Source organism: Streptomyces scopuliridis (assembly GCF_042790125.1).
Lineage (GTDB): Bacteria > Actinomycetota > Actinomycetes > Streptomycetales > Streptomycetaceae > Streptomyces > Streptomyces scopuliridis_A.
Genome location: NZ_JBHTZS010000004.1, coordinates 324,217 through 379,591, shown reverse-complemented (window position 1 = coordinate 379,591; position 55,375 = coordinate 324,217). Strand labels below are relative to the sequence as shown.

Here is a 55,375-nt window from a genome sequence, read left to right as displayed (position 1 = left end):
CTCGGCGTTCGTGCCGGCCGAGTCGATGTCGCCGGGCCTGCGCTGGTTCGCCGAGTACCAGCCGTTCACGCCGATGACCGAGACACTGCGCGGCCTGCTCTCCGGCTCGGAGATCGGCGGCAACGGCTGGATCTCGCTGGCCTGGTGCGCCGGGATCGCCCTCGTCGGCTACCTCTGGTCGCGGTCGCTCTTCAACAGCGGCACCACGCGCTGAACACCGGAACGCAGAAGGGCGGGGTGCTCACTCTCACCGGAAGGGAGAGAGCGAGCACCCCGCCCGTCGGCCTCAGAGCTTGCCGGTGATGACTCCGCGCCAGGTCCACCCCGCGCCCAGGACGGTGTCCTGCAAGGGGGTCTTCAGGTCGGAGCTGTCGAAGCTGAACGTCTCGGTCGTTCCGGAGCCGTCTTCGCGCCCGCCGAGCGTCCAGCGCTTCGAGACCGTCTGCACCTGGCCACGTTGGGCCTCCGCCGAGACGGCCAGCCTGGGGGTGTCGCCGTTCCACGTGACCTCGTACTGCTGGTCGAGGGAGCGGACTTCGTTCTTCTCCCCGACCAGGCGCATACGGACCTGGAACACCCGGCTCACCTGGGTGCGGACGAAGAAGGTCTGCCAGGCCGGGTCCAGGATGCGCCACTCGGCCACCAGGTCGGCGCCCTCCTCGCGGCCGTCCCGGATGACGTACGGGACGTCAGGGCGGTTGAGGCCGAGCAGAGCCGCGTGGACCTCGGCGGCGGATCGCGGGGCGACACCGTCGGCGGGGCGCTTGGTTCCGGTCAGCTTGTCGAAGAGTCCCATGAGATCAACCTATGAGGAGTCGGTTTGCCGGTGCAAGGTCTGCCGGTGCGGGCCCGCCTGTGCGAGGTCTGCCGCCGCGCGATCCGCCGCTTCCGTCCGACGCGCTATGAGGCCACGCCGGTGTCCGGGCGGACGGTGCGCACGAAGTCCTGGAAGTCTTCCACCACGGAGGGGTGTTGGGACACGGTGGCCGTCAGAACCAGCCGGATCACCGCCCGCTTGTGCGGATCCGTGACGTCCAGCATGGACAGATACACCTGGGACTGGACGAGTTCCTGGGGTACGCCGTTGACGACGGCCGAGACGGCCAGCGTCTGTGTGAACCCGGGCGCGTCCGCGGAGCCGACCTCACGGCTTCCGGCGACCACGACCGACGTGGTGGCCTGCCTCAGACGCTCCACGGACTCGTGGGCGATCTCGGGCAGCGTCGCCGCGTCCGGGCGGTACTCACCGTCGATCGTGATGTTCGCGGTGAATCCGGCATCCGGTCGCGGATGCAGCGCGACGAACGCCGCGCCCGGTGCGCCGACCTTGTCCGGCGGTGCGGCGCGCCAGCCTTCCGGCAGTTCGAACTCGATCGGTACGGGCAGGGTCGTGGGCATCTCTGGCCCTCCTCACTACGGCATGAGTCTGCGGGAAGTGTGCATCAGAACAGGCTGCCGATCGCGTTGCCGAACGCCCCGGCCGCATCGCCCACGGCGCCGGCCGCATCGCCCACGGCGCTGGCCGCGTCGCTCGCCGTGTCGACGATCTTCCCCGGATCGACGGTGACTTCGAAGCCCACCTCGCCGCCGAGCCCGAGGGCGGCGCCCGCCCTCGCGCCGATGTGCCACCTGCCGTCTTCGCCCTTGCCGAAGGTCGCCTCGGCCTCGGCTCCGACGCCGGCCCAGCCCTCGACCGTACCGCCCGCTCCGATGCCGCCGATGTCGGCGCCGCCCCCGGCGCCGGCCTTCGCGCCGGCGAACGCTTCCGCGCCCGCCTGGAACCCTTCCAGGCCGACCCCGGCGTTGACACCGGCCTCGGCGCCCGCTTTGGCCTCCGCCCGACCGTACACCCCGACGGGTCCCGCGTCCGCGGTGCCCTTGGCCGAGGCTTCCGCGCCCGCGAAGGCGCCGGCCTCGCCCCTGATGCCCTCGTTGGTGACGCCGCCGCCCGCGGATGCCTTGGCGCCCACATAGGCCTCGGCCTCCCCGGCGAGCTTCAGCGGCCCGTTGGTGAGCGAGCCCTCCGCGGTCGCGCGGCCGAGGTCGGCATGCGCCTCGGCCTCGGCCAGCTTGCCGGACGAGACGTCGGGCCCGGTGGCCGATGCCCCGGTCTCGGGGCCGGTGGCGTCGGCCTCGCCCTCGGCGACCCACCCGCCGTCCTCCGTCTCGACCTTGGGTTCCGGCTTCCCCGCCTTCGCCAGGTCGCCCTCGGCCTTCGCGTTGAACCCGCCGATCCCGATACCGTCCATCGAAGCGTCGCTCGTCGCGCGGGACAGCGCACGCTTCACGCTCTGGTCGGCGTCGTCGACCGCCTTGACCGCCTTGGCTATGTCATCGGTCCACTGCTGCGCCTTCTCACGGGCGTCGGACAGCAGCCGGGGGTAGTCGGGGTCGTGGTGGAGGGCGTACTTGTCCTGTTCGGAGAGCTTGTCGTACCCGATGTAGGTCGCCTTGCCGGAGCTGTCGACCTTGTAGTCCTTCTTCTCCGCGTCCTCGACCAGGTCCTTGGCGACCTTCTGAAGGCGGGTCAGTTCGGTGTGCGCGTCCGTGAGAAGACTGGCGATGGCCAGCGCCTCCGCTTTGGCCGCCCCGTACTCGAAGGCCGTGGCCGAGGCGTACTGCTGCTGCGCGCTGTAGGCGAGCCCCTGCCAGTTCCCGTTGCCGAGCACGCTCTGCACGTTCGTCTCGTAGTCGGTCTTCAGCTCACCGAAGCGCTCGCCCATCTTCTTCCACGCCTCTGACACGTCCGTGAGCGGGGACAGATCGGCCGTCATCACGTCCTGATAGTTCAGCGTCATGGCCGCTCCCCTCACATACCGTCGAAGCTGCTGGGGAGCCGCACCGCGTCCGCCTGCGCGCCGGTGGCGAGGTCCTGGTTCTGGAAGGTGTTCTTCGCGCCGTTCAGCCCGTTCAACTCCTGCTGCAACCGCGCCATCAGCCGGTTCGCCTGCCCGCTCCAGGCGGTCAGGGCGTCGGAGACACCCTGGTCCAAGGCCCAGACGGAGAGCCCTTTCAGCCCGGTGTCCTGCTTGATCAGGGGACTCGCAGGGGCCGCGGGGGCGAGAAACGGCGGCCGCACCGCCCCGCCGCCCTGCCCCATGCGGGAGGCGGCCTGGGTGTCCGGCAGCATGTCTTCTTCCATGTACTTCGCCGCGCGCTGCTTGTCGCTCGCCGAGCTGGCGAGTGTCTGCTCGCCACCGTTTCCGGTTCCCATGCGCAACCCCCGTTGCCTTCACGCCTCATCCGTTTCACGCCAAAGATGCGCGTCACGGAAGCTCGTCGTGCACCCTACCTGCCGCTCCCGAGCCGAGACGCCCCGCCTGCGGCGAAAATTGGCTCATACACAAATCATGCACAAGTAAGGACGTTTGATGGGGCGACAGGGGGACGGGGAGCAGGCGTCATCCCTGGCACGTATGCTTCCTGCCGCTTCCCGCATGTTCCCGCCACGACCCCAGACCGGAGTCCACCATGACCGCAACGCGGTTGTCCGCAGCAACGTCGATCCTCTCGGCCATAGCCACCAGTGCGCTGCTCGTCGGCTGCTCGGCCTCGGTCGACGTCGGCACGTCCACACCGAAACTCTCCGCGGACAAGCTCGCGACCACAGTCTCCGAAAAGCTCGCCGCCACAACGGGCCAGCCAGAGCCGAAGATCACCTGCCCCGAGGACCTCACCGGCAAGGTCGGCACCACCACCCGGTGCACGCTCACGGCGGACGACGGCAGCACCTTGGGCGTGACGGTCACGGTGTCCTCGGTCAAGGGAGAAGAGATCAACTTCGACATCAAGGCCGACGAAACGGCTTCCCCGGCCTCCAACTGACCGCCGCCCTCGCCCTCGGGCGCTGCTCAGTGTCCTCGGGCGCTGCTCAGTCTCCTCAGGCGCTGCTCAGTGACAGCTTGACCGCGAAGCCCAGGAACAGCGCGCCCGCCGCCGTCGTCATCCCCGCCGACAGGCGCTTGCGGCGGCGGAAGGCGGCGGCGAGGCGGGTGCCGCCGAAGATCAGGGCCGACAGATAGAGGGCGCTGGCCACATTCGCGAGCAGCCCCAGCAGGACGAACGACAGCGCGGGGTGCGCGTAGCCCGGGTCGACGAACTGCACGAAGAAGGAGATGAAGAACAGGATCGCCTTCGGGTTGAACAGGCTGATCACCAACGCCCTGCGGTACGGCCGCTCGACCGGCGCCGGCGCGGGTGACGACGTGGACGCCTCCTCCGCGCGCTCGTGCCGGCTGCGCCACATCGACCAGGCCGCGCGCATCATCCCGATCGCGAGCCAGGTCAGATATCCGGCGCCGGCGAATTTCACGATGCCGAACGCCAGCTCATTGGCCTGGAGCAGCGACGCGACACCGGCGGCCGAGAGCACCATCAGTACGGTGTCGCCGCACCAGACACCGGCCGCCGCGGAATAGCCCGCGCGTATCCCGCGCCGGGCCGCGACCGAGAGCACATAGAGCGAGTTCGGTCCCGGCAGCAGAACGATCAGTACGAGGCCCACCAGATAGGTCGGCATATCAGTCACACCCAGCATGGCCGGAGTGTCGCACATACGAGCCAAGACCCGCATGTGTGTTCAGAAGCAGCGAAATGTCAGCGCGCGTCCGCCGGTACATACGTCCCCCACACCCCCCGCAGCGCGTCGCACACCTCCCCCACCGTCGCCCGCGCCGCCAGCGCCGTCTTCATCGGAGGCAGCACATTCGCCGTTCCCTCCGCCGCCTCCCGCAGTTCCGCCAGCCCGTCCTCCACCGCGGCCCGGTCCCGCTCCGACCGCAGCCGCGCCAGCCGGGCCGCCTGCCGGGCCTCGATCGCCGGGTCGACGCGCAGCGGCTCGTACGGTTCCTCCTCGTCCATGGTGAAGCGGTTGACGCCGACGACGACCCGCTCCCCGCTCTCCGTCTGCTGGGTGACGGCGTACGCGCTGCGCTCGATCTCGCTCTTCTGGAAGCCGCGCTCGATCGCCTCGACCGCGCCGCCCATCTCCTCGACCCGCGTCATCAGCGCGACCGCCGCCTCCTCCACGTCGTCCGTCATGCGCTCGATCGCGTACGAGCCGGCGAAGGGGTCGACGGTGGCGGTGACATCCGTCTCGTACGCCAGCACCTGCTGCGTACGCAGCGCGAGCCGGGCCGATCGGTCCGTCGGCAGGGCGATGGCCTCGTCGAAGGAGTTGGTGTGCAGCGACTGCGTACCGCCGAGCACCGCCGCCAGCCCCTGGACCGTCACCCGTACGAGGTTGACCTCGGGCTGCTGCGCGGTCAGCTGTACGCCGGCGGTCTGCGTGTGGAAGCGCAGCATCAGGGACTTGGGGTCACGGGCGCCGAACTCGTCGCGCATGACACGGGCCCAGATACGGCGCGCGGCACGGAACTTGGCGATCTCTTCGAGCAGCGTCGTACGGGAGACGAAGAAGAAGGAGAGCCGGGGCGCGAAGTCGTCGACGTCCATACCGGCGGCGACCGCCGTCCGTACGTACTCGATCCCGTTGGCCAGCGTGAACGCGATCTCCTGCGCGGGCGTGGCCCCGGCCTCCGCCATGTGGTAGCCGGAGATCGAGATGGTGTTCCACCTGGGCATCCGCGCGCGGCAGTACTGGAAGATGTCCGCCGTCAGCCGCAGCGACGGCTTCGGCGGAAAGATATACGTGCCGCGGGCGATGTACTCCTTGAGCACGTCGTTCTGGACGGTGCCGGTCAGCGCGGCGCCCCGCGCGCCCTGTTCCTCCGCCACCACCTGGTAGAGCAGGAGCAGGAGCGCCGCCGGTGCGTTGATCGTCATCGACGTGGAGACCTGGTCGAGCGGGATCCCGTCGAACAGCACCCGCATGTCGTCGACCGAGTCGATCGCCACCCCGACCTTGCCGACCTCGCCGCTCGCGAGCGGCGCGTCGCTGTCGTACCCCATCTGGGTCGGCAGGTCGAAGGCGACGGACAGGCCCGTCGTGCCGTGGGCGATCAGCTGCCGGTAGCGGGCGTTGGACTCGGCGGCGGTGCCGAAGCCCGCGTACTGGCGCATCGTCCACGGCCTCCCCGTGTACATCGACGGGTAGACCCCGCGGGTGAAGGGGTACGAGCCGGGCTCGCCCAGCTTCTCCGCGGGGTCCCATCCCGCCAGCGCGCCGGGGCCGTAGACCGGTTCGATGGGCAGACCGCTCTCGGTCAGCCGTTCGCGTGCCATCTGCTCTGCTCCCTGCCTCCGCTGACGGACAGTCATGACCGGCGGGTCATGACGGACTGTAGCGGCGGGTGTACGGCGGGAACGGGGCACACGCGGGAGCCCTCCCCGCCGTCCCGTGCGGGTCGGCCCGGCGTCGTGCCGGCCCTCAGCCCTGGAACTGCGCCCTGCGCCGGGCCCGGCTGCGCTGCACCGCGCGGGTGATCACGGGCGGCAGCACATCGATGGCGACGCGCCGCACCTTCGACCGGGTCGACCTGCGCCGGGGCGCGGCGGGCGCGGGCGCCGGTGCGACGGGCGCGGCGGCCGGCGTGGCGGCCGGTGCGGCCGGCTCCTCCGGCTCCGGCTCCTCGTAGTACTTGGAGAAGGGGAAGTCCGGCGCCTTCATGCCGCGCGACCGCAGCCGCACGATCCGGTGTCCCGCCGCCTGCTGGATGCTCAGGTCGCAGTCCTCGCGCTCCTGGGCCATGGCGATCAGTTCGTCCTGGATCGGCTCGGGGTCGTCCCAGGTGGCGTAGAGCTTCTGGGTGCTCAGACAGATCGGGCGCAGACCGCGGTTGAGCACCGCCTCCCAGGAGGCGATGGAGACGCCGGGGGTGTGCTCGGAGCGGAAGTCGTCGAGGACGACGATGCCGCCGGGCAGCAGGATGTCGCGGGCCGCGCCGATGTCCCCGTACACGTGCTCGTAGAGATGCGAGGCGTCGATGTGGACGAACCGGGCCGACTTCGCCTCCACTTCGTCGGCGACCACGGAGCTGGGGGCCTGGAGGACACGGGGCAGCTCGTCGTGGAACGAGAGATAGTTCCGCTCGAACGCCTCCCGGGTCAGGGTCGCGTACGACTTCGCCGTCTCGGCGCCGTTGGCCTGGTCCGGGGCCTCGGACTCGAACAGGTCGCAGACGGTGAACTTCTCGCCGTCCCGGAGATGGTGGCCGAGGAAGATCGCGCTCTTGCCCATGAAGACGCCGAGCTCCAGCAGATCCCCGCGCTCGCCCCGCTCCTCCTGGCGGGTCAGCAGTTTCGCGAAGAGCACCTGGTCAAGCGGGGGAAACCAGCCCCGGACATCATTGAGTTCACGGGGGCGCGGCTTGTCTTCGTATGCGGTCGTCATGAGAGAACCTTCACGAGGAATCGAGAGCGATCACGAGGAATCAAGAAGAATCAGTAACTACCGAAAGCGCACCGGCGCGCTGACGCGCTGCGCATTTCGGCGGACATGGACACCGCCGGGCAGCCATGCGCGGGATCATGTCAGTCCCAACGGGCAGCATGGCCGGAAGTACTTTCACTTCGGGGAATCGCCCACTGGAATTCATCTCCCGGCAAGGGAAGGTGACTCCGGGGCGCGATTTCCCGCCCGCTTGGGCAACCATGCCCGGCGCAGGACTGTCTGAGGGAACACTGAGGAACGCATGCCATGGATCACGGGAGAAACCGGGGGACGCCGAAGATGCTCAGGACATCCGCCCTACGCACAGGGCTCGCCACCGCCGCCGTGCTGGCCGCCGGCGTCGGCTGTACGGTGCAGCCGCTCCCCGGTGGACGGGCGGCCGACGCCAAGCCGGGCACCGCTCCCGTAACGGCGGACGCCACCCCCGTACCCGCGCCGTCACAGCCGCCGACGAAGCCGCCGGCGAAGCCCGCCACCGGCACCACCACGGCCCCCGCGCCCACTCCCACGCCGTCCCGGACCTCTACGCCGCTCCCGGCGCCGACACCGAGCCGGACGGCGTCCCGGCCCACGACGCTGATGGCGAACGGCTCGCAGAGCGACCGGGTACGGGAACTCCAGGCAAGGCTCCAGCAGACCGGCCACTTCGACCTCAACCCCACCGGCTACTACGGCTCCATCACGGTCACCGCCGTCACCTCCTTCCAGGCGGACCGCGGGCTGCCCCCCACCGGCGCGACGGACACCGTCACCTGGCAGCGGCTGGTCGGCATGACCAGGAAGCCGACCAAGGCCGAACTGCGCCCGCCCACCACCCGGCCGGTCGCCAAGCCCGATCCGCGGTGCATGGAGGGGCGGGTGATGTGCATCAGCAAGAGCAGCCGCACCCTCACCTGGATGATCGACGGCAAGGTCACGTCGGCGATGGACGTGCGCTTCGGCTCGCAGTACACCCCGACCCGTGAGGGCACGTTCCTGGTGGGCTGGAAGTCACGGGACCATGTGTCGACGCTGTACGACACCCCGATGCCGTACGCGATGTTCTTCAGCGGCGGCCAAGCGGTCCATTTCTCCGCCGACTTCGCGGCCCGCGGTTACGAGGGCGCCTCGCACGGCTGCGTCAATGTCCGGGACGAGAAGAAGATCGCCTCGCTCTTCGCCCAAGTCCGCACAGGGGACAAGGTCGTCATCTACTGGTAGGGCCTCAGCCGTCAATTGAGCAACCCCTGCGGCGGCCGGCCACATCCGCGAGAGCGGCGCCGGCCTAGGCGCGAAGAGGAGAGAGGGGCGCGGGCGGGACCGGGGGAACGTGTCCCGCCCGCGCCGAGTGCGCTGAGCCGAAGGTACGGGGGGAACCCCGGCTCTATGCGCGGCCGATGACCAGTCGGCTCACTCTGTACTGCGTCGTGGCCCGCGAAAACGTCACACCAGATCTCCCGGAACCGTAAAGCTCCAGTTCAGGAGGGTGTGGGGAGCTATTCAGCAGATCCCGTGTGCGCGCCCGAACGGGTCGCGATCATGGCCGGATCTGGCTGCTGGCCCGACTCCGGGGCCGGCTCCTGGCCCTGCTCCCGCGCCGGGGCGCTCTCGGACGGCGAAGGCGACGGACCGGCGGTCCCGTCAGGCGTACCGCCCGGCGTCCCGCTCGGCGTCGGGACCGGCGACGGGGGCTCGTACGGCGCGGGCGTCCAGTTCGGGGGCGGCGGAGGAGTCTGCGTCGTGGGCACGCCCGGTGATCCCACGAATCCGCCGCCACCCCCTTCCCCGCCGCCGTCCTCGCCTTCGTCGCCGCCGTCCCCGCCCTTGCCTCCGCGGTCGCCCTGCCCGTCCTTGTCGCCCTGGTCACCCTTGCCGCGCGAGCCGCTGTCGAGCAGCCGGTCGCAGAACCGCCTGGCCCCCTCCGGCCCGTCGGTCGCGGACTCCAGGGCTTCCTTGCGCTTCGGGTCGAGCACGCCGTCGCGGTAGGCGCGGCAGGCGTTGAGGGTCTTGCTGAACCACTCACCGGATTTCGCGTTCGAGGTGGGGCCGGGCCAGTGGCCCTTGTCCGTCCCGTTCGCGCCGCCCTCGCCGTCGTCCTCGCCTCGCCCGTCGCCCTGGTGCGTACCGCCGGCCCCGGGCGTGTGCGAGGGCGACGGGGGCGGCGAGGGCTGTCCGGTACCGGTCCCGCTCGGGGTGTTCGAGGGGGCGGACGGGTCCCGGCTCTCTTCGGACGATCCGGAGACGAGCGGCCTCGGAGAGGCCACCGCCGAGACGGAGTTGGCGGGGGCCGGGTTGTGCTCGTCGCCGAAGATCGAGGGCAGTACGCCCGCGCCCGCCGCGACCGCGATGCCGCCGAGCGCGCAGCCGGCCACCGCCGCGACGAGTCCCCTGCGCAGGGGGCGGGCGAACCGCGGCGCGCGTACGGCGCGGGGTGCCAGCGCGATACGTACCGTACCGAGCAGATCCCCGGCGCCCGCGCCCACGGCGCCGCGGTCGCGGACCACCTCGCGCGCGCCACCGCCCTCGGCCACGGCCTTGCGGAAGGCGGCCAAGGCGGCGGCTTCGCCGGGAAGTTCCTCTTCGTTCGCGTATGTTTCGTTCGCGTATGTGATGGCGCTCATGTCCCGCAGGGCCTCGGAGAGCTGTTCCGACCGGACCCGGACGTGCTCGTCCGCCGTCTCGACGGGCTCACCGCGCAGCAATCTCTCCGCCGCGTCCCTGTCGAGCCACGGGTTACGCTCGTCGGCCATCACATGTCCTTCTGCGTCCGCAGGCGCGAATCCGTCACACCCGCGGAAGCCGCGGCTCCGGGCCGCACACTGCGCTGAGGTGGTACGCCGCCGAGTCCGCCATCGCGACCGGGTGCGCCGGGAGACGCGCCGGGGGACGGATCACTGGGGGCTCCTGGGGCTGCTGGGGGGTTCTCGGGGCTGTCGGCGTGCGCGGGGCTGTCGTCGTCGGCGTCGAGCAGTTCGGCGAGACGTTTGAGTCCGCGGTGCGCGGCCGTCCGTACCGCGCCGGGCCGTTTGCCCAGCGTCTTGGCCGCGCTCTTCGCGTCGAGTCCGACCACCACCCGCAGGACGACGGCCTCGGCCTGGTCCTGCGGCAACTGCGCGATCAGCGCCATCGTCCGGCCGGTGGAGAGCGCCTCCATCGCCTCGTCCGCCGTATCGGAATCGGCCGCTTTCCCGGTCAGCTCGGTCTCGTCGGCGCCGATCGAGGGGCGTCTGCCGCGCATCCGTATGTGGTCGAGGGCGCGGTTACGGGCGATACGGGCGGCCCAGCCCCGGAAGCGGTCGGCGTCTCCGGTGAAGCGGTCGAGATCGCGGGCGATCTGCAACCAGGCCTCGGAGGCCACGTCCTCGGCGTCCGGCTCGCCGACGAGGGTCCGTAGATAGCCCAACAGCCGCGGGTGCACGGCGCGGTACACAGTACGGAACGCGTCCTCGTCCCCGTCCTGTGCCGCGAGCACCGCGGCGGTCAGCTCCGCGTCGTCCCCCAGCACTCCCACAACCTGTCCTGAAATCGCGGCTGGTCATTGCCGCGCCGCCCCACGCGACTCTGCACGCTACGGCCTTCCCGGGCCCGCGTCCATGTCTTGTACTACCTGCGACAACAAGCTGACGTTCTGCGGTGTGACAGAAAACGCATCGGTGGCGCTGTTATGAGTACGGGGCCGTAACGCGGCTCCGACGGACGGCGACCGGGGCCTCTCCTGTGGGGGGTGGCGGCCCCGGTCGTCCTCCCCTTGCCGGCTGCGAAATCCACGCGCACGCGGGCGAACAGATCCGGTCACCTCGCCCGTCCGCCCGGCTCCCCGCCCGCCCAGTCCCCGCCCACTCAGCTCTGCGCCCTGCTCAGCTTCCCGCCCGCGCGCGGCGCGAGACCACCGCGCGCAGCACCCGCTGCCCCTCGGTCGACAGGTCCAGGGCCCGGCGCACCCCGGCGGCCCCCGACGTCTCGGCGAGGATCTCCAGGATCGCGATCTGGCGCCGCAGTTCACCGGCGGCCAGCGGGCCGATCCCGTCCGTACTCTCCGTGCCGTCCGCCGCGTCCGTCACCGCGCCGCTGTCCTCGCGGCAGCGCGCGAGCCGTTCCGCCGCGGCGGCGGGTCCGTCCTCGGCCACGGCGTCGAGCTGCTGGTGGATCTCCAGCGCGACGACGGAGCAGGTGTCCGCCCAGGCCCGCAGCGGGCCGGCCGCCCACTCCGAGGGGGCGGCGCCGAGCATGGTCCGTACGAGCGCGGTGGTGACGTCGGGGGCCGGGCCGCCGACGGCGTCCAGGGCGTCCCGGGACGCCGACAGCCGCGCCGGCCAGTCCTCTTCGCCGCCCACGACGCCCGCCCACAGCGGTCGCAGGACCTCGGTCTCCTCGGCGAGCAGCGGCAGGCACCGGTCGAGGCAGGCGAGCCCGCTCGCGGCGAGGCCACGCTCATCCGCTTGTTCGATCAGCTTCACCAGGCTCATTCACGTCTCCCGTCACGGACGCAGTACTGCCCCCTTGCCCCCTACTGCGTCGAACGGCTGAAATACGTCACTCGTAGATCGTCCGGAGCGCGCCCTCGGCTCGCTCAACGGAGCTATATGCCGGGCTTTTCCGCTTCACCCGGGATTCCGAGCCCGTCGAGAAGTCGGAAAAATAACTCCTCGGCGAAAGATTCCGGCCGCCGCAGACGCAGCACTTCGAGGAGCGTCCCGGGCTCCACGGCGGCGCTCACCGCACTGCCCGCCTCGGTGGCCCAGGCGACGGCCCGTCGCGTCGCGTCCTCCGCCGGCAGGAAGAGCTCTTCGAGCACCATGTCGTTCGCGGCGAGATGGCGGGCCATCGGCTCCCGCGCCAGACAGGCGTACCAGGAACCGCTCTCGGGAGCCGCCGCCTCCACCACCACGCACTCGCTGTCCATGACGAAGCCGAAGAGCACCGGCGACCCCATGGCCCTGGCCAGCGTGCCCATGTCACCGATGTCGGGCTCGCTCGGATGCCGCCACACCTGCCAGCCGTCCGAACGTTGCTGATGGAGCGTCAGATCGCGGCGTACGGCCGCCAGCGCCGGCTGTTCCGCGAGCGGACGCTCGCTCCTGCCCACGACGAAATAGCCCCAGAAACCCATAACCCGCTCCCCCCCGTACCCACGCATATATGGGCTACAGCCTCACTCGGCCCGTAACCCCCGGACCTCGGGCGGCACAGATCCACCACAAGGCCGCTCCTTCTTGTCCACAACACGCGACGCGGCAGGCGCCGCACTTCCGCGCCTGCCGCGTCCGGCGCACATCTCCACCGGTCACCCGGCGCTGGTCACCTTCGCGGCCAGCGACTGGAACTCGCTCCAACTCAGGGTCGGTTTGGCCGGGTTCCACACCTTCTGGGACGTCGCCGCCAGCGGCAGCCTGATCCCGTTCGCCACCTGGTCCTGGGTCTGCGCGTTCGGGAAGTCGCCCCAGACCGCGAACAGACCGCCCTGGATCTGCTTCGAGAAGCGGTCGGGCACCGGCGTCGTCCCGCGCAGGACCAGCGGGGTCCACTGCTCGTAGATCCGCTTCCCGGTCGGGTAGATGAAGTTGTTCGGCTGGCCGAGCACGTAGTAGAGGAACTCGTCGTTGAAGTTCACAACCTTGCGCCCCTCGTTCAGATACTCCACCGGAGGCCGGGCCCCGATCTCCCTGCCCGTCCAGTACTGGACCTCCAGGTCCGGATCGGCCTTCACGACACCGCCCCTGAACAGGCCGTCGTTCCAGACCTTGAACTTCTTCTTGTACGGGGCGAGCGCCGCGGCCCGGTCGTTCGTCCAGGCGGTCGTCAGATCCTGGAGCGTGGCGTTCGGTCCGTACTTCTGGACGGCGAGCTTCGCCAGCTTCGGGTACGACGCCTCGGGGTTGGGCACCACCAGCGCCTGGTACTCGTCGGCGCCGAGGTTCCAGTACGGCCCGTGGAACAGCTGGGCGAACTCACGGTCCAGCTCGTCCACGAGCTTCGCCGCCGCGGGCTGCGAGATGTCGATCGCGCCCTTCGTGGCCACCCCGTTCACATTGCGCAGCTGGAGCGAGGGGTGGGCGCGCAGTACCGCTCCCAGGTGTCCCGGGGAGTCGATCTCCGGTACGACGGTGATGTGCAGCTGGTCGCCGAGCTCAAGGATCTTCTTGACGTCGGCCTTGGAGAGATGCTGCGCGGAGACGATCTCCGGGTGGGTGGTGGACTCGATGCGGAAGCCCTGGTCGTCGGAGAAGTGCAGACCCAGCATGTTGAGCTTGAGGTCGGCCATCTCGCGCATCCGGGCCTCGATCCAGCCCGGCGAGTAGTACTTGCGGGCGATGTCGAGGTTCAGCCCGCGCTGCGGACGGTCGGGGCTGTCCTGTACGACGCCCTCCGGCATCACGCCGTCGGCGCGTATGGACTGCTTGAGCGTGCGGGTGCCGTAGAAGACCCCGGCCTCGCCGGGTCCGGTGATCCGCACCCGGCCGTCGCTCGTCGTGAGCGTGTACGACTCGGCGGAGCCGCTGCCGCTCTTCAGCGCCAGCTCGACATCGCCGGGCTTGGGCGCGACCGCGCCCCGGTAGCCGATCTTCAGCTCCTTGGCGATCAGCTTGCCCTCGTCGGCAAGGGCCTCACTGCCCTTGGCTATGACGACCCCGCTGCTCGGGGCGGGTTTCCAGCCGGGACCGCGGGCCGCCTCGTGCTTCCGTACGGAGGGTATGCCGCGCGGCGCGGTCGAGAGCGGATACGACCGTGTGGGTGACGGCGAGGTCGTGGGGCTGGTGGCGGAACGATCCGCCTGGCCGGAGGTGGACGCGCCCTGCGACCGCGCGTCACCCGGTGAACCGGAACCTGTGCCCGTGGAGCCACATGCCGACATCGAGACGGCGGCGGCCAGCGCGACGACCGCTCCGGCGGCCCGGGCACCCTTTGATGGCGACATCACTCGTAAACCTCCTGTGTGCGGCTATCCAGCGAACGTGCGACACGATTACGGCGAAGATCGCACGACGGCGTCCATCTCGCGCGTCGAAACTCTCCCATCCGGGTGAAAATCGCGCATCCGTCGGACGTACTCCGCGCGGCGTCGATAACGTTTACGACGCAATTGCCCCTCCGTGCTCAACCACACCGCGCGTGATCACGTCTGTCCATACGCCCGTCGTTCCGTACGCCGGCCGTCGCCTGTCGTTCCGTACGCCTGCCGCTTCGTCTCGTCCGCCCAGCGCGTCCCTCACGCACTGCGCATGTCGGATCACTTCTGTCACACCGCAGCTGTCCCGCCGCGTTCGAGGAGCCCACACTGTCCCGCGCGTCCCACACCAGCCGTACGACCGGCCCCGCCGATGTCCGCACGAACGACCTCACAAGCCACCTCACGAGCCACATCACGGACGGACTCACGGACGGCCTCCGCAGTTTCAACGCCCTCCCGCCGGGCATCGCCGAGGCCGCGCTGCTCGCCTGCTGCGGCAGCCGCCGCTGGGCGCAGCGGATGGCCGCGCACCGCCCGTACCACGATGCCGACTCGCTGCTCGCGGGCTCCGACGAGGCGAGCTACGACCTCTCCCACGCCGACCTCGCCGAGGCGCTCGCCGCCGAATCGTCCTCCGGGCCGCCGCACAGCGCGCCCGCCGCGGCCAGGACCGCGCTGCGCGCCGCGCACGCCGCGTACGAGAGCAGCTTCGGTCACGCCTTCGTGATCAGCCTCGACGGGTACCGCCCGGAGGAGTATCTCGACCACGTGCTGGCCGGTATCCGTACCCGGCTCTCCCACGACCCGGACCACGAGAGGTCCGTCTCCGCCGACGAGCTGCGCCGACTCGCCCGGGGCCGGCTGGCCCGCCTGCTCGCTTCCGGCCTCGCCGCGGGAGCAGCCGGACCTGCCACGGAAGCGGCCGGAGCCGACGCGGTCACCGCCGGAGCCGACGCGGGCTCGGCCGGACCCACCGCGTTCGCGGCCGACTGCATAGCCGGGCCGCCGGGACCACGGCGGGAACCACAACCGGAAGCGGGCATTCAGGCTGACCCGATAGCCCGTCCGTGGCTGTTTGATTGCCTGTTTGATCACACCTATGGGCCCCCGGGCGAACGAACCGACAAGTCGTCGCTACGATGGCCGGGGCCGGTGGACCGTACCCGGCCGGGCGCGACCGACACCACTGTGCTTGATTGAGTAGAAGATGGCGGCCGGCCCCGATCCCCGCTCCCGGAGGGCTTTTCCGTGCCGGCTGGAACGCTGTACCGCGGCCGGGAAGGAATGTGGTCGTGGGTGGCTCATCGAGTCACCGGCGTGCTCATCTTCTTCTTCCTGTTCGTTCACGTGCTGGACACCGCTCTCGTCCGTGTCTCACCCGAGGCATACGACGACACCGTCGCGATCTACAAGACGCCGGTGGTAGCGCTGCTCGAGTACGGCCTTGTGGCCGCCATCCTCTTCCACGCGCTCAACGGCCTGCGCGTCATCGCCGTGGACTTCTGGTCCAAGGGCCCGCGCTACCAGAAGCAGATGCTGTGGTCCGCCGTGGGCATCTGGTTCATCCTGATGGTCGGCGCCCTCTACCCCGTGCTCGGCCACGCCGTGCGCGAAGTCTTCGGGAGCTGAGAGTCCGCCGATGTCTTCCAACAACACAGTTACTGAGACCTCTTCCGCGATCGGTGCCGTCGAGGGCGAGAGCCTGTACGACGTCGATCACCCGGCGCCCGTCATCGAGGCGCCGCGCCAGCGGACCAACAAGACCCCGAAGGCGACCCGCGGCAACTTCGAGATGGCCGCGTGGCTCTTCATGCGGCTGTCCGGCGTCGTGCTGGTCGTGCTCGTCATCGGTCACCTGCTGATCCAGCTGGTGCTGGACGGCGGCGTGTCCAAGATCGGCTTCGCCTTCGTGGCCGGCCGCTGGGCCTCCCCGTTCTGGCAGGTCTGGGACCTGCTGATGCTGTGGCTGGCGATGCTTCACGGGGCGAACGGCCTCCGTACGATCATCAACGACTACGCGGAGCGCGCCAACACGCGCCTGTGGCTCAAGGGCCTGCTGTACACCGCCACGGTGTTCACCATCCTTCTGGGCTCGCTGGTGATCTTCACCTTCGACCCGAACATCCGCTAAAGCCGGGGCTGACGAGACAATGAAGATCCATAAGTACGACACCGTCATCGTCGGCGCCGGTGGCGCCGGTATGCGCGCGGCCATCGAGTCGACCAAGCGCAGCCGTACCGCCGTGCTGACGAAGCTGTACCCGACCCGGTCCCACACGGGCGCCGCGCAGGGCGGCATGGCCGCCGCGCTCGCCAACGTGGAGGAGGACAACTGGGAGTGGCACACCTTCGACACGATCAAGGGCGGCGACTACCTGGTCGACCAGGACGCCGCCGAGATCCTGGCGAAGGAGGCCATCGACGCCGTCCTCGACCTGGAGAAGATGGGCCTGCCGTTCAACCGGACCCCGGACGGCACCATCGACCAGCGCCGCTTCGGCGGTCACTCCCGTAACCACGGCGAGGCACCGGTCCGCCGGTCCTGCTACGCCGCGGACCGTACGGGCCACATGATCCTCCAGACGCTCTACCAGAACTGCGTCAAGGAGGGCGTGGAGTTCTTCAACGAGTTCTACGTCCTGGACCAGCTGCTGACCGAGGTCGACGGGGTCAAGAAGTCCGCGGGCGTCGTCGCGTACGAGCTGGCCACCGGCGAGATCCATGTCTTCCAGGCGAAGGCGGTCATCTACGCGTCCGGCGGCACCGGCAAGTTCTTCAAGGTGACCTCCAACGCGCACACCCTGACCGGTGACGGCCAGGCCGCCTGCTACCGGCGCGGACTGCCGCTGGAGGACATGGAGTTCTTCCAGTTCCACCCGACGGGCATCTGGCGCATGGGCATCCTGCTCACGGAGGGCGCCCGCGGTGAGGGCGGCATCCTGCGCAACAAGGACGGCGAGCGCTTCATGGAGAAGTACGCGCCCGTCATGAAGGACCTCGCCTCGCGCGATGTCGTCTCGCGCTCCATCTACACGGAGATCCGCGAGGGCCGTGGCTGCGGTCCCGAGGGCGACCACGTCTATCTGGACCTGACGCACCTGCCGCCGGAGCAGCTGGACGCCAAGCTGCCCGACATCACCGAGTTCGCGCGTACGTACCTGGGCATCGAGCCGTACACGGACCCGATCCCGATCCAGCCGACCGCGCACTATGCCATGGGCGGCATCCCCACCAACGTCCAGGGTGAGGTCCTCGCGGACAACACGACGGTCGTTCCCGGTCTGTACGCGGCGGGCGAGGTGGCGTGCGTCTCGGTGCACGGCGCCAACCGCCTGGGTACCAACTCGCTGCTGGACATCAACGTCTTCGGGCGCCGGTCGGGCATCGCCGCCGCCGAGTACGCGGCGAAGAACGACTACGTCGAGCTTCCCGAGGACCCGGCGTCGCTGGTCGAGGCCCAGGTCGAGCGGCTGCGGAACTCGACGGGCAAGGAGCGGGTCGCCACGCTGCGTCTGGAGCTCCAGGAGTGCATGGACGCCAATGTGATGGTGTTCCGCACCGAGCAGACGATCAAGACGGCGGTCGCCAAGATCGCCGAGCTGCGCGAGCGCTACCTGAACGTGTCCGTCCAGGACAAGGGCAAGCGGTTCAACACGGACCTGCTGGAGGCCATCGAGCTGGGCAACCTGCTCGACCTCGCCGAGGTGATGGCGACCTCGGCCCTGGCGCGCAAGGAATCGCGCGGCGGCCACTACCGCGAGGACTACCCGAACCGCGACGACGTCAACTTCATGCGCCACACCATGGCGTACCGCGAGGTGGGCGACGACGGCACCGAGTCGATCAGGCTCGACTACAAGCCGGTCGTCCAGACCCGCTACCAGCCGATGGAGCGTAAGTACTGATGGCTACCCCGACCATGGACAAGCTGGAGGCCATGGAGGCGGACTCCGCCTCCTCACACCTCATCGCGGTCACGTTCCGGATCCGCCGCTTCAACCCGGAGGTCTCCGCCGAGGCCGAGTGGGAGGACTTCCGGATCGACATCGATCCGAAGGAGCGCGTACTCGACGCCCTCCACAAGATCAAGTGGGACGTCGACGGCACGCTCACCTTCCGGCGCTCCTGCGCGCACGGCATCTGCGGCTCCGACGCGATGCGGATCAACGGCCGTAACCGGCTGGCGTGCAAGACGCTGATCAAGGACATCGTGTCGTTCGACAAGAGCGGCGCCGTCAGCAAGCCGGTCACGATCGAGGCCATAAAGGGGCTCACGGTCCTCAAGGACCTGATCGTGGACATGGAGCCGTTCTTCCAGGCGTACCGCGATGTGATGCCCTTCCTCGTCACCAGCGGCAACGAGCCGACGCGCGAGCGGCTCCAGTCCGCCGAGGACCGCGAGCGCTTCGACGACACCACCAAGTGCATCCTGTGCGCGGCGTGCACGTCGTCCTGCCCGGTCTTCTGGAACGACGGGCAGTACTTCGGCCCCGCCGCGATCGTGAACGCGCACCGCTTCATCTTCGACTCGCGTGACGAGGCCGGGGAGCAGCGGCTTGAGATCCTCAACGACAAGGACGGCGTGTGGCGTTGCCGCACGACGTTCAACTGCACGGACGCCTGCCCGCGCGGTATCGAGGTCACGAAGGCGATCCAGGAAGTCAAGCGGGCGCTGATCACGCGGCGCTTCTGAGGGGTTGGGTCTGAGGACTGAGGTCTGAGCACTGCGCTCGGAAGGGCTCGTTTCTGTGGGTACGACATACAGAAGCGGGCCCTTCCTGTGTCAGGATCGACCCTGTCGACAGGGGCCCGTCTGGTACGACAGGCCCAACTGGCATGACTGGTACGACTGGTACGACCGGCCCAGGGGAACGGGGAGACGAAGAGATGACTGAGCCCAATCCGTACGCGGACGGCGAGTACAAGTGGGGGCCGACGCCGGGCACCCCGCCGGGTGTCCCGGAGTACGACTTCCCCACCCCGACGCTCGCCGACGGAGCACCGGGCGCCACGGCCGGCTACGGGTACCCCGGCGCCGCCCCCGCCCCGGGCTACGGCCATCCGCAGTCGGGCGCCCCGCACCCGGCCCCGATGGGTGCCGCCGGAACGCCGCTGGTCTCGATCGGTGACATCACGGTCGTGGGCGACTCGATCATCACCCCGTCGGGCACGCTGCCGCTGAGGGGCGCGGTCTGGAACGCGACGGACATGTCGCGCACGGAGGAGAAGATCCCGACGCACGCCATCATCCTGGCCATCGTCTTCTTCCTCTTCTGTCTGCTGGGGCTGCTCTTCCTCCTGATGAAGGAGAAGACGACGACGGGCTTCATCCAGGTCACGGTCACCAGCGGCGGCAAGCACCACTCGACGATGATCCCGGCCAACCACGCGGGCACGTTCCAGATGGTCATGGGCCAGATCGGCTACGCGCGCTCGCTCAGCGCGATGTGATGCGGCTGGGCGGGGAGGGGTCCCCGGGGTGGGGCGGCCCGGAGAGCGTCCCGCTGTGACTCTTGGTCCCGGACATGCCCCTTGAGCTGGGGATTGGTGCGATCCAACGCCTTTTTCCGGAACCGAAGTTGCTGAGACAGAACCCGGACACTCACAGGATCATTTGAGGATCGACTCGGCCCTAGTGTCATCGGTGTCAGCAGGAAACACCGCAACCGACAGCCGCTGGAGATCACGATGCGTTCCCGTCTCGCCGCCCGTTCCACCCGTCTCGCCCTGGCCGTCGCGGCCGTGACGGCCCTCGCCGCCACCACCACCGCCTGTGGCCCCGAAGACAACGGCGCCGCAGACGCCGCGGCCTCCGCGTCCACCGCCGCCTCCGCCGGCAGCGGCGGCGGGAGCGACAAGTCCTCCAGCGACAGCGCCTCCACCGGCGGCTCCGACTCCAGCGGCTCCAACTCCAGCTCCAACGGCTCCACGGACAAGACCGGCTCCGGCGACGGCGACAAGAGCGGCTACGGGCAGTCCTGCGGCACCAACGACCTGGACTTCACGGTCACCTCGGAGACCCAGGCCGGCGGCTACTACCTCGTCACCGCCAAGGCGAAGTCCGGCATCACCTGCTACCTGGACGTCAACACCCCCAGCGTGTCCTTCGGCTCCAACGCCGAGGGCGTCGCCTCCCCCGTCGGACAGGGCGGCGAAGACCCCATCAAGCTCACGGGCTCCGCCGTCGCCTACACCGGCATCAGCCCGAAGACCACCAACAGCGACTCGGGCATAGAGTTCGAGAACGTCATCATCGCCACCACCGAGGACGACCCCAACCCCGCCGAGCTCAAGCTCCCCGACACGGCCACCGTCGACAAGCCCATCGTCACCAACTGGTCCACCAACTCCTCCGAGACCGTCCCGGTCATCGTCTGACGAGTTCACGCCGAGGAGTAACCGGGGTGACCCGGATAGTTGGGAGACGGGCGGGGGCCGCCCCTCAGGCTTCAGTTTCGCGGCTCCGGGCCGGGCGTCAAGGGCGCTCCTCCGTCGCGTCGGCTACGCCGATTCCGCTGCGCTCCACCCCTGACCCCCAACCCTCCACCGCAAGTGCGGCTTTGAGGGGGGCGGCCCGGGGGGGAGGGGTCCCCGGGGGGCTGGGTTCATGGAGCGGGCCCGTTCCCGGCCTGCGGCCCGGTGGGTGGGTGCGCGGCGGTGGAGTGGGGCGGCCCGGCACCGGCTCAGCGGCTTGCCCCCGTGAGGAGCCGGGATTCATGCCCCGCTGGTGAGGATCCGTAGTCGGGTACTCCTGTAGCCCAAGGAGAACCGGTCCTCCAATATGCCCCCTATGCCCCGATTTGGATGGGCATTCCGAGGCTCCTCAGGCCGGTGATGCGTCCCCCGACCAGATAACCGGGCAGCAGGGCACATCACCACCTCCCACCGACCCAGAGGCCGCCCCACCAGTCACACCCACCCCACCACCCACACACCCCCACCAGCGGGGCATGAATCCCAGCCACCCACGGGGGTCAGACGCCGAGCCGGTGCCGCACCACCCCACTCAACTCCCGCGCACCCACCCACCGGCCCGAGGTCGGCAAAGGACCGTCCCCATGCACGGATCCCCTCCGGGGACCCCTCCCCCCGGGCCGCCCCCCTCAAAGCAGCACTTGCGGTGGAGGGTTGGGGGTCAAGGGTGGAGCGCAGCGCAATCGGCGCAGCCGACGCGACGAAGGAGCGCCCTTGACGCCCAACCCGCAACCGCGAAACTCAAAGCTCAGAGGCGGCCCCCACCCGCCATGATGGATTCCGGGTAACCCCGACTACCCCTCGGTCCTCACCCCCACCCAAAAACGAACCGCCACCAGCGGGGCATGAATCCCAGCCACCCACGGGGGTCAGACGCCGAGCCGGTGCCGCACCACCCCACTCAACTCCCGCGCTCACCGCGTGCGCTTCTCCTCCGGCGGTGGTTGGCCGAAGATCCTCTCGAACAGGACGGCCTCATCCGGTTCCTGGAACGCCCGGAGCAGCGCACGGTGGAGCCGCCGATACGCGAGGCGTTGCCTCCGACGCTCCACCAGCCACGCGAAGACGTCGAGCCAACGACGCGGGCCTCGCCTCACCGCCCACCGCCCCCGCCGACAGACGGCGCCGCCGGCGGCGGCTCGTAGTCCGGGCACATCGGATTGCCGCACTCGCACGGCGGCCACTTGAGCGCCGACGCCGGGGCCAGGTCCGCGCCTTCCGCACCGGGGACCCCCTTCCGTACAACGAGAACGCCATCCGTTCCGTACGTGGCGATCAGCAACGACAGACGCCGCCGCGCCTCACTCCCCGTCATGCGCCCAACCGCCTGAGCCCGCGCTCCACATGCTCCATCAGTGCGGGCGTCGGCTCGACGAAGTCCCGCGGCACCCACCCAGGCACCAACCGCCAGAAGCCCCCCGCCTCAACCGTCGCGGCCAACCCGTCCGGGTCGTCCGACCTCGTATCGGTGGCTTGTTCGGTCATGAGAGATATACCTTCCGTTATCGCGCGCTTGCTTTGTGTGTTCAAGCTTCGGCGCCGCCGAGCACACCCAACAGGTAGGCAGCTTGGACTCCGGAAGGTGTCCAATGATCATTCGGGGGTTTGAGTGACTGTCGAAAACGAGACCGCGGAATCAACCGACCCGGCCGTGTCACCGCTCGCTCACTTCGGGGCCGAGGTGCGGCTGGAGCGTGAGCGACTGGACATCTCACGCGCGGAGTTGGGTAAGGCGGCGTGCTGTAGTTACTCGCTCGTGGCGAAGATCGAAGCCGGGAGGCGCGTGCCGCCGCTGGACTTCGCCGAAGCGTGTGACCGAATGTTCCCGCACTCCAACGGGCGCTTCGCGCGGCTCTGGCCGCTTGCCCTGCGGTGGGCCTTCCCACCGTGGTTCCGTAGATATGTCGAGTTGGAGTGGACGGCTACCGCGATCTCGATGTTCCACCCTCAACTGGTGCCTGGGCTCGTGCAAACCGAGGAATACGCACGGGCTGTACTACGCACCGGACGACCCAGCAATCTTGAGGACCTGGTAACTGCCCGAATGGAGCGGCAGCGCGTCCTCGCGCGCGAGGTGCCGACCAGGCTGTGGATCATTCTGGACGAGGGCGTTCTTCGGCGCCCCATCGGCGGGAAGCACGTCATGAGAGAGCAGCTCAAACAGCTGCGGACTCTGGCGGAGACACCGCGCCATGTCATCCAGATCATCCCCAAGACCATCGCGGCGTACCCCGGATCAGGTTCTCCGTTCGGGCTCCTGTCCTTCAGCGAAGGCTCAGACGTGGTGCATGTCGACGGCTTCCCAAAGGGCTACGTTCTGGCCGATCCAGACGATGTGGCCGCGGCTTGCGATGCCTATGATCTGCTTAAGGCAACAGCTCTGCCGCCAGACGAGTCGGCCTCTGAGATCGGCTCCATTTTGAAGGAATGCTATTCATGACCGAGCCGATCCGCGTGCCGGAACAGGCATGGCGCAAGTCCAGCTATAGCGGCAGCAACGGCGGCGAGTGCATCCAGGTGGCCGACGGCAACGCCCACGCCGTCCCCATCCGGGACTCCAAGAACCCCACCGGCCCCATCCTCATCGCCTCCAACGCGTCCTGGACCACCTTCCTCACCTTCGCCAAAACCGCCGCCGTCTAGCCGGAACCGGGACCGGGACCGGGACTGGATCGGACCCGGATCGGAACCGGACCGGACCGGACAAGGCAGTCAACAACCGCCGGACCAGCTCCCCTCAGCCCGTCCGGCGGCCATTGAGCACTGCGTCGGCTCACGCCCGTACGCGCTTCACCGACACCACGTCGTAGTCCGTCTCCGGCGCCGGTTCCGTCACGTCGAAGCGGGCGTTCGGGAGATAGACGCGGTCCCCGTAGACCGCCGCGGTCGTCGGGACCCGGAAGTTCGCGGGGTCCGTGATCCGGGTGATCGCCGTGCCCTTCGTGCCCGCGTCGTCGATCCTCAGCACATCGATGGCGTTCTGCCGCTGCTGCACGGCGTAGAGAATGCGGCCGAGGAGGAGCAGGCCGTCGCCGTTCGGCAGGCGGGTCGGGCCGAGGTCCACGGCGCGTGCCACTCCCGTGCGGGGGTCGACCCGCATCAGGCCGCCGCCGTTGGCGAAGCTGTTGACCACCAGCAGCGCCCGGCCGTCCGGTGTCGTGGTGATCCCGTTGGCGGTGATGGCCGTCCCCTGGACCCAGTCGCCGGACAGCGGCACGGTCACGATCCGGTCCCCCGGCTCACCGCGTCGGCCGAGCGGGAGTTTGTAGAGCTGGGGCTCGAACGAGTCGGTGAACCAGGCGGCGTCGGGCGTCAGGATCACATCGTTGACCATCGTGGCGTCCGTGCCCACGGTGAAGGTACGGGTGATCCCGCCCGTACGGAGATCCGCGATCCGGATCTCGCCGCTCACGCCGCCGCACAGGAACAGCCGGCCCCAGGCGTCGGTCTTGAGCCCGATGACGGGATGCTCCGGGCCCAGCCCCTGGACGACGACTCGGCCCCTGCCGGTCGCGAGGCTCGCCCGGTACACGTCGCCGCGCGCGATCGAACCGATGTAGGCGTACGGCTCCGACCCGATCGCGATCCCCTCCGGCCGGAAGCCGTCGGGCAGGGGAAAGCCGGCGGGCCAGCGCCTACCGGTGGATTCCATGGCGGCTGCCGTGCCGCCCAGCGGCGCCAGGAGCGCCGCGCCGCCGATCGCGGCGGCCGCTCCGAACAAACTCCGGCGTGCGAAGGAATGTCCCATGACGAGCGTCCTTCCGAGGAATGGGATGCGTCTCTCGCACCCCATCACACGCTCCGGCCCCACAGGCGCTTTGGCCGGAACACACCCACCAGCAAGGCCGGTTACGGACGTCGACCACAGGACGCCGACCGGGGCGGCCCTGCGCTCCCACGTTCCGACGGCCCGGCGCTCCCGCAGCCCGCCGGCCCAGCAGCCCGGCGCTCCCCCGCCCCCGCGCCCGCAGCCCCGCGCTCCGCGGTCCCACCCGGTTTTCCGCATGCTCCCCCGGACACCGGCTTGAACGTGTTCAAAAACAGGTCTACAGTCCAACACACCAGCTTTTGAACACGTTCAAAGGCACACAGAGGGAGGGTGAGGGATGGACCTCACTGTTGTCACGTATGTGGTCTACCTGGTGATCAGCCTGGCGCTGACCGTGTGGGTGGCCCGGACGCTCAGCCGGAACGGGCGCGTCTTTCTGGCCGACGTGCTCCAGGGCAACGAGAAGCTCGCCGACGCCGTCAACCACCTGCTGGTGGTCGGCTTCTACCTCGTCAACCTCGGCTTCGTCACGCTCTATCTCAAGTCCGCCGACGCCGTGGAGCACGCCCGCGGGCTCTTCGAGGCGCTCTCGGTGAAGGTGGGGGTCGTACTGCTCGTGCTCGGGGTGATGCACCTCGGGAACGTGTACGTCCTCAACAAGATCCGGCGGCGCGGCGTCATGGAGCGCGAGCAGACTCCGCCGGTGCCGCCGCAGGGCTGGACGGGGCCCGTGGACAAGGGCCCCGGTCCCGGTCCGTTGGTCACGCCGGCCACCGGGGCGTGAGCCGTCGTGGCCCGGCCCTCGTACCGGCTGCCCGTCCGGCGGCTGACCCTGCTGTACGACGCGCACTGCCCGCTCTGTGTCCATCTGCGGCACTGGCTGACGCGGCAGCCCCAGCTCGTACCGATCGATCCGGTGCCCGCCGCCTCGCGGGAGGCGCGGCGGCGGTTCCCGGACCTCGATCACGGCAGCACGCTGAAGGAGATCACGGTCATCGGTGACGGCGGCCAGATCTACCGGGGGACCGCCGCCTGGATCGTCTGCCTCTGGGCGCTGGCCGAGCACCGGCCCAAGGCCTACTGGCTGTCCACGCCGGCCGGCGCGCCCTTCGCCCGGGTCAGTGTGCTCGCCGCCGCGAAGTACCGCGAACTGACGGCCGCGCCCTGCGAAGGAGCGTGCGAAGCACCCGCTCCTTCGCATTAGGCTCGGTCGGTGTGAAGGACAAGCCCAAGGCAGCGAAGACGGCGGCCAAGGCCCCGGTCCCCAAGAGCGAGCAGACCCGCACGCTCATCCTCGAAACCGCGCTCCGGCTCTTCCAGGAGCGCGGTTTCGACAAGACGACCATGCGGGCCATCGCCACGGAGGCCGGGGTCTCGGTCGGGAACGCGTACTACTACTTCTCGTCCAAGGAACATCTGGTCCAGGGCTTCTACGACCGGATCGGCGCCGAACACCGGCTGGCCGCGCGGGCCGTGCTCGACCGGGAGACCGATCTGGAGGCGCGGATGGCCGGCGTGCTGACGGTCTGGATCGATGTCGCCGCCCCGTACCACGAGTTCGCCGCCCAGTTCTTCAAGAACGCCGCCGATCCCGAGAGCCCGCTGAGCCCCTTCTCCCCCGAGTCGGAACACGCGCGTGACGCGGCCGTCGCCGTCCACCGCGAGGTGCTGGCCGGCTCCAAGGCGAAGGTTCCGGACGAACTGGCGGAGCTGCTCCCGGAGTTGATGTGGCTCGCCCAGATGGGACTGGTCCTGTACTGGGTCTTCGACCGCTCCGAGGACAGCGAGCGCTCACGCCGGCTCGCGGAGCGCGGCGCCCGGCTGACCGGCAGGGGCATCGCGCTCTCGCGGTTCCGGGTGCTGCGGCCGCTCGTACGGGAAGTGCACGAGCTGTTCGAGGACTTCCTGCCGGGGATGGCCGAGGTGGCCGCGGGCCGCGCGTCCCGGAAGCCGAGCGGCCAGAACTGACGGCCGAGCCAGAGCTGACGACCGAGCCAGAGCTTACGCCCCAGCCTGAGCTGACGACCGAGCCTGGACGAGGCCCGCCGTCAGCCCGGACGCCCCCGGTCAGCCAGCCCTGACGTCCCCCGGTCGGCCCGGACGCCCAGCCGTCAGCCCCGACGCCCCGCCCTCAGAGCCAGCCCAGCTGCCACAGCCGCCAGATCCCTGTCCCGTCCGACAGGTACTGCACCCCCGTGACATCGCCGCTGCTCAGTACGTAGTCCTTCTTCTGCCACAGCGGCAGCAACGGCACATCCTCGGCCACCACCTTCTGGATGGACCTGAAGTCCTGTGAGGCGCGGGCGCGTTCGCCGTACTGCTGCGTGGACTCGATCAGCCGGTCGACGCGGTCGCTCACGTACCCCGTGTGCAGCGTGGCGTTCCGGCCGACCAGGGGCTGGATGAAGTTGTCGGGGTCCGGGAAGTCCGGGAGCCAGCCGACGGTGTACGCGTCGTACTGCCCGGCGCTGTAGCCCTTCTGGAAGGCCGTCCACTCCCGTTCGACGATCTTCACCTTGAACAGCCCGGTGGCCTCCAGCTGCTTGCGCAGCTCCGCCGCCTCCGGCGCGGCCGAGCCGCCGTCCGAGTGCGCGAGCGTGAAGGTCACCGGGGTCTCCACGCCCGCGTCCGCCAGCAGTTCCCCGGCCCGCTCCACGTCCGGCTCCGGATAGGCGTCGAAGAACGGCGTGGCGTGCGAGGTGATGCCCTGCGGAATCGGCGAGTAGAGCGGATCGACCGTCGAGGCATAGACATTGATGGCGATCTTGGGCCGGTCGACGATCGCGGCGACCGCCTGCCGTACCGCCTTGTCGGCCATCGCCGACCCCTTGCGCACATTGAAGACGAGATTGCGGATCTCGGCACTGTCGGCCTCGTTCATCCGGATGTCGTCCTTGCTCGCGTCCAGCTCGGCGATCAGCGAGGGCGGCAGCTGGCGGTGGGTGACATCGACCGTACGGGCCTTCCAGGCGGCGGCCAGGTCGGCGGACTTCTTGAAGTACGTGATGTCCACGGGCCCGCCGAGCGCGCCGACCGCCCCCCGATACCGCGGATTGGGCTCCAGGCGCGCCGTGGAGCCCGGGGTGTACGCCTTGAGGACGTACGGCCCCGATCCGTCGGTCTCCGGGCCCGTGCGCAGCCCGTTCGCCGGGTAGCGCGTGCGGTCGACGATCGAACCGGCTCCGGTGGCGACCTTCAGCGGGAACGTCGCGTCACGCGAGCCGAGATGGAAGGTGACGGTCAGACCGTCCGCCTCGACCGACTTCAGCGTGGTGAAGAGCGACTGCGGACCGACGTCCGACTTGATGGCGAGCACGCGGTCGAAGGAGTACTTGACGTCCTCCGCCGTGATCTCGTTGCCGTTGGAGAAATGCAGATCGTCGTGCAACTCGCAGCGATAGGTGCGGAGTTCGCTCCCGATGAACCCGCAGGTGCGGGCGGCGTCCGGTACCGGTGTGACCGAACTGGGTTTGAACGTCAGCAGTGACTGGTAAATATTGCTGAACAGCGCCCAGGATCCGGCGTCATACGCGCCTGCCGGATCGAGCGAGGTGACCACGTCGGTCGTCCCGACGGTGATCGCCTTCTGGTTGGCGTCGCGGGACGGAAGCAGCTGCCAGCCGCCCACCCCCGCAACCACCAGCACAAGAGATGTGATGAGTATCCGCAGACGGATCGGCCGCATGTGCTGTTGCCCCTCTATCACGCCCACCCCTGACCGTGATGGCGCTCACCCAACCACACGGAATTCGCCGACGGAAGAGAAAACCTGGGTCGCTCAGGCAACGGTCGTGTTAAGCGCGCCGGAGAGGGCGCAGGGCCGGACCGGGCGAACGGCCGGGCAACGCCTATGCCTGGCGCGAGGCCAGCTCCACGAGGGTGATGTCGGAGGGCGCGCCGACCCGGACCGGCGGCCCCCAGGCGCCCGCGCCGCGCGATACGTACAGCTGGGTGTCGCCGTACCGCTCCAGACCGGCCACGGTCGGATTGGCCAGGCCCGCGAGGAAATTGCCCGGCCACAGCTGGCCGCCGTGGGTGTGTCCGGAGAGCTGGAGGTCGACGCCGTAGCGCACGGCGTCGTCGATGACGACGGGCTGGTGGGCGAGGAGTACGGACGCCCTGGACCGGTCGCGGTCGTCGAGCGCCTTCGCGAAGTCGGGGCCCGCGCCCTCGCTCTCGCCCGCGACGTCGTTGACCCCGGCGAGATCGAAGCCGGGGATCTCCACGCGCTCGTTCTCCAGCGGCCGGAGGCCCAGTTCACGGACGTGGTCGACCCAGGCGTCGGCGCCCGAGAAGTACTCGTGGTTCCCGGTCACGAAGAACGAGCCGTGCCGGGCCCTGAGACCGGCGAGGGGCTCCGCCGCCGGGCCCAGGTTCTCGACGGTGCCGTCCACCAGGTCACCGACGACGGCGATCAGATCGGGCTGCGTGGAATTGATGGTGTCCACGATGCGCTGGGTGTGGGCGCGGCCCAGGATCGGTCCGAGGTGGATATCGCTGACGACGGCGATACGGAAGCCATGGACGGCTCGCGGCAGCTTGGCGAGCGGGACGGTGACGCGCTTGACGCGGGGGCCGCGCAGGACGCCGTACGTGCCGTATCCGACGGTCGCGAGCGCGGCGGTGGCGGCGGCGGCGCCGACGACGCGGGAGACGAACAGACGGCGGGAGGGCACGGAAGCGGGAGTGGGGGTGGGAGTGGGCGCGGGGGCCGTGGCGGACGGTTCCGGCAGGTCCGGACGTCCGTCGGATATGCCCGTACCAGGACCCGGGGCGGGGCTCGCACCCGGCCCTGTACTCACCGGCGTACGAGCGACGGCCTCCGCCGCAACCTCCACCCGGACCTCAGCCCCGGCCGCCGCGTCCCTGCGCTCCAGCAGCCGCCGCAGCAGCGGCCGTACGACCTCGCCCACCAGCAGCGCCAGCAGCAGGTACAGCAGCACCGCCAGCCACAGGAAGCCCGGCCAGGCCAGCACCTGCTGCGCCCAGAACGGCATCCCCGAGCGCCCCGAGACCGCGGCGCCGACCGACAGTAACGGCAGCACGACCGCGGCGACGGTGCCCAGCCTGCGGGCGAGGCCGCCGGGGCTGGTCGTGTCGCGCACCAGACGATGCCAGAGGTACCAGTGCGCGGCTGCCACCAGCGACACGGCGGCGAGCACCGCCAGAACGATCACGACGACCACGAACAGGCCCCTTATCCCAGTTGTTCGCGCTGTTCGCGCCGGAGCGCGCGCACACCACGGAACCCGATGGCGCCAACGGCCGTCCCCAGAAGGAAGGACACGATGGCGAGCGTCAGGTGCACCCAGAAGTACCCCGTCGGATCACCGGCGTCGTCGAACGCGAGTCCGCTGCCGTCCTGCCACAGGTTCTTGACGAAAGTGATCCAGATGAACCAGCTCCACACCCCGAACGCGAGCAGGAACCAGGACACGGGGCGGTTGAGCTTCATGAATTCAGTATCACCGGAGCCTTCCGGGCGACGGCAGCCGGGTCCGCGGAGCGGTCGGCCGGATCAGCGCGATGTGCGGTCGGCGATACGCGTAGGGGTACGGAAATCGAACCCGTACACGCCGGGAATACGGCCGTTCGGCCCACCCGGGTCGGCACCGATGTCCGCGCCCTGTACGTTTTCGATCGTGTCCGCTCTGAAAAAGACCGCCTTGACGGTCACCGCCGCCGCGTTGCTCCCCGCGCTGACCGCCATGCCCGCGTCGGCCGACGACAACCAGCCGAAGCCGCCCGTCTCGATGTCCACGGTCGGCGGGGCCAAGCTCGGCCGGTCGGGTACGCAGGTGAACCTCGGCACCGGCGCGCCGGTCCTGCCCAAGAAGCTGAGCGGCCGGTCCTGGATCGTCGCGGACGCCGAGTCGGGCGCGGTGCTGGCCTCGCACAACGCCCACTGGCGGCTCCCGCCGGCGTCCACCCTCAAGATGCTCTTCGCGGACACGGTGCTGCCCAAGCTGCCCAAGGACGAGGTGTACAAGGTGGGGCCCACCGATCTCGCGGAGGTGGGTGCGGGCAGCAGCCTGGTCGGTGTCAAGGAGAACCTCAAGTACTCCGTCCACGATCTGTGGCTGGGCGTCTTCCTGCGCTCCGGCAACGACGCCGTCCATGTGCTCTCCAAGATGAACGGCGGGGTCCCCAAGACCGTCAAGGACATGCAGAAGCACGCCGAGGAGCTCCAGGCGCTGGACACGCGGGTCGTCACGCCCGACGGCTACGACGAGAAGAACCAGGTCTCCAGCGCGTACGACCTCACCCTGATCGCCCGTTCCGGACTCCAGAAGAAGGACTTCCGGGAGTACTGCTCGACGGCTTCGGCCAAGTTCCCCGGCGATGTGCGGAAGCCGAAGGAGGGCGAGAAGGCCGAGAAGGACAAGAACGGGGATCCGAAGCGCGACTCCTTCGAGATCCAGAACACCAACCGGCTGCTGACCGGGGCCCCGGGCGTCGACACGTACAAGGGCATCGCCGGGGTGAAGAACGGCAACACCACCCACGCGGGCGCGACGTTCACCGGGGTCGCCGAGCGCAACGGCCGGGTGCTGCTGGTCACCGTCATGAACCCGTCCTCGACGGAGGGCCAGGCGGTCTACCAGGAGGCGGCGCGGCTGCTCGACTGGGGGTTCTCGGCGGCCGGGAAGGTTACTCCGGTCGGTGAGCTGGTGCCGCCCAAGTCCGCCCGTACGAACGTCTCGCCGAGCCCCACGGCCGCGGGAGCGGACACGGCGGGGACCGGTACGGCCACCGGGCCCGCGAAGTTCGCGGCCGCGAACGGTGAGGGCACGGGCGGTGTCGGGACGGCTCTCGCCGTCGTGGGCGGGGTGCTGGTCGTCCTTGGAGGCGCGGTGTTCCTGGTCAACCGGCGCTGGCCGCTGCCCGACCTGGTCCGCCGCCGCCCGCGCGAGTAGACCCTGCGGCGCGGTTGCCGTCGCCGCGCCGTTCCTCGGTCTCCGGCGCGGTCTCCGGGCCGGTCTCCGGTCCGTTCTCCGGTCCGTTCTCAGCCGTGGCCGCCAGGTCTCTTTTGCTGGGGGTCGCCGTCCAGGCGGCGCAGAACAGCAGCAGCTTCGCCGTGAAGTTGATCCACAGCAGCAGGGCCACCGGCACCCCGAACGCGCCGTACATGCTCTTCGCCGCCACGCCCCTCATATAGCCGCCGAGCAGCAGCTTGAGCAGTTCGAAGCCGATGGCGCCGATGAGCGCGGCGACGATGAGCCGCCGCCGCGGCGGGTGGACGCGGGGCAGCAGCGTCAGCACGTACAGCAGGAGCAGGAAGTCGGCGAGGACCGCCACGGCGAGGGCTGCGGCCTGGAGCAGTACGCCGCCCGCACCGTTCTGGGGGATGCCGAGCCGGGCGGCGGTCCAGCCGACGGCGGTCGAGCCGAAGCCGGAGGCCGCCAGTGAGGCCAGCCCGACCGCCCCGAGGCCGATGAGCGCCACCGCGTCCTTGCCCTTGAGCAGGAACGGATTGCCCTCTTCCGTATCGTCCAGCTCCCAGACGGCGCGCAGGCACTCCCGCATGGAGCCGATCCAGCCGATCCCGGTCAGCAGCAGCACCGCTCCTGCCACCAGCCCGATCGTGCCGGCGTTGGCCACCAGGCCGTTGATGTCCAGCTGCTGGGAGATGCCGGGGACCTGCCGCGCGATGGTGTTCTGCAACCGGTCGAGCTGGCCGTGGCTGAGCAGCGCGGCACCGATCGCGGCGCCCACGGTGATCAGCGGGAAGAGCGCGATAAAGCTGATGAAGGTGATGGCGGCGGCCAGCCGCGTCCAGTGGACGCGGTCGAGCCTCTCGTACGAACGCCAGGCGTGCGTCCGCATCAGCCTGGCCACGAACGGGCCGACAAGGGGCAGTTTCTTCAGCCAGTCCATGAACGACGTGTACCCCCTGATCCGGCGCCTGATCGGAAAACAAGCGCGAGCATCACGACAAAGGGCACAAAGAATGCCGTATGGGGCGATACGGTCACCCCACCTGCTCGCCCTGCTGCCCTCTGAGGAGCGATTCACGATGAAGGACGCCTTCGGCACCCCGCAGTCCCTGCTCATCCTCGGCGGTACGTCGGAGATCGGGCTCGCCACCGCGCGCCGGCTGATCGCCCGTGGCGCCCGTACGGTCTGGCTGGCGGGCCGCCCCTCCGCCGCCCTGGACACCGCGGCCGGCCGGCTGCGGACGCTGGGCGCGGACGTCCGTACCGTCGCCTTCGACGCCCTGGACCCGGGCTCGCACGGGGAGGTGCTGGGCAAGGTCTTCGCGGAGGGCGCCATCGATCTGGTGCTGCTCGCCTTCGGGATCCCCGGCGACCAGGCGCGTGACGAGGCGGAGCCGCTCGCGGCGGTCCGGGTGGCGCAGACCAATTACACCGGGGCGGTCTCGGCAGGGCTGGTGTGCGCGGGCGCGTTGCAGACGCAGCGGCACGGTTCGCTGGTGGTGCTGTCCTCGGTGGCCGGGGAGCGGGCCCGCCGCGTGGACTTCATCTACGGGTCGAGCAAGGCGGGCCTGGACGCGTTCGCGCAGGGGCTGGGGGACGCCATGTACGGCACGGGCGTGCAGATCATGATCGTACGGCCCGGTCCCGTACGGCCGAGGACGGCGGCGGGCCGGCCGGACACGCCGCTGGCCACCACGCCGGAGGCGGTGGCGACGGCCATCGAGCTGGGGCTGCGGCGGCGATCGGAGACCGTGTGGGTGCCGGGGGCGCTACGGGTGGTGATGGCGGCGGTGCGCCATCTGCCACGCCCGCTGTTCCGCAGGCTGCCCGTCTGACCCAGCACCACGCCAGGGGGCCGGGGGGCTCAGCGCAGGGTGGCCGGACGGTCGACGGGGGTGCTCTGTGGGGGCACCCCCGAGATCTCCCCGCCACCGCCGAACGCGTACTCGTGCAGCTTGCGCCAGACGGCGTCCGCGCCCTGCTCGTACAGCGCGAAGGACGTGCAGCTCCAGGCGGCGCCGTACTCGGACAGCTCCTCGTAGGCCCGGTCCATCGCCTCCTCGGCGATGCCGTGCGCCACCGTCACATGAGGGTGGTACGGGAACTGGAGCTCGCGTACGAGCGGTCCCGAGGAGTCCCTGACCCGCTTCTGGAGCCAGGTGCAGGCCGACGCGCCCTCGACCACCTGGATGAAGACCACCGGCGAGAGCGGGCGGAACGTTCCGGTGCCGGACAGCCGCATCGGGAACGGCCTGCTGGCCGACGCGACGGCGGCGAGATGCGCCTCGATCGCGGGCAGCGCCGACGCGTCCACCTCGGTGGGCGGCAGCAGCGTGACATGCGTGGGAATGCCGTGTGCGGCGGGATCACCGAAGCCCGCACGCCGGTCCTGGATCAGGGTGCCGTACGGCTCCGGGACCGCGATCGAAACGCCGAGCGTTACGGTCCCCACATCGATCTCCTCAGTCCCGTGGTCCATGTGTCGATGGTCTGCGTCTTCGCCGCCGCTCGCCAGTGTGACGGTCGCACCGCCCGGTCGGCCAGCGGCGGCCGGGGCCGTCCGGCGCGGTGGTGTTCCGTGCCGGTGCACCCCACTGACCTCCGGTGTCTTCGCTCCGCGCCGGCGCACGGCCCGCTTCTGTGACGGTGCACCGCCGGTACTCCTCCGTACCGGGCCAGTACTCCGTCGGTGCGTGGCCCGTACTCCGTCAGTGCTCGTCGGTGCTTGTCGGTACTTGTCCGTCAGTGCTTGGCGGGGAGGAAGCCGACTCTGTCGTAGGTCTGCGCCAGGGTCTCGGCCGCGACCGCACGGGCCTTCTCGGCACCCTCGGCGAGGATCGAGTCCAGCGTCTCCGGATCGTCCAGATACTCCTGCGTGCGGGACCTGAACGGGGTGACGAACTCGACCATCGCGTCCGCCAGGTCCGTCTTCAGCGCACCGTAGCCCTTACCAGTGTATTTGTCCTCCAGCTCGGCGATGGTGCTGCCCGTGAGCGTGGAGTAGATCGTGAGCAGATTGCTCAGGCCGGGCTTGGTCTCCCGGTCGAACCGGATCTCCGTGCCGGTGTCGGTGACCGCGCTCTTGATCTTCTTCGCGGTGGCCTTCGGCTCGTCGAGGAGATTGATCAGGCCCTTGGGGGTGGACGCCGACTTGCTCATCTTGGCGGCCGGGTCCTGGAGGTCGTAGATCTTCCCGACCTCCTTGAGGATGTACGGCGCCGGGACGGTGAACGTCTGTCCGAAGCGGCTGTTGAAGCGCTCGGCGAGATCGCGGGTCAGCTCGACATGCTGCCGCTGGTCCTCACCGACCGGGACGGCGTTCGCCTGGTACAGCAGGATGTCGGCGACCTGGAGGATCGGGTACGTGAAGAGCCCGACCGTGGCGCGGTCCGCGCCCTGCTTCGCGGTCTTGTCCTTGAACTGCGTCATCCGCGAGGCCTCACCGAAGCCGGTGATGCAGTTCATGACCCAGGCGAGCTGGGCGTGCTCGGGCACATGACTCTGGATGAAGAGCGTGCAGCGCCGCGGGTCGAGACCGGCGGCGAGCAGCTGGGCCGCCGCGAGACGGGTATTGGCGCGCAGCTCGGCGGGGTCCTGGGGGACGGTGATCGCGTGCAGGTCGACGACCATGTAGAAGGCGTCGTGGGTTTCTTGCAGCGCGACGTACTGGCGCACCGCACCGAGGTAGTTCCCGAGGTGGAACGAGCCTGCGGTGGGCTGGATTCCGGAGAGCGCGCGGGGACGATCAGAGGCCATGTTCACCATTCTCTCAGGTATGACCGACAGGTCGGGAACGCGGACGGGGCGCGGACAGGGCACGGTCGGGGCGGAGACAGGGCTGAGCAAGGTTTCCTTGTCCGCACCGCGAGCGACGATAGAAAGTGGGGCCGGTCCCCGCCCGTACCGCACAGCTTGTCCCGCACAGCTTGTCCTGACCGATCGGAGAGACCCGTGTCGACAACGGAGAGTGCCATCGCCTCGGCGGAGGCGCACAGTGCGCACAACTACCACCCGCTGCCCATCGTGGTCGCCTCGGCGGACGGCGCGTGGATGACCGATGTCGAGGGGCGGCGCTTCCTCGACATGCTCGCCGGGTACTCGGCGCTCAATTTCGGCCATGGCAACAGGAGGCTCATCGACGCCGCGAAAGCACAGCTGGAGAGGGTGACGCTCACCTCCCGGGCGTTCCACCACGACCGGTTCGCCGACTTCTGTACGCAGCTGGCCGAGCTGTGCGGCATGGAGATGGTGCTGCCCATGAACACCGGCGCGGAGGCGGTGGAGACCGCCGTGAAGACCGCCAGGAAGTGGGGCTACCGGGTCAAGGGCGTACCGGACGGCATGGCGAAGATCGTCGTCGCGGCCAACAACTTCCACGGCCGTACGACCACGATCGTCAGCTTCTCCACGGACGCGGAGGCGCGCGCGGACTTCGGCCCGTACACGCCGGGCTTCGAGATCGTTCCGTACGGGGATCTCACCGCGATGGACGCGGCGATGACCGAGAACACCGTGGCCGTGCTCCTGGAGCCGATCCAGGGCGAGGCCGGGGTCCTGGTGCCGCCGGCGGGGTATCTGGCCGGGGTGCGGGAGCTGACCCGGCAGCGGAACGTGCTCTTCATCGCGGACGAGATCCAGTCGGGCCTGGGCCGGACGGGGAAGACCTTCGCCTGTGAGCACGAGGGCGTGGTGCCCGACATGTATGTCCTCGGCAAGGCGCTGGGCGGCGGGGTGGTGCCGGTGTCGGCGGTGGTGTCCTCGGCGGAGGTCCTGGGCGTGTACCGCCCCGGCGAGCACGGCTCGACCTTCGGCGGGAACCCGCTCGCCTGCGCGGTGGCGCTGGAGGTCGTCGCGATGCTGCGGACGGGCGAGTTCCAGCAGCGCGCGGCGGAGCTGGGCGACCATCTCCACCACGAGCTGGGCCTGCTGACGGGCGGCGGCGCGGTGGAGACCGTACGCGGCCGGGGGCTGTGGGCGGGGGTGGACATCGTGCCGTCCCACGGGACGGGCCGGGAGATCTCCGAGCGGCTGATGGACCGGGGCGTGCTGGTCAAGGACACGCACGGCTCCACGATCCGGATCGCCCCGCCGCTGGTGATCAGCAAGGAGGACCTGGACTGGGGGCTGGACCAGCTCAGGGCGGTGCTGGCGGAGTAGCCGGGCGGGTTCTCAGGGGGTTCTGTCGGTCCGTGCCGGCAGAACCCCCGCCGGCACGACCACCGGCCGGATCTACACGACCACCGGCCGGATCTAGAGGATCACATGCGGCAGGAAGCGGGCGTACTCGTCGGTGATCAGGCCCGCGGACTCCCGGATGCCGAGGCCCGCCGCCTCGTCCTCGACGACCCACGCGCCGAGCACCACGCGGTTGCCGCCGAAGTCGGGCAGCGGCGCCAACTCCTGGTAGCAGCAGGGCTCGTCGCGCAGCACCGGGGGCGCGCCCGGCTCATGGATGGTGACACCGGCGCCTTCCCGCCCCAGGAGGGGCTTGGCCACATAGCCCCGGGAGAGGGCCAGTTCGCGGGGGCCGTCGAGATGGGAGGGCAGCAGGTTCGGGTGGCCCGGGTGGAGTTCCCAGAGGATCGCCAGGAGCGCCTTGTTGGAGAGGAGCATCTTCCAGGCGGGTTCGATCCAGCAGGTGGTGCCCGTACCGCCGCCGTTGTCCAGGGTGTCCTGGACATGCGGGCCGAAGGGGTCGGTGGCCAGCCACTCCCAGGGGTAGAGCTTGAAGCAGCTGCGGATGAAGCGCAGCCGGTCGTCCACGAAACGGCCCGACAGCCGGTCCCAGCCGATCTGTTCGACGGAGAGCGCCGCCGTGTCCAGGCCGGCCTGCTCGGCGGTCTCGCGCAGATACGCGACGGTCATCAGGTCCTCGCCCAGTTCGTCGCCGTCGGAGTGGGCGAAGTGCACCGGGCCGGGCGGGAGGAGGCCGGACTGCCGTTTCCAGGCGGCGACCAGGCGTTCGTGCAGGGAGTTCCACTGGTCGGCGTGGGGGAACCGGTCCTCCATCCAGAACCACTGGGCGCTCGCGGCCTCGACCAGTGAGGTGGGGGTGTCGGCGTTGTACTCCAGCATCTTGGCCGGGCCCGTGTCGTCGTAGTGCAGATCGAACCGCCCGTAGATGGAGGGCAGTTCGGCGCGGCGCCGCCAGGACTCGGCTATCAGGGCGGCGAGCCGGGGGTCGGTGATGCCGAGGTCGGCGAAGCGGTCGTGTTCGACGATATGCGCGGCGGCGTCCAGACACAGCGCGTGCAGCTCTTCGACGACTTCTTCCAGCGCCTCGACCTCGGGCAGCGTGAAGGAGTAGTAGGCGCTCTCGTCCCAGTACGGCCGCAGCGAGTCGTCCGGGTAGCGGGTGAGCGGATAGATGACGCCCTGTTCCTCGACGATGCGCTGCCAGTCGGGGCGGGGCTCTATGGTGTGACGTTTCATCAGCGGATCACCGGTCGGCCGGCCCGGACCGCTCAGCCGCCACCGGAGCCGGCGGAGCAGCCGAACCCGCCCCGGTCGACGGCCGACTTGTCGAAGCTGCCGCCGTCGACCTTGCCCTTGCTGCTCGATCCGCCGTAGTAGTACGAGCCGCTGCCGCCGGACTTGCACTCGGAGCTGGGCAGGGTCTGCCGGGTCGTCCGGTCGGCGCACCGCTTGTCCGGGTCCGAGCCGCAGGACGTGATCGTGACGGCGAGGACCCCCATGCTCCCGAGCACGACCGTGCTCGACCTCAGCCTCCGTTGACGCGTAGCGGCCATGTGCCCGCCCCTTCCCCCGTTGTTGTGAACACAATAAATGGCCGCACCGGCCTCCCGTAAAGGCGGGTACGCGGTCTTTCGTCGGTTTCTCGGCGTGGCGGGTTCTCGGCGTCGTGGGTTCTCGGCGTCGCGGGTTCCGGACCTCGCGGGTTCTCGGCGTCGCGGGTTCCGGACCTCTCGCGGGTTCTCGGCGTCGCGGGATGGACCGCCCCACTAGAGTCCGTATGTGCTTCTTGGGATGATCTGCGCACTCGGCTCCGCGGTCTGTTTCGGTACCGCCTCCGTCTTCCAGGCCGTCGCCGCCCGCGCTGCCGACCCCGGCACGGGCTCGGGCGTCGATCCGGCGCTGCTGCTGCGGGCGCTGCGGCAGTGGCGCTATACGGCCGGACTCGCCCTGGACGGGCTGGGGTTCGTGCTCCAGATCGTCGCGCTCCGGGCACTGCCGATCTACGCGGTGGGCGCGGCGCTCGCGGCGAGTCTGGCGGTCACGGCGGTGGTCGCCGCCCGCGTCCTGAACGTACGGCTCAGCTCCACGGAGTGGGCCGCGGTGGCGGTGGTCTGCGGCGGGCTGGCGATGCTCGGCCTGGCCTCGGGCGCGGAGGGTGGCCGTACGGGGTCGACGGCGCTGCGCTGGTCCCTGCTCGCGGTCGCGCTCGCGGTCCTCGTGGCCGGTACGGTCGCAGGCCGCCTCCCGGACAAGCCGCGCGCCCTGGTCCTCGGTCTGGGCGCGGGCTGCGGCTTCGGGGTGGTGGAGGTGTCGGTCCGGCTCATCGACTCGCCGAACCTCGCGAACCCCGCGCTCTACGCCCTGTTGGTGGCCGGCGGCGCGGCGTTCCTCCTGCTCACGTCGGCCTTCCAGCGCGGCTCGGTGACCACGGCCACGGCGGGCATGGTCCTCGGCGAGACCATCGGCCCGGCGCTGGCCGGGGTGGTCTGGCTCGGGGACCGTACCCGCGACGGCCTGGGATGGCTGGCGATCACGGGCTTCGCGGTCGCGGTGGCGGGGGCCCTGACGCTGGCGCGCTTCGGCGAGCCTCCGGCGGCCGTCGGGACGGAACTGAGCGAGGCGGAAGTGGGCGGGACGGCATAACCGGCGGACCAGCGGGACCAGCGGGACGGCGGGACGGCGGGACCAGCGGGACGGCCTGGCCGGCGGGCGCGCCGGCCAAGGGAACTCCGGCTCAGGACTGGCTCTCCGCGAAGAGCCGGGTGGACCGCGCGAAGGCGGCCCGTACGGCGCCGCCCCTGGTCAGCGGGGCCCGGTCCACCCCGGCGAAGAGCGCGACCAGCGCGATGTCCGCGGCGACGGCCCGGCCCGTCACCCGTACCACCACCCTCTTGCCCGCGCCGATACCGGACTGCCTGGCCGTGACGGAGACACCCGGGTCCTCGTTGTCGGCCTCCCGGCGCAGGACGTACTGCTTCCGGTTGACCGCCCACAGCCGGTAGTGGTCCCCGCCGTATCTCAGGTGCAGGGCACGGGCCTTGCGCGTCGCCCCGAAGCGGTTGCGCCGCAGGGACACCATCGCGTCGCCGACCCTGAGGGTGGCCAGGTTGAGCGTCGGCAGGTCCGCCGCCTCGGTGTGGATACCGCGGGTCTCGATCGTCGCGGTGGGTATCAGCGTGCCGCGCACCTCGGAGACCACGCTGCCCGGGGTGGCGTGCCGGGGCAGCGGGCAGGTCAGCACGATCTCGCCGAACTCCGCCGACATGCCCCGATATCCGGTGCGCCGCTCGTGCGCGCGGCCGTCCTCCCAGAATTCCAGCGTGATCGGGGCGGTGGCGGTATGCATCGGTCTCCTTCGGTCGTACGGGCCGAGGGCACCCGCCGACCTGTCCTGATGACGCCCCCACCAGGCCCGATCGCGGGCCGGACAGGGCCTAGCCGCTGAGGCGTGAAGATCACAATCTACGGCTCACGTACGTACCGGTGCCGGGGGGGTATCAGCGCCCTCCGTAGGGACGGGTGATCGCTTCCAGCACGTGACCCCCGGGATCCAGGAAGTACACGCCGCGCCCGCCGTCGTTGTGGTTGATCTCGCCGGGACGCTCGCGGTGCGGATCGGCGTAGTACGTGAGCCCGGCGTCCTGGATCCGCTGGAAGATCCCGTCGAACTCCGCCTCGGTGACCAGGAAGGCGTAGTGCTGTGGGGCGATCGGCTCTTCCGTCGTGGTCGCGAAGTCGAGGGTGACGCCGTTGCTCAGTTCCACGGGGATGAACGGGCCCCACTCGTCCCCGGCCTCAAGGCCGAGGATCCCCGCGAGGAACTCGGCGGATTCCCGCTTGTTCTTGGCATGGACGATGGTGTGATTCAGCTGGACTGGCACGGTGAAATGCCTCCGTAAGGGCAACTCACGGACACCTCCACGCCTCACCCGGACGGTGACCGACACGCGGTGCCGTGATGATCAGCGTAGGCCGGGCCCCGGGGGCTGTCACGCCCCGTTGCTCCCTACGGACCCGGTACGGCGGTACGGCGGTACGGCGCGACTCCCCGCCCGCACGGCTCACGGCAGTACGCGGCACAGCGCGTCCAGCGCGCCCGTCCACGCGCTGTCGGGCGGGGTGGCGTAGCCGACCACCAGGGCGTCGCGCCCCGGTGGGGCCGAGGGGTGGGCGAAGCGGGACAGGCCCTCCACCGCGAGCCCCTGCCAGGCCGCGGCCTCGATGACGGATCGCTCGGTGCCGGCGGGGAGTTCGAGGACGGCGTGCAGGCCGGCCGCGATCCCGGTCACGCTGATGCCTGGCGCCCGCTGCGCCAGCGCCTCCACGAGCTGGTCGCGGCGGCGCCGGTAGCGCAGCCGCATGGAACGGACATGACGGTCGTACGCGCCCGAGGCGATGAACTCCGCGAGCGTGAGCTGGTCCAGCGCGCTCGACGCCCACTCCGCCTGTCCCTTCGCCGCCAGCACCTCCCCGACCAGCTCGCCGGGCAGCGCCAGCCAGCCGAGCCGCAGGCCCGGCGCCAGGGACTTGCTCGCCGTGCCGACGTACACGACCCGCTCGGGGTCGAGCCCTTGCAGGGCGCCGACGGGCTGGCGGTCGTACCGGAACTCCCCGTCGTAGTCGTCCTCCAGGATCAGCCCGCCCGTACCGCGCGCCCAGTCCACGGCCGCCGCGCGCCGGTCGGGGTGGAGGGCCACGCCCGTCGGGAACTGGTGCGCGGGCGTCAGCAGCACCGCGCCGACGCCCCGGGGGCCCGCCCGGTCCGGCAGGCCGGCCAGGTCCTCGGTGCGCGTGCCGCGGGCGTCCAGCGCGAGCGCGGGGGTCCGCAGCCCGGCGCCGGTCAGCAGGTCCCGGTGGATGTCGAGGCCGAACGACTCGGTGGCCACCGCCCGCACCCGGCGCGCGGCCAGGACCTTCCCGAGCAGCGTCAGGCCGTGGACGAAGCCCGAGCAGACGACGATCCGGCCGGGATCGGTGTACACGCCGCGCGCCCGCGCCAGATAGTCGGCGAGGACGGTACGCAGCTCGATCCGGCCGCGCGGGTCCCCGTACCCGAAGGCCTCGTGCGGCGCGGCCGTCAGCGCGCGGCGGGCCGCCGTGAGCCACTGGGCCCGGGGGAACGCGGCGAGGTCGGGGGTGCCCGGCATCAGGCTGTACGCGGGCCCGCGCCGCACCGGCCGCGTCCGGGGCGCGGCGGGCGCGGGTCTGCGGGGCGCGGCGCGCCGGGCCACCCGGGTCCCCGAGCCCTGCCGCGCGGTGAGCCAGCCCTCGGCGACCAGCTCGGCGTACGCGTCGGCGACGGTGTTACGGGCGATGCCCAGATCGCCGGCGAGCGAACGGGAGGACGGCAGCCGGGTGCCGGGCGCGAGGCGGCCCGTACGGACGGCGTCGCGCAGGGCGTTCATGAGCCCGGAGCGCAGCCCGGAACCGCGCAGCTCCAGATGCAGATCGACACCGGCGATCGGTGTATTGGCCCAGGAATCCGTCATGGAAGTGGACCATACAGGGGTGCCACTGGACGCGTAGCGTCGTACGCATGACGACAACAGACGCGACCACGACAGACACGAAGACGACGGACTCGGCGAACCCTGCCAAGGGATACGCCCCGGAGCACAGCCCCCGCCTGGACATGGCCAAGCTCGCCCCCGAGGTCTACAAGGCGATGGTCCGGCTGGACGCGGCGGCCCGGCGTGGCGTCGATCCGACCCTGCTGGAACTGGTCAAGATCCGCGCCTCCCAGCTCAACCACTGCGCGTTCTGCCTCGACATGCACACGAAGGACGCGCTGGCGGCCGGCGAGTCGGTGGAGCGGATCATCCAGCTGAGCGCCTGGGAGGAGTCGCGGCACTTCTATACGCCGAAGGAGATCGCGGCGATCGAGCTGACCGAGGCGGTCACCGTACTGACCGACGGTTTCGTGCCGGACGAGGTGTACGAGAAGGCCGCGGCGCACTTCGACGAGACCGAGCTGGCCCATCTGATCTCCGCGATCACGGTGATCAACGCCTGGAACCGGTTCGGGGTGACCTCCCGGATGGCCCCGGGTCACTACACGCCGGGCCAGTTCACGCACTGATGGCAGCCACCGCTTTCCGCGCCCTGCACCACGGCCGCGCCTACGGCGTCCCACTGGTCCTGCCGGGCCCGTGGGACGCGGCCAGCGCCCGCGTCTTCGCCGACGCCGGCTTCCCCGCCCTCGCCACGCCGAGCGCGGGGGTGGCGGCCTCGCTGGGTTACGAGGACGGCGCGACACCGCCCGCCGAGATGTTCGCCGCGGTGGCGCGGATCGCCCGCGCCGTCTCCGTGCCCGTATCGGCCGACGTGGAGGACGGCTACGGCCTCTCCCCCGGCGAACTCGTCGGCCGCCTGCTGGACGCGGGCGCGGTCGGCTGCAATCTGGAGGACTCCTCGGGCGGCACCCTCAAGGACCCGCGCCGGCACGCGGACTGGCTGGCGGAGGTACGGTCCGCGGCGGGCGACGCCCTCTTCGTCAACGCGCGCGTCGACACGTTCGTCCGGGGCGTCGCCGACCCGGCGGAGGCGGTGGCCCGCGCCCGTCTCTACACGGCGGCGGGCGCCGACTGCGTCTACCCGATCGCCGCACCGCCCGAGACGCTGCCCGCGCTGCGGGCGGGCATCGAGGGCCCGCTCAACGCGATCGCCCTCCCCACGGGCCCGTCCCCGGCCGAACTGTCCCGACTGGGCGCGACCCGCGTCACCTTCGGTCCTTTCCCGCAACGGCGCGCGATGGCCTCGCTCAGGGAGTTCGCGGACCGGCTCCTGAGCCCGACGGCCCATCCCTGACCGGACCTGGTCGGTCACCTCAGGGGTCACGCCGCCGGCGAACGTCCATCCGACGGAGCGGCCTGGGGCGGACGCCTGTCGTGCGCGGTAAAAACGAACGCCGAGTTGTCGCCGTCCAGGTCAATGGTCAGCGACGCGTCCATGGCCTTGGCCAGCCGTGTGAGCAGGGGCAGGGTCGGCACGGAATCGCCGCCCTCGATGTTGGAGATCTGCGGCTGGGTCATGTCGGCGCGCCGAGCCAGCGGCGACGTGCCACTCCGTCGCCCGCCGGGGCCGCCCGCCCCCGCTACTCCGTGAGCCACTTCTTCCAGGTCGGCTCATTCGCCGTGACCCACTTCGCCGCTGCCTCCTCCGGCGCGAGCTTCTGTTCCGCGATCATCAGGGCGACCTCGTTCTGCTGCTCCGTCGTCCAGGTGAAGTTCTCCAGGAACCGGGCCGCGCCGCCGCCCTTCTTCGCGAAGTCCGCGTTGAGGAACTTCTGGAGCGGGGTGTGCGGATAGGCGCAGGCGACCTTTTCCGGGTCGGCGTCGCAGCCCTCCTTGTACGCGGGAAGCTTCACCTCCGTCATCGGCACCTTCTGGAAGAGCCACTGCGGCTTGTACCAGTACGTGAGGAAGGGCTTCCGCTCCTTGGCGAACTGCTTGATCTGGGTGATCTGCGCCGCCTCCGAGCCGGCGAAGACGACCTGGTAGTCCAGATCCAGGTTGTTCACCAGCGCCTTGTCGTTGGTGACGTACGACGGCGAGCCGTCGAGCAGTTGGCCCTTGCCGCCGCTCTCCGCCGTGCGGAACTGGGAGGCGTACCTGTTGAGGTTGCGCCAGTCCGTGACGTCCGGGTGCCGCTCGGCGAAGTACGTCGGTACGAACCAGCCGATATGGCCGGTGACCCCGAGGCCGCCGCCCCGTGCGATCGTCTTCTTCTCGTCGACGTACCGCGCTTCCTGGTCCGGGTGGCCCCAGTCCTCCAGGATGGCGTCGACCCGGCCCTGGCTGAGGGCGTCCCAGGCGGGGACCTCGTCGACCTGGACGGTGTCCACGCGGTAGCCCAGCTCGTGTTCGAGCAGATACGCCGCCACGGCCACGTTGGCCTGCGCGCCGACCCAGGACTGCACGGAGAGGGTGACGGTCTTCGCGCCCTGCGCGTTGGCGTACGGGGACGCCTGCTTGGTCATGTCGGCCGCGCCGCAGCCGGTGGCGGCGAGCAGCGCGCCCGCCGAGGCGAGGGCGGCCAGGGTCCTGTGCGTACGGGCCATGTCAGGCCGCCTTCCTGGTCCGGCCGGTACGGCGTGCCGTATGGCGTTTCGTACGGCGTGCCGTGCGGCGTTCCGTGGGCTGGGTCACCCGGTCGAGCATCAGACCGAGACAGACGATGGCCGCGCCCGCGACGAGGCCGGTCGCCAGGTCGCCCTGGGCGAGCCCGAACACGACGTCGTACCCGAGCGCCCCGCCGCCCACCAGACCGCCGATGATGACGACGGCGAGCACCAGCACGACGCCCTGGTTGAGCGCGAGGCGCAACGCGGGCCCCGCGAGGGGCAGTTGGACGTGGCGCAGCTGCTGGCCGCCGGTCGCGCCGAGCGAGCGTGCCGACTCCATGGCGGCCGGGTCGACCTGGCGCAGGCCCTGCGTGGTGATACGGACGACCGCCGGCAGCGCGTACACGACGGCGGCGGCCACCGCCGGGGCGCGGCCGACACCGAAGAGCGCGACCACCGGGATCAGATAGACGAACTGCGGCAGGGTCTGGAAGACGTCCAGTACGGGCCTGAGCAGCGCCTCCAGCCGTGCACTGCGGGCGGCCGCGATACCCGCGGCGAAGCCGATGACGAGCGTGACCGCGACGGCCGCCAGCACCTGCGAGAGCGTGTCGAGCGACGGTTTCCACACCCCGAGGACCCCGATCGCGGCCATCGCGAGGACGGCGGTCAGCGCGGTCCGCCAGGTGCCGATCAGCAGCGCGAGAGCGGCGACGAGCAGCAGGACCGCCCACCAGGGCAGGGCCTGGAGGCCGCCGCGCAGCGGGTCGAGCACCCAGGTGGTGAAGTGACCGGCCCAGTCGGCGGTGCCGCCGATGACGGGGACTCCGGAGTAGAGATGGGTGGTCATCCAGTCGACGGCCCGGTTGACGGGCTCGGCGATATTGACGGTCCAGGTCCCTGGCCAGTCGAGCCGGTCCGTGAGACGTCCCGCGATCGCCACGAGGACGGCCGCCAGGGCCGCGACGGCCCAGCCGAGCCGGCGGCGCTCTCCCGTACCCGAACCCGCCGCCGCCGTCGTACGGTCCAGAACCACCGCCAGCAGCACGATCGGCAGCCCCGCCGCCAGCGCCGCGCCCACATCCACCGAGGCCAGCGCCTGGTACACCCGGTCGCCGAGGCCGCCGGCGCCGATCACGGACGCGATCACGGCCATCGAAAGCGCCATCATGATCGTCTGGTTGAGGCCGAGGAGCAGCTGCTTACGGGCGAGCGGCAGCCGTGCCGTCAGCAGCCGCTGCCGGGCGGTCGCGCCGAGCGAGGAGACCGCCTCCATCACACCGCGGTCGGCCTCGCGCAGCCCGAGCGCGGTCAGCCTGGCCATCGGCGGAGCCGCGTAGACGACGGTCGCGAGGACCGCCGCCGGGACGCCGATGCCGAAGACCAGCACCACCGGCAGCAGATACGCGAAGGCGGGCAGGACCTGCATGGTGTCGAGCAGCGGTCGCAGCGCGCGGTACAGCCGGTCGGAGAGCCCGGCGGCGAGGCCGAGCAGGGCTCCCAGCACCACGGACGCGGTAACGGCGACCACCATGAGAGCGAGGGTCTGCATGGTGGGCACCCACATACCGAGCACCCCGCAGACGGCGAACGACACGGCGGCGGTGAGCGCGAGCCGTATGCCCGCGACCCGCCAGGCGATCAGCCCGGCCGCGACGGTGACCCCGGCCCAGCCGGCCGCGAGCAGCAGCAGATACACGCCGCGCACGGAGAGCACGACGGCGTTGCTGATGTGCCCGAAGAAGTAGAGGAAGAGGGGGTGGCTGTCGCGGTTGTCGATGATCCAGTCGCTGGCGCCGCCGAGCGGGGCGGACAGATCGACGGTCAGCGCGTCGGGCCAGGCGGTGCCCGGCCAGCGGGTGAGGGCCAGGGGGACGAGGACCGCGGCGAACAGGGCGAGCGGCAGCAGCGTGCCGAGCGCGCGGTGGCGGGCCGGGGAGAGCGCGGCGGGCGGGCCCCCGCGCTCGACGGGCGGGCGGGTCGCGGTGGTCGCGGCGGTCATCGGAGCGCCGCCTTTCCGGCCTCCGCCCTCGCTCCTGGGGCGCCGGGGGCTCCGGGCGGCTCCCCGGGACCCACGGTTCCCCCCGCCTCCGCCGTTCCCGCCACCACGTTCAGCAGGCGCTCGCGGTCCACGACCCCGAGCAGCCTTCCCCCGTCGACCACGCGCGCCGCCGCGTCCCCGGAGCGCGCCACGGCCTCGATCGCCTCGGAGACGGTCGCGGTCGGCGCCAGCGCGGGCCCGGAGTCGGCGTCGCCCGCCAGCGGGCGCCGCATGGCGGCCCCTACGGTGATGACCTGCTCGCGCGGTACGTCACGGACGAAGTCCCGTACGTACGCGTCGGCGGGCCGGCCCACGATCTCCTCCGGCGTGCCCAGCTGGACGACGCGGCCGTCACGCATCAGCGCGATCCGGTCGCCGAGGCGCAGCGCCTCGGTCAGATCGTGTGTGATGAAGACCATCGTGCGGTGCTCCTCGTGGTGCAGCCGGATGACCTCCTCCTGCATATCGCGGCGGATGAGCGGGTCCAGGGCGCTGAACGGCTCGTCGAACAGCAGCACTTGGGGGTCGACGGCGAGCGCGCGGGCCAGCCCGACGCGCTGCTGCTGACCGCCGGAGAGCTGGCCGGGGCGGCGGTCCTCCAGCCCTTCGAGGCCGACCTTGCCGATGACCTCGGCCGCCTTCTCGCGGCGCCTGGCCCGGCCCATGCCCTGGATCTCCAGGCCGTAGGCGACATTGTCGAGGACCGAGCGGTGCGGCAGCAGACCGAAGTGCTGGAAGACCATCGCGGCGCGGTGGCGGCGCAGTTCGCGCAGCCGGGCCCGGTCCATCAACAGGACGTCCTCGCCGTCGATGGCGATCGCGCCGGCCGTCGGCTCGATGAGCCGCGTCAGACACCGTACGAGCGTGGACTTGCCGGAGCCCGACAGGCCCATGACGACGAAGACCTCGCCCTTGCGGACGTCGAAGGAGACCTCGCGTACGGCGGCGGTGCAGCCGGTACGTTCGCGCAGCTCGGCGGCGCCGAGCGCGGCGAGTTCCGGGTCGCCGGGGACGCGGTCGGCCTTGGGGCCGAAGACCTTCCACAGGTCGCGTACGGCGAAGACCGGTGGCCGTTCCGACACCTCGCTCTCCGTGCCGGGCGGGGTGAGATCCTTGCCCGCCGGGTCGTCCCCGCGTGCCGTCGCGGCCGGTGTCCCCGCCCCTGTTTCCGCCGCTGTCTCCGCGTCGCTCATCGCTTCGGGCCCTTCTGGTCGTGGGGGATCTCGTGTGGGATCTCGTCGCGGGCCGCGTCCCGGGCTTCGGTCAGCAGCTGGGCGCACTTCTCGCCGACCATCAGGACCCCGATCATGGGATTCACCGCGGGCATCGTCGGGAAGACGGACGCGTCGGCGATACGGATGGCCTCAAGCCCCCGGACTCTCAAGTCGGGTGCCACCACGGCCTGTTCATCGGTGGCGGCGCCCATCCGGCAGGTGCCCGCCGGGTGGTACACCGTGTGCGCGCACTGACGGGCGTACGCGCTCAGCTCCTCGTCGGAGGTGACCTCCGGCCCCGGGCAGACCTCCCGCGTGAGCCAGCCCGCCAGCGGTTCCGCGGCGGCGACCTGTCGCGCGATCCTGATGCCGTCGACGAGGGTCCGGCCGTCGTAGTCGTCCTCGTCGGTGAAGTAGCGGAAGTCCAGGGCCGGTTTGACCTCCGGGTCCGCGCTCGTGAGGTAGAGCCGGCCGCGGCTGCGCGGCTTGGGGATGTTCGGGGTCATCGACACGCCGTGCGCGGGGCGCTCGTACCCCAGCCGCTCCGGATTGTCGGTGAACGGGATCTGGTAGAAGTGGAACATCAGGTCCGGGCCCTCGGCCGCCGGATCGCGCCGGACGAACAGCCCGGCGTCGGAGTCCATCGCCGAGTTCTCCGGGATCGGCCCGTCCGTCTCCCAGACGATCACCGACTCGGGGTGGTCGAGCAGGTTCTCGCCGACGCCCGGCAGGTCGTGGACGACCGGTATGCCGAGCTTCTCCAGATCGGCGCGCGGTCCGATGCCGGAGTGCAGCAGCAGCCGCGGGGTGTCCACGGCCCCCGCGCAGACGAGGACTTCGTGCCGCGCCTCGATCAGCCGCTCCTCGCCGTCCGCCGTCCGTACGCGCACGCCCGTCGCGCGCGTCCCCGCCAGCTCCAGCCGGAACGCCCAGGTCTCCAGCAGCAGGTGGAGGTTGGGCCGGTCCAGGAAGGGATGGAGATACGCGACGGACGCGGACGACCGCTTGTTGTTCTCCGGGTGGTACGCGAGGTCGAAGAAGCCGACGCCCTCGTGGAAGGGCTGCTTGTTGAAGCCCTCGACGCGCGGAACGCCCAGCGCGTCGCGCGCCGCGTCCACGAAGTCGCGGGCGATGGGGTTACGGTCCCGCTCGTCCACCGGCACGATGTTGTTGCGCAGCCGCCCGAAGTACGGGGCCATCGCGGCGGCGTCCCAGCCCTCGGCCCCGGCCGCCGCCCACTCGTCCCAGTCGGACGGCAGCGGCTTGAAGGCGATGAGCGTGTTGTGCGAGGAGCAGCCGCCGAGCACCCGGGCCCTGCTGTGCCGGATGTGCGAGTTGCCGCGCGGCTGCTCGGTCGTCGGATAGTCGTAGTCCAGCTCACCGCCGAGGAGCCCCATCCAGCGCCGCAGCGTCAGTACGTCCGGGCGGTCGATGTCGGAGGGGCCGCCCTCGATGACGGCGACGGTGATGTCCGGGTCCTCGGTGAGCCGGGAGGCGATCACCGATCCGGCGGTGCCGCCGCCGACGACGACGTAGTCGTACTCGGCGGCGGACGCGTACTCGGGCTCGGACCTGGGCTCGGGCTCGGACTTGGGCTCGGACCTGGGCTTGGGCTCGGACCTGGGCTCGTCCATGGTTGTCTCTGCTCCTCTGCCGAATGCGGTGCGACGATGCGGGACGGCTGTCAGCCCGTGAACCAGCGGACCGGGCGCGGTGCGAGGTTCTGGTAGATGTGCTTGGCCTCGCGGTATTCGGCCAGCCCCGCGGGCCCCAGCTCCCGCCCGATGCCGGACTTGCCGAAGCCGCCCCACTCCGCCTGCGGCAGATACGGGTGGAAGTCGTTGATCCAGACGGTGCCGTGCCGCAGCCGTCCCGCCACGCGCCGCGCGCGCCCCGGGTCCGCGCTCCAGACACCGCCCGCGAGCCCGTACTCGGTGTCGTTGGCGAGGGCCACGGCCTCGTCCTCCGTACGGAAGGTCTCGACCGTCAGCACGGGCCCGAAGACCTCTTCCCGTACGACCCGCATCCCGCGGTGGCACTGGTCGAGCACGGTCGGCTCGTAGAAGTAGCCCCCGGCGGGCCGGACGTCCGACGGCTCGGGCCGCCTGCCGCCGGAGCGCAGCACGGCGCCCTCGGCCAGCGCGGAGGCGACATACTCCTCGGTCCTCGCCAGCTGGCGCGCGGAGACGAGCGGTCCGCACTCCACGCCCCGCTCCGTACCGCGTCCGAGGCGGATCCGCCCGGCGCGGCGGGCGAGTTCACCGACGAAGCGCTCCCGTACGGTCTCCTCGATGATCAGCCGCGCGCCGGCGGAGCAGACCTGGCCGCTGTGGATGAACGCGGCGTTCAGCGCCTGGTCGACGGCGGTGTCGAACCCCTCGTCGGTGGCGCAGGCGTCGGCGAAGACGACGTTCGGGTTCTTGCCGCCGAGTTCGAGGGCGACCTTCTTCACGCCGGCCGCGGCGGCGCGCATGACCTGCGTACCGCTGCTGAGCCCGCCGGTGAACGAGACGAGGTCCACGTCCGGGTGCGCGGACATCCGGGCGCCCACCGGGTCGCCCGCGCCGGTCACCAGATTGGCGACACCGGGCGGCAGGCCCGCCTCGGCGAGCAGATCGATGAGGTCGATCGTGGAGAGCGGGGTCAGCTCGCTCGGCTTGACGACAAAGGTGTTGCCCGCGGCGAGCGCCGGGGCGATCTTCCAACTCGCTTGCAGCAGCGGGTAGTTCCACGGGGTGATCAGCGCGCAGACGCCGACCGGCTCATGGACGACCACGCTGTGGACGGTGTCCGAGCCGGCGTCCACGACCCGGCCGCCGCTCTCGTTCATCACGAGATCCGCGAAGTAGCGGAAGGCGTCGGCGACACAGTCGACGTCGACGCGCCCCTCCTCCAGGGTCTTGCCCGAGTCCCTGCTCTCCAGCAGCGCTATCTTCTCGCGGTTGCGGATCAGCAGATCGGCGGTCGTCCGCAGCAGCGCGGCCCGCTCGGCGACCGGGGTACGGGGCCAGGGGCCCTCGTCGAAGGCCGTACGCGCGGCGGCGATGGCGGCGTCGGCGTCCGCGGCGCCGCCCTCGGACACGACGGCGAGGACCGTCGCGTCGGCGGGGTCGAGGATGTCTCGTGTGGCTCCTGAGGCGGCTTCACGCCACTTTCCGTCCACGTGAATCGTCTGTTGTGCCGACACGTCGCGTATCGCCTTCCCTACCCGGAGCATTCACCACCAGCGAGAACTGGCGATCCGGGCGCCTGCCCCACGGCGCGGAAAGCATGCGTGCCGGGTGACCGAAAGTGCCACGGGTCACCCGGCAGGGGCGTGAATGCCGGTTTCCGGCCGGTCTCCCGGCCGGTCCGCCGCTCAGTCCGCCGGTCAGTCCTCGTCGGGCTCGTCCCGTACGGTCAGCCCGGCCACCCACAGGGGCATCAGCCAGTGCGGGACCAGGACCCCGATCAGTACGGGAGTGACCAGCGCCTCCAGCCGTACGTCCCCGAGCCAGCCGAGAAAACCGACGCCGACGGCGACGGCCAGCAGCAGGAGCGAGGTCAACCGGTGGGCGCGCGCGAGAACGCGGTCGCGCTCCCTGAGCTGACGCTCGTCCAGCGCGCGCCCGCGCAGCTCCAGCAGCCCGCGCGTGGCGCCATTGATCCCGCCGGTCGCGATGCACCACGGCAGCAGCGTTCCGAGGAGGACGAAGACAGGCCACATCCACTCGGCGAAGACCATGGCGGTCCAGCACGAGACACCGATGGCGGTCAGCGTGATATGCGCGCAGACGAGGGCGCGTCTGCGGGCCGCCGTCGCGTAGAGCGGCCGCCCCTCGCGCCTGTTCATCACCGCGTACATCCGCCGGTCGTACTTCGTCAGTTCTGACTTCCCCAGCCCTGTGGTCATCGCCGCTTCCTCCCGTAGACCTCGTCCGTGAGCGGGCTGAAGGGTTCGAGGGAGAACAGCGCCTCCACGGGGAGGCCGAAGTACTCCGCGATCCTCAGCGCCAGGTCGAGGCTGGGGTTGTACTGACCCCGCTCGATATAGCCGACGGTCTGGTAATGCGCCCCGACGGCCTCGGCCAACTGCTGCCGGGACACCTTCCGTTCGGCCCTGACGACCGCCAGCCTATTGTGCACCTGCTCGCTCATGTATAAGAAGTACTACATCTGAGTGGAGGTACGCAACAACTCATGTGCGTGCGCTGAGGAGTTACGAATGCCCGGCGGCCCCCGCACACCGAAAACGCCCCCGGCGGGAACCGGGGGCGTTCGGAGGTACCGAAAGGTACCGAAAGTACGAGGAGGTGCGGAGACGTACGGAGGCGTACGGGAGTGCGGTGAGCCGGATCAGATCAGGTCGAGCGCGCGCACCGCGTCGCGCTCCTCGGCCAGCTCCCGCACCGAGGCGTCGATGCGGGCGCGCGAGAAGTCGTTGATCTCCAGGCCCTGGACGATCTCGTACACACCGTTCTTGGTGGTGACGGGGAAGGAGGAGATCAGCCCCTCCTCCACACCGTAGGAGCCGTCCGACGGGATGCCCATGGAGGTCCAGTCGCCCTCGGCCGTGCCGTTGACCCAGGTGTGGATGTGGTCGATGGCGGCGTTGGCGGCGGAGGCGGCCGAGGAGGCGCCGCGGGCCTCGATGATCGCCGCGCCGCGCTTGGCGACGGTCGGGATGAAGGTGTCGGCCAGCCACGCCTCGTCGTTGACGGTCTCCGCGGCGTTCTTGCCGGCGATCTCCGCGTGGAAGATGTCCGGGTACTGCGTGGCGGAGTGGTTGCCCCAGATCGTCAGCCGCTTGATGTCGGAGACGGCGGCGCCGGTCTTCGCGGCGAGCTGCGAGATGGCGCGGTTGTGGTCGAGGCGGGTCATCGCGGTGAAGCGCTCGGCCGGTACGTCGGGCGCGGCGGCCTGGGCGATCAGGGCGTTGGTGTTGGCCGGGTTGCCGACGACGAGGACCTTGATGTCGTCCGCGGCGTGGTCGTTGATGGCCTTGCCCTGCGGCTTGAAGATGCCGCCGTTGGCGGCGAGCAGATCGCCGCGCTCCATGCCCTTGGTACGGGGGCGGGCGCCGACCAGCAGCGCCACGTTGGCGCCGTCGAAGCCGACGTTCGGGTCGTCCGTGATCTCGATGCCGCGGAGCAGCGGGAAGGCGCAGTCGTCCAGCTCCATCGCGGTGCCCTCGGCGGCCTTGAGGCCCTGCGGGATCTCAAGGAGGCGCAGCTTGACCGGCACATCCGAGCCGAGCAGATGGCCGGAGGCGATGCGGAAGAGCAGCGCGTAGCCGATCTGGCCGGCCGCGCCGGTGACGGTGACATTCACGGGAGTGCGGGTCATGGCGATCTCCGTAAGACAGCTGGCGGTGGGGGTCCCTGCCCCTGGTGCGGGACATCTCCCCATCGCTGAACTGAATCTTGACGTGAAGAGATATCCAGCGGTCAGGCTATCCGACCCGGGACACCCCGGACCCACGCACCCTTGTGGCACGGCTCACGACAGGGGCGGGACGGCGTGGCGGCGACGGCCGCCACGACGGCTCCGTACTCGTCGCAGGCGTGTCCGTACCCGTCCCAGGGGTGTCCGTACTCGTCCCAGGCGTGTCCGTACCCGCCCCAAGTCCCCTCCGGCCGGGCCCGGGTCACCGTACCGGGGTGCAGCCCGTCTCGCCCGAGGCGAGCGTCGCGCACGCCTTGGCGCCCGCGGAGTCCGGTGCGGCGACCATCGGGGTGTAGGCGTTCGTGGCCGTCTCGACCTCTCCGGTCTGGCCGCTCGTCTCGCCGCCCGCGGTGATCCGCACCTCGTCGCCCACGGCCGCATTGGTGATCCGGGCCCAGGCCGTCGAGCAGGTCTTGCTGTAGCGGACCTCGATCAGGGCCGTACCGACGGTCGCGCTGGCGACGGTCTCGACGAACTCGCCGCCGCAGCCCATCTCTTCGGGGTCCTTCCCGGTGCAGGCGTCACCGCCGCACTTCACCCCGGCCGGCAGTTCGGGGGCGCTGCTGGACGGCGAGGGCGACGGGGAATCGGCGACGGTCCGCTCACCGCTGTCCCCGCCGATATCGGTCAGCAGCACCGCGGCGGCCACCACCAGCGCCGCGCCCACGGCACTCGCGACGAAGACCGTCATCCCGCGCCGGCCGCGCCGACGGCCCTCCGCCGGCGCCGGCCCGGCGGAAGACGGGCCGCCCGGCCGCGGCGGACCGCCGGGGCCCCGCTGCTGCGGTACGGAGGGCGCCCCGGGCCCGCGCAGGGCACCGAAGTCGACGGTCGCGCCGGCCGGCCGGTCCCCCGGACCGCTGGGGCCGCCTGCGCCCGCCGGCCCGCCCGGCCCGCCGGACCGGCCCGCCGTGCCGGACCCACTCGACGCGCCCGACCCGCCGACCGGGTTCTGGCTGAACTCCCCGAGCGCCGACCGCGCCTGGGAGATCCGTATCGCCTCCATGGTCATGTCGTGGCGCATCTCGGACCGGCTCCAGGCGCGCTCCGCCAGCTCCCACATCGTGGTCAGATGCCCCTGATGCGTGCCGGTCACCTCGGCCAGCGCGACGATCGCGCCCTTGGGCGCGAGCAGCCGCCCGTTCAGATAGCGCTCCCACGACGTCTTGCTGTAGCCGGTCCTGTCGGACACGGCGGCGATGCTGAGGCCACTGCGGTCGACGAGCCCGCGCAGCTGGCTCGTGAACTCGCTGATCTCCGGATCGAGCCCCTCCGGCAGCGCCTTCCAACGAGGCATTCTGTGCCTCCCCCTTGTCCCCCCGCACGTGGTGGATTTGCCCCGCGCTGTCGTCCCCCGCCGCCGGCTGCCCTCCCCGGCGGCCCGCAGCGCACAGGAGCGTTCGGGGCGGTCTTCACGCCCCGTTGCGCGCCCCCGTACCGAACCCCGCACAGTCTCGCATCCGTTGCCCTTTGATCACACCACGGCGGAATGGTCACTTCCGTGCCACAGGCACCAGAGAACGGTTGAATGATCTTGGCCGGTACATGACGCTTATCCCATCGCTACAGACCGACGGCGTCCGTCCTCCCTCGGGGGAGGGGACGGGCGCCGTCACAGGCCGTGGCCCGCGCCAGGGGACCTTCGACGCTACGGAACCGTCGAGTGGACGACGTCCTCCAGGAACGGGATCTCCAGCCATGGCTTGGGCTGCGTCATCAGGCTGAGCAGCACGATCGTGAGCCCCAGCAGGCCGTACGTGAGCATGTCGGTGAAGCGCGACCGTACGGCCAGCATGCCCACGGAGGGCAGTACGCGCCGCAGGACAGCGCCGCCGATGAGGGCCACGCCGATCAGGATGGTGCCGATCCGGAACGCCTCCGCGAAGGGGTGCGTGCCGACGATCAGCAGTCCGAGACCGGTCGTCCCCAGGACGCTGAGCAGGGGCCACTGCCGGGCGGGCGCCGGGGCGTCCGAGGG

55 protein-coding genes and 1 pseudogene (2 of these 56 running past the window's edge) are annotated in these 55,375 nt (G+C 70.5%); 21 read left to right on the top strand and 35 right to left on the bottom strand.

Annotation, left to right across the window (positions count from 1 at the left end):
• On the top strand, positions 1-214 hold the 3' portion of the coding sequence (locus ACFRKB_RS08530; protein ID WP_383104353.1) for an ABC transporter permease. It extends 569 nt beyond the left edge of the window; the window shows 214 of its 783 coding nt (coding positions 570-783); its start codon lies beyond the left edge, outside the window; its stop codon occupies positions 212-214.
• Positions 215-286: 72 nt separating this feature from the next.
• On the opposite strand, the gene ACFRKB_RS08525 is transcribed toward ACFRKB_RS08530, so the two are convergent.
• The 4 genes from ACFRKB_RS08525 to ACFRKB_RS08510 all read right to left on the bottom strand — a co-directional run bounded on the left by ACFRKB_RS08525 (position 287) and on the right by ACFRKB_RS08510 (position 3,214).
• Complete coding sequence (locus ACFRKB_RS08525; RefSeq protein ID WP_383104351.1) at positions 287-796, bottom strand: hypothetical protein; 510 nt, start codon at positions 794-796, stop codon at positions 287-289.
• Positions 797-900: 104 nt separating this feature from the next.
• Positions 901-1,398: a hypothetical protein gene (locus ACFRKB_RS08520; protein ID WP_383104350.1), complete on the bottom strand. Its 498-nt coding sequence runs from the start codon at positions 1,396-1,398 to the stop codon at positions 901-903.
• A 44-nt stretch (positions 1,399-1,442) separates the two neighbouring features.
• The gene (locus ACFRKB_RS08515; RefSeq protein WP_383104349.1) at positions 1,443-2,798 is read right to left on the bottom strand and encodes a hypothetical protein; all 1,356 of its coding nucleotides are present in this window, start codon (positions 2,796-2,798) and stop codon (positions 1,443-1,445) included.
• A gap of 11 nt (positions 2,799-2,809) precedes the next feature.
• Complete coding sequence (locus ACFRKB_RS08510; protein WP_383104347.1) at positions 2,810-3,214, bottom strand: hypothetical protein; 405 nt, start codon at positions 3,212-3,214, stop codon at positions 2,810-2,812.
• 257 nt (positions 3,215-3,471) lie between these two features.
• Between ACFRKB_RS08510 and ACFRKB_RS08505 the strand changes: the two genes are divergently transcribed.
• Positions 3,472-3,825, top strand: coding sequence for a DUF4333 domain-containing protein (locus ACFRKB_RS08505; protein WP_383104346.1), 354 nt, complete (start codon positions 3,472-3,474; stop codon positions 3,823-3,825).
• A gap of 55 nt (positions 3,826-3,880) precedes the next feature.
• Here ACFRKB_RS08505 and leuE read toward each other — a convergent pair whose 3' ends face one another.
• From leuE to ACFRKB_RS08490, 3 genes are all read right to left on the bottom strand, one after another.
• Positions 3,881-4,537 (bottom strand): leucine efflux protein LeuE, encoded by a 657-nt coding sequence (leuE, locus tag ACFRKB_RS08500; RefSeq protein ID WP_383104344.1) that lies wholly within the window; start codon positions 4,535-4,537, stop codon positions 3,881-3,883.
• A 59-nt stretch (positions 4,538-4,596) separates the two neighbouring features.
• Positions 4,597-6,183: an acyl-CoA mutase large subunit family protein gene (locus ACFRKB_RS08495; RefSeq protein ID WP_383104342.1), complete on the bottom strand. Its 1,587-nt coding sequence runs from the start codon at positions 6,181-6,183 to the stop codon at positions 4,597-4,599.
• Positions 6,184-6,328: 145 nt separating this feature from the next.
• Positions 6,329-7,291: a class I SAM-dependent methyltransferase gene (locus ACFRKB_RS08490; RefSeq protein WP_383104341.1), complete on the bottom strand. Its 963-nt coding sequence runs from the start codon at positions 7,289-7,291 to the stop codon at positions 6,329-6,331.
• 306 nt (positions 7,292-7,597) lie between these two features.
• Between ACFRKB_RS08490 and ACFRKB_RS08485 the strand changes: the two genes are divergently transcribed.
• Positions 7,598-8,551: a L,D-transpeptidase family protein gene (locus ACFRKB_RS08485; protein WP_383104339.1), complete on the top strand. Its 954-nt coding sequence runs from the start codon at positions 7,598-7,600 to the stop codon at positions 8,549-8,551.
• Positions 8,552-8,826: 275 nt separating this feature from the next.
• Here the strand turns inward: ACFRKB_RS08485 and ACFRKB_RS08480 are convergent, their stop codons facing one another.
• From ACFRKB_RS08480 to ACFRKB_RS08460, 5 genes are all read right to left on the bottom strand, one after another.
• Entirely contained in the window at positions 8,827-10,080 is a 1,254-nt protein-coding gene (locus tag ACFRKB_RS08480; protein WP_383104337.1) for a hypothetical protein, read from the bottom strand.
• Positions 10,080-10,835 (bottom strand): RNA polymerase sigma factor, encoded by a 756-nt coding sequence (locus ACFRKB_RS08475; RefSeq protein ID WP_383104504.1) that lies wholly within the window; start codon positions 10,833-10,835, stop codon positions 10,080-10,082. The genes ACFRKB_RS08480 and ACFRKB_RS08475 overlap by 1 nt, the downstream gene beginning before the upstream one ends.
• A 352-nt stretch (positions 10,836-11,187) precedes the next feature.
• Complete coding sequence (locus ACFRKB_RS08470) at positions 11,188-11,796, bottom strand: hypothetical protein (protein WP_383104335.1); 609 nt, start codon at positions 11,794-11,796, stop codon at positions 11,188-11,190.
• Positions 11,797-11,909: 113 nt separating this feature from the next.
• A complete protein-coding gene (locus ACFRKB_RS08465; protein ID WP_383104334.1) occupies positions 11,910-12,440 on the bottom strand; it encodes a hypothetical protein in 531 nt (176 codons plus the stop codon).
• 174 nt (positions 12,441-12,614) lie between these two features.
• Complete coding sequence (locus tag ACFRKB_RS08460) at positions 12,615-14,246, bottom strand: beta-N-acetylhexosaminidase (RefSeq protein WP_383104332.1); 1,632 nt, start codon at positions 14,244-14,246, stop codon at positions 12,615-12,617.
• A 204-nt stretch (positions 14,247-14,450) separates the two neighbouring features.
• Here ACFRKB_RS08460 and ACFRKB_RS08455 point away from each other — a divergent pair, with 204 nt between their 5' ends.
• The 9 genes from ACFRKB_RS08455 to ACFRKB_RS08415 all read left to right on the top strand — a co-directional run bounded on the left by ACFRKB_RS08455 (position 14,451) and on the right by ACFRKB_RS08415 (position 23,396).
• A complete protein-coding gene (locus ACFRKB_RS08455) occupies positions 14,451-15,479 on the top strand; it encodes a 2-oxo-4-hydroxy-4-carboxy-5-ureidoimidazoline decarboxylase (protein WP_383104503.1) in 1,029 nt (342 codons plus the stop codon).
• A 48-nt stretch (positions 15,480-15,527) separates the two neighbouring features.
• Entirely contained in the window at positions 15,528-15,908 is a 381-nt protein-coding gene (gene sdhC / locus ACFRKB_RS08450) for a succinate dehydrogenase, cytochrome b556 subunit (protein WP_078490635.1), read from the top strand.
• Between the two features lie 10 nt (positions 15,909-15,918).
• Positions 15,919-16,410, top strand: a complete 492-nt coding sequence (locus ACFRKB_RS08445) for a succinate dehydrogenase hydrophobic membrane anchor subunit (RefSeq protein WP_383104330.1) — start codon at positions 15,919-15,921, stop codon at positions 16,408-16,410.
• 19 nt (positions 16,411-16,429) lie between these two features.
• On the top strand, positions 16,430-18,184 hold the full coding sequence (sdhA, locus tag ACFRKB_RS08440; RefSeq protein ID WP_376582131.1) for a succinate dehydrogenase flavoprotein subunit: 1,755 nt from the start codon (positions 16,430-16,432) through the stop codon (positions 18,182-18,184).
• Positions 18,184-18,972, top strand: a complete 789-nt coding sequence (locus tag ACFRKB_RS08435) for a succinate dehydrogenase iron-sulfur subunit (protein WP_365972263.1) — start codon at positions 18,184-18,186, stop codon at positions 18,970-18,972. The genes sdhA and ACFRKB_RS08435 overlap by 1 nt, the downstream gene beginning before the upstream one ends.
• 194 nt (positions 18,973-19,166) lie before the next feature.
• On the top strand, positions 19,167-19,730 hold the full coding sequence (locus ACFRKB_RS08430; protein ID WP_383104327.1) for a hypothetical protein: 564 nt from the start codon (positions 19,167-19,169) through the stop codon (positions 19,728-19,730).
• A gap of 237 nt (positions 19,731-19,967) precedes the next feature.
• Positions 19,968-20,657, top strand: a complete 690-nt coding sequence (locus ACFRKB_RS08425; protein ID WP_383104325.1) for a DUF4232 domain-containing protein — start codon at positions 19,968-19,970, stop codon at positions 20,655-20,657.
• A 1,705-nt stretch (positions 20,658-22,362) separates the two neighbouring features.
• Positions 22,363-23,193, top strand: a complete 831-nt coding sequence (locus tag ACFRKB_RS08420) for a helix-turn-helix domain-containing protein (protein WP_383104323.1) — start codon at positions 22,363-22,365, stop codon at positions 23,191-23,193.
• Entirely contained in the window at positions 23,190-23,396 is a 207-nt protein-coding gene (locus ACFRKB_RS08415; protein ID WP_383104322.1) for a DUF397 domain-containing protein, read from the top strand. The genes ACFRKB_RS08420 and ACFRKB_RS08415 overlap by 4 nt, the downstream gene beginning before the upstream one ends.
• A 130-nt stretch (positions 23,397-23,526) precedes the next feature.
• Here ACFRKB_RS08415 and ACFRKB_RS08410 read toward each other — a convergent pair whose 3' ends face one another.
• Positions 23,527-24,501 (bottom strand): SMP-30/gluconolactonase/LRE family protein, encoded by a 975-nt coding sequence (locus tag ACFRKB_RS08410; RefSeq protein WP_383104320.1) that lies wholly within the window; start codon positions 24,499-24,501, stop codon positions 23,527-23,529.
• 358 nt (positions 24,502-24,859) lie between these two features.
• Between ACFRKB_RS08410 and ACFRKB_RS08405 the strand changes: the two genes are divergently transcribed.
• From ACFRKB_RS08405 to ACFRKB_RS08395, 3 genes are read left to right on the top strand one after another with little or no spacing between them, the layout of a single operon-like run.
• Positions 24,860-25,306 (top strand): hypothetical protein, encoded by a 447-nt coding sequence (locus ACFRKB_RS08405; protein WP_383104318.1) that lies wholly within the window; start codon positions 24,860-24,862, stop codon positions 25,304-25,306.
• 6 nt (positions 25,307-25,312) lie between these two features.
• A complete protein-coding gene (locus ACFRKB_RS08400) occupies positions 25,313-25,726 on the top strand; it encodes a thiol-disulfide oxidoreductase DCC family protein (RefSeq protein ID WP_383104316.1) in 414 nt (137 codons plus the stop codon).
• An 11-nt stretch (positions 25,727-25,737) separates the two neighbouring features.
• Positions 25,738-26,490, top strand: coding sequence for a TetR/AcrR family transcriptional regulator (locus tag ACFRKB_RS08395; protein ID WP_383104314.1), 753 nt, complete (start codon positions 25,738-25,740; stop codon positions 26,488-26,490).
• Between the two features lie 163 nt (positions 26,491-26,653).
• Here the strand turns inward: ACFRKB_RS08395 and ACFRKB_RS08390 are convergent, their stop codons facing one another.
• From ACFRKB_RS08390 to ACFRKB_RS08380, 3 genes are all read right to left on the bottom strand, one after another.
• Entirely contained in the window at positions 26,654-28,207 is a 1,554-nt protein-coding gene (locus ACFRKB_RS08390; protein ID WP_383104312.1) for an ABC transporter substrate-binding protein, read from the bottom strand.
• A gap of 163 nt (positions 28,208-28,370) precedes the next feature.
• Entirely contained in the window at positions 28,371-29,708 is a 1,338-nt protein-coding gene (locus ACFRKB_RS08385; protein WP_383104310.1) for a metallophosphoesterase, read from the bottom strand.
• An 11-nt stretch (positions 29,709-29,719) separates the two neighbouring features.
• A complete protein-coding gene (locus ACFRKB_RS08380) occupies positions 29,720-29,977 on the bottom strand; it encodes an SCO4848 family membrane protein (RefSeq protein WP_365972275.1) in 258 nt (85 codons plus the stop codon).
• 187 nt (positions 29,978-30,164) lie between these two features.
• Between ACFRKB_RS08380 and ACFRKB_RS08375 the strand changes: the two genes are divergently transcribed.
• The gene (locus ACFRKB_RS08375) at positions 30,165-31,439 is read left to right on the top strand and encodes a D-alanyl-D-alanine carboxypeptidase family protein (protein WP_383104308.1); all 1,275 of its coding nucleotides are present in this window, start codon (positions 30,165-30,167) and stop codon (positions 31,437-31,439) included.
• Here ACFRKB_RS08375 and ACFRKB_RS08370 read toward each other — a convergent pair.
• On the bottom strand, positions 31,387-32,400 hold the full coding sequence (locus ACFRKB_RS08370) for a YihY/virulence factor BrkB family protein (protein ID WP_383104306.1): 1,014 nt from the start codon (positions 32,398-32,400) through the stop codon (positions 31,387-31,389). The two genes, ACFRKB_RS08375 and ACFRKB_RS08370, sit on opposite strands and share 53 nt — an antisense overlap.
• Positions 32,401-32,539: 139 nt before the next feature.
• On the opposite strand from ACFRKB_RS08370, the gene ACFRKB_RS08365 reads away from it, so the two are divergent.
• Positions 32,540-33,295, top strand: coding sequence for a decaprenylphospho-beta-D-erythro-pentofuranosid-2-ulose 2-reductase (locus tag ACFRKB_RS08365; RefSeq protein WP_383104304.1), 756 nt, complete (start codon positions 32,540-32,542; stop codon positions 33,293-33,295).
• Positions 33,296-33,324: 29 nt separating this feature from the next.
• On the opposite strand, the gene ACFRKB_RS08360 is transcribed toward ACFRKB_RS08365, so the two are convergent.
• Both ACFRKB_RS08360 and trpS read right to left on the bottom strand, forming a co-directional pair.
• The gene (locus tag ACFRKB_RS08360; protein ID WP_383104502.1) at positions 33,325-33,912 is read right to left on the bottom strand and encodes a 2'-5' RNA ligase family protein; all 588 of its coding nucleotides are present in this window, start codon (positions 33,910-33,912) and stop codon (positions 33,325-33,327) included.
• 290 nt (positions 33,913-34,202) lie between these two features.
• Positions 34,203-35,216 carry a tryptophan--tRNA ligase gene (trpS, locus tag ACFRKB_RS08355; RefSeq protein ID WP_383104302.1) on the bottom strand — a complete coding sequence of 338 codons (1,014 nt, stop codon included), beginning with the start codon at positions 35,214-35,216 and terminating at the stop codon, positions 34,203-34,205.
• 195 nt (positions 35,217-35,411) lie between these two features.
• Here trpS and rocD point away from each other — a divergent pair, with 195 nt between their 5' ends.
• The gene (gene rocD / locus ACFRKB_RS08350; RefSeq protein WP_365972280.1) at positions 35,412-36,617 is read left to right on the top strand and encodes an ornithine--oxo-acid transaminase; all 1,206 of its coding nucleotides are present in this window, start codon (positions 35,412-35,414) and stop codon (positions 36,615-36,617) included.
• 93 nt (positions 36,618-36,710) lie between these two features.
• On the opposite strand, the gene ACFRKB_RS08345 is transcribed toward rocD, so the two are convergent.
• Together ACFRKB_RS08345 and ACFRKB_RS08340 are read right to left on the bottom strand one after the other, a co-directional pair.
• Entirely contained in the window at positions 36,711-37,892 is a 1,182-nt protein-coding gene (locus tag ACFRKB_RS08345) for a glutathionylspermidine synthase family protein (RefSeq protein WP_383104300.1), read from the bottom strand.
• A 32-nt stretch (positions 37,893-37,924) separates the two neighbouring features.
• Positions 37,925-38,209: a hypothetical protein gene (locus ACFRKB_RS08340; protein ID WP_365972282.1), complete on the bottom strand. Its 285-nt coding sequence runs from the start codon at positions 38,207-38,209 to the stop codon at positions 37,925-37,927.
• A 238-nt stretch (positions 38,210-38,447) separates the two neighbouring features.
• Here ACFRKB_RS08340 and ACFRKB_RS08335 point away from each other — a divergent pair, with 238 nt between their 5' ends.
• A complete protein-coding gene (locus ACFRKB_RS08335; RefSeq protein ID WP_383104501.1) occupies positions 38,448-39,299 on the top strand; it encodes a hypothetical protein in 852 nt (283 codons plus the stop codon).
• Positions 39,300-39,390: 91 nt separating this feature from the next.
• Here the strand turns inward: ACFRKB_RS08335 and ACFRKB_RS08330 are convergent, their stop codons facing one another.
• The 3 genes from ACFRKB_RS08330 to pdxR form a co-directional block, all read right to left on the bottom strand.
• Entirely contained in the window at positions 39,391-40,002 is a 612-nt protein-coding gene (locus ACFRKB_RS08330) for a hypothetical protein (protein ID WP_383104298.1), read from the bottom strand.
• A 151-nt stretch (positions 40,003-40,153) separates the two neighbouring features.
• Complete coding sequence (locus ACFRKB_RS08325) at positions 40,154-40,537, bottom strand: VOC family protein (protein WP_383104296.1); 384 nt, start codon at positions 40,535-40,537, stop codon at positions 40,154-40,156.
• A 180-nt stretch (positions 40,538-40,717) separates the two neighbouring features.
• Complete coding sequence (pdxR, locus tag ACFRKB_RS08320; protein ID WP_383104294.1) at positions 40,718-42,145, bottom strand: MocR-like pyridoxine biosynthesis transcription factor PdxR; 1,428 nt, start codon at positions 42,143-42,145, stop codon at positions 40,718-40,720.
• Positions 42,146-42,288: 143 nt separating this feature from the next.
• On the opposite strand from pdxR, the gene ACFRKB_RS08315 reads away from it, so the two are divergent.
• Both ACFRKB_RS08315 and ACFRKB_RS08310 read left to right on the top strand, forming a co-directional pair.
• Positions 42,289-42,735, top strand: a complete 447-nt coding sequence (locus ACFRKB_RS08315) for a carboxymuconolactone decarboxylase family protein (RefSeq protein ID WP_383104499.1) — start codon at positions 42,289-42,291, stop codon at positions 42,733-42,735.
• Positions 42,735-43,463, top strand: a complete 729-nt coding sequence (locus ACFRKB_RS08310; RefSeq protein ID WP_383104292.1) for an isocitrate lyase/PEP mutase family protein — start codon at positions 42,735-42,737, stop codon at positions 43,461-43,463. The genes ACFRKB_RS08315 and ACFRKB_RS08310 overlap by 1 nt, the downstream gene beginning before the upstream one ends.
• Before the next feature lie 26 nt (positions 43,464-43,489).
• Here ACFRKB_RS08310 and ACFRKB_RS08305 read toward each other — a convergent pair.
• The 11 genes and pseudogenes from ACFRKB_RS08305 to ACFRKB_RS08255 all read right to left on the bottom strand — a co-directional run.
• A pseudogene (locus tag ACFRKB_RS08305) lies at positions 43,490-43,705 on the bottom strand (helix-turn-helix domain-containing protein); the annotation flags it as partial.
• Positions 43,706-43,749: 44 nt separating this feature from the next.
• On the bottom strand, positions 43,750-44,715 hold the full coding sequence (locus ACFRKB_RS08300) for an ABC transporter substrate-binding protein (RefSeq protein ID WP_383104291.1): 966 nt from the start codon (positions 44,713-44,715) through the stop codon (positions 43,750-43,752).
• Position 44,716: 1 nt separating this feature from the next.
• Positions 44,717-46,720, bottom strand: coding sequence for an ABC transporter permease subunit (locus ACFRKB_RS08295; protein WP_383104289.1), 2,004 nt, complete (start codon positions 46,718-46,720; stop codon positions 44,717-44,719).
• Positions 46,717-47,952 carry a quaternary amine ABC transporter ATP-binding protein gene (locus ACFRKB_RS08290; protein WP_383104288.1) on the bottom strand — a complete coding sequence of 412 codons (1,236 nt, stop codon included), beginning with the start codon at positions 47,950-47,952 and terminating at the stop codon, positions 46,717-46,719. Before ACFRKB_RS08290 ends, ACFRKB_RS08295 begins: the two co-directional genes overlap by 4 nt.
• Complete coding sequence (locus ACFRKB_RS08285; protein ID WP_383104286.1) at positions 47,949-49,607, bottom strand: GMC family oxidoreductase; 1,659 nt, start codon at positions 49,605-49,607, stop codon at positions 47,949-47,951. The genes ACFRKB_RS08290 and ACFRKB_RS08285 overlap by 4 nt, the downstream gene beginning before the upstream one ends.
• A gap of 50 nt (positions 49,608-49,657) precedes the next feature.
• A complete protein-coding gene (locus ACFRKB_RS08280; RefSeq protein ID WP_383104284.1) occupies positions 49,658-51,160 on the bottom strand; it encodes an aldehyde dehydrogenase family protein in 1,503 nt (500 codons plus the stop codon).
• Between the two features lie 183 nt (positions 51,161-51,343).
• A complete protein-coding gene (locus tag ACFRKB_RS08275) occupies positions 51,344-51,865 on the bottom strand; it encodes a hypothetical protein (protein WP_383104283.1) in 522 nt (173 codons plus the stop codon).
• Positions 51,862-52,110, bottom strand: a complete 249-nt coding sequence (locus ACFRKB_RS08270) for a helix-turn-helix transcriptional regulator (protein WP_365972296.1) — start codon at positions 52,108-52,110, stop codon at positions 51,862-51,864. The genes ACFRKB_RS08275 and ACFRKB_RS08270 overlap by 4 nt, the downstream gene beginning before the upstream one ends.
• A 198-nt stretch (positions 52,111-52,308) precedes the next feature.
• Positions 52,309-53,298 carry a malate dehydrogenase gene (locus tag ACFRKB_RS08265; protein ID WP_383104280.1) on the bottom strand — a complete coding sequence of 330 codons (990 nt, stop codon included), beginning with the start codon at positions 53,296-53,298 and terminating at the stop codon, positions 52,309-52,311.
• Between the two features lie 301 nt (positions 53,299-53,599).
• Positions 53,600-54,694, bottom strand: a complete 1,095-nt coding sequence (locus ACFRKB_RS08260) for a helix-turn-helix domain-containing protein (RefSeq protein WP_383104279.1) — start codon at positions 54,692-54,694, stop codon at positions 53,600-53,602.
• A gap of 351 nt (positions 54,695-55,045) precedes the next feature.
• Positions 55,046-55,375 carry the final stretch of a DUF3017 domain-containing protein gene (locus ACFRKB_RS08255; RefSeq protein WP_383104277.1) on the bottom strand. It continues 345 nt past the right edge of the window, so only the last 330 of its 675 coding nucleotides appear in the window; the start codon falls outside the window, past its right edge; its stop codon occupies positions 55,046-55,048.

Excerpts from the sequence above, each read along its gene's own strand:
- ACFRKB_RS08370 (WP_383104306.1), bottom strand. The coding sequence starts at position 32,400 with ATGGACTGGCTGAAGAAACTGCCCCTTGTCGGCCCGTTCGTGGCCAGG.
- ACFRKB_RS08470 (WP_383104335.1), bottom strand. The coding sequence starts at position 11,796 with ATGAGCCTGGTGAAGCTGATCGAACAAGCGGATGAGCGTGGCCTCGCC.
- ACFRKB_RS08300 (WP_383104291.1), bottom strand. The coding sequence starts at position 44,715 with ATGGCCCGTACGCACAGGACCCTGGCCGCCCTCGCCTCGGCGGGCGCG.
- ACFRKB_RS08380 (WP_365972275.1), bottom strand. The coding sequence starts at position 29,977 with ATGAAGCTCAACCGCCCCGTGTCCTGGTTCCTGCTCGCGTTCGGGGTG.
- ACFRKB_RS08460 (WP_383104332.1), bottom strand. The coding sequence starts at position 14,246 with ATGTCGCCATCAAAGGGTGCCCGGGCCGCCGGAGCGGTCGTCGCGCTG.
- ACFRKB_RS08330 (WP_383104298.1), bottom strand. The coding sequence starts at position 40,002 with ATGCATACCGCCACCGCCCCGATCACGCTGGAATTCTGGGAGGACGGC.
- sdhA (WP_376582131.1), top strand. The coding sequence starts at position 16,430 with ATGAAGATCCATAAGTACGACACCGTCATCGTCGGCGCCGGTGGCGCC.
- ACFRKB_RS08415 (WP_383104322.1), top strand. The coding sequence starts at position 23,190 with ATGACCGAGCCGATCCGCGTGCCGGAACAGGCATGGCGCAAGTCCAGC.
- ACFRKB_RS08295 (WP_383104289.1), bottom strand. The coding sequence starts at position 46,720 with ATGACCGCCGCGACCACCGCGACCCGCCCGCCCGTCGAGCGCGGGGGC.
- ACFRKB_RS08335 (WP_383104501.1), top strand. The coding sequence starts at position 38,448 with ATGATCTGCGCACTCGGCTCCGCGGTCTGTTTCGGTACCGCCTCCGTC.
- ACFRKB_RS08310 (WP_383104292.1), top strand. The coding sequence starts at position 42,735 with ATGGCAGCCACCGCTTTCCGCGCCCTGCACCACGGCCGCGCCTACGGC.
- ACFRKB_RS08465 (WP_383104334.1), bottom strand. The coding sequence starts at position 12,440 with ATGGGTTTCTGGGGCTATTTCGTCGTGGGCAGGAGCGAGCGTCCGCTC.
- ACFRKB_RS08345 (WP_383104300.1), bottom strand. The coding sequence starts at position 37,892 with ATGAAACGTCACACCATAGAGCCCCGCCCCGACTGGCAGCGCATCGTC.
- ACFRKB_RS08315 (WP_383104499.1), top strand. The coding sequence starts at position 42,289 with ATGGCCAAGCTCGCCCCCGAGGTCTACAAGGCGATGGTCCGGCTGGAC.
- ACFRKB_RS08410 (WP_383104320.1), bottom strand. The coding sequence starts at position 24,501 with ATGGGACATTCCTTCGCACGCCGGAGTTTGTTCGGAGCGGCCGCCGCG.
- ACFRKB_RS08510 (WP_383104347.1), bottom strand. The coding sequence starts at position 3,214 with ATGGGAACCGGAAACGGTGGCGAGCAGACACTCGCCAGCTCGGCGAGC.
- ACFRKB_RS08520 (WP_383104350.1), bottom strand. The coding sequence starts at position 1,398 with ATGCCCACGACCCTGCCCGTACCGATCGAGTTCGAACTGCCGGAAGGC.
- pdxR (WP_383104294.1), bottom strand. The coding sequence starts at position 42,145 with ATGACGGATTCCTGGGCCAATACACCGATCGCCGGTGTCGATCTGCAT.
- ACFRKB_RS08425 (WP_383104325.1), top strand. The coding sequence starts at position 19,968 with ATGCGTTCCCGTCTCGCCGCCCGTTCCACCCGTCTCGCCCTGGCCGTC.
- ACFRKB_RS08405 (WP_383104318.1), top strand. The coding sequence starts at position 24,860 with ATGGACCTCACTGTTGTCACGTATGTGGTCTACCTGGTGATCAGCCTG.
- ACFRKB_RS08480 (WP_383104337.1), bottom strand. The coding sequence starts at position 10,080 with ATGGCCGACGAGCGTAACCCGTGGCTCGACAGGGACGCGGCGGAGAGA.
- ACFRKB_RS08285 (WP_383104286.1), bottom strand. The coding sequence starts at position 49,607 with ATGGACGAGCCCAGGTCCGAGCCCAAGCCCAGGTCCGAGCCCAAGTCC.
- ACFRKB_RS08365 (WP_383104304.1), top strand. The coding sequence starts at position 32,540 with ATGAAGGACGCCTTCGGCACCCCGCAGTCCCTGCTCATCCTCGGCGGT.
- ACFRKB_RS08495 (WP_383104342.1), bottom strand. The coding sequence starts at position 6,183 with ATGGCACGCGAACGGCTGACCGAGAGCGGTCTGCCCATCGAACCGGTC.
- ACFRKB_RS08490 (WP_383104341.1), bottom strand. The coding sequence starts at position 7,291 with ATGACGACCGCATACGAAGACAAGCCGCGCCCCCGTGAACTCAATGAT.
- ACFRKB_RS08485 (WP_383104339.1), top strand. The coding sequence starts at position 7,598 with ATGGATCACGGGAGAAACCGGGGGACGCCGAAGATGCTCAGGACATCC.
- leuE (WP_383104344.1), bottom strand. The coding sequence starts at position 4,537 with ATGCTGGGTGTGACTGATATGCCGACCTATCTGGTGGGCCTCGTACTG.
- ACFRKB_RS08515 (WP_383104349.1), bottom strand. The coding sequence starts at position 2,798 with ATGACGCTGAACTATCAGGACGTGATGACGGCCGATCTGTCCCCGCTC.
- ACFRKB_RS08430 (WP_383104327.1), top strand. The coding sequence starts at position 19,167 with ATGACTGAGCCCAATCCGTACGCGGACGGCGAGTACAAGTGGGGGCCG.
- ACFRKB_RS08270 (WP_365972296.1), bottom strand. The coding sequence starts at position 52,110 with ATGAGCGAGCAGGTGCACAATAGGCTGGCGGTCGTCAGGGCCGAACGG.
- trpS (WP_383104302.1), bottom strand. The coding sequence starts at position 35,216 with ATGGCCTCTGATCGTCCCCGCGCGCTCTCCGGAATCCAGCCCACCGCA.
- ACFRKB_RS08275 (WP_383104283.1), bottom strand. The coding sequence starts at position 51,865 with ATGACCACAGGGCTGGGGAAGTCAGAACTGACGAAGTACGACCGGCGG.
- ACFRKB_RS08265 (WP_383104280.1), bottom strand. The coding sequence starts at position 53,298 with ATGACCCGCACTCCCGTGAATGTCACCGTCACCGGCGCGGCCGGCCAG.
- ACFRKB_RS08525 (WP_383104351.1), bottom strand. The coding sequence starts at position 796 with ATGGGACTCTTCGACAAGCTGACCGGAACCAAGCGCCCCGCCGACGGT.
- ACFRKB_RS08505 (WP_383104346.1), top strand. The coding sequence starts at position 3,472 with ATGACCGCAACGCGGTTGTCCGCAGCAACGTCGATCCTCTCGGCCATA.
- ACFRKB_RS08445 (WP_383104330.1), top strand. The coding sequence starts at position 15,919 with ATGTCTTCCAACAACACAGTTACTGAGACCTCTTCCGCGATCGGTGCC.
- ACFRKB_RS08290 (WP_383104288.1), bottom strand. The coding sequence starts at position 47,952 with ATGAGCGACGCGGAGACAGCGGCGGAAACAGGGGCGGGGACACCGGCC.
- ACFRKB_RS08435 (WP_365972263.1), top strand. The coding sequence starts at position 18,184 with ATGGCTACCCCGACCATGGACAAGCTGGAGGCCATGGAGGCGGACTCC.
- ACFRKB_RS08390 (WP_383104312.1), bottom strand. The coding sequence starts at position 28,207 with ATGCGGCCGATCCGTCTGCGGATACTCATCACATCTCTTGTGCTGGTG.
- ACFRKB_RS08340 (WP_365972282.1), bottom strand. The coding sequence starts at position 38,209 with ATGGCCGCTACGCGTCAACGGAGGCTGAGGTCGAGCACGGTCGTGCTC.
- ACFRKB_RS08260 (WP_383104279.1), bottom strand. The coding sequence starts at position 54,694 with ATGCCTCGTTGGAAGGCGCTGCCGGAGGGGCTCGATCCGGAGATCAGC.